Source organism: Lysinibacillus sp. FSL L8-0312, assembly GCF_038003285.1.
GTDB lineage: Bacteria > Bacillota > Bacilli > Bacillales_A > Planococcaceae > Lysinibacillus > Lysinibacillus fusiformis_D.
The window spans coordinates 3514975-3569977 of record NZ_JBBOOV010000001.1; the positions used below are offsets into that span (position 1 = coordinate 3514975).

The 55003-nt window shown below is 36.0% G+C and carries 71 protein-coding genes, 2 pseudogenes and 1 other annotated feature (2 of these 74 running past the window's edge); of the genes and pseudogenes, 50 read left to right on the forward strand and 23 right to left on the reverse strand.

Translation table 11 applies throughout. From position 1 onward, the window contains the following. The 3 genes from MHI22_RS17695 to MHI22_RS17705 all read right to left on the reverse strand — a co-directional run. Positions 1-1051 carry the 5' portion of an ABC transporter ATP-binding protein gene (locus MHI22_RS17695; RefSeq protein ID WP_036118135.1) on the reverse strand. Its footprint begins 32 nt before the window's first position, so the window shows 1051 of its 1083 coding nt (coding positions 1-1051); its start codon is at positions 1049-1051; the stop codon falls past the left edge of the window. Between the two features lie 103 nt (positions 1052-1154). Beyond that, positions 1155-2015 (reverse strand): PucR family transcriptional regulator, encoded by an 861-nt coding sequence (locus MHI22_RS17700; RefSeq protein WP_340812437.1) that lies wholly within the window; start codon positions 2013-2015, stop codon positions 1155-1157. Between the two features lie 142 nt (positions 2016-2157). Beyond that, a complete protein-coding gene (locus tag MHI22_RS17705) occupies positions 2158-4344 on the reverse strand; it encodes an MMPL family transporter (RefSeq protein ID WP_340812438.1) in 2187 nt (728 codons plus the stop codon). 125 nt (positions 4345-4469) lie between these two features. On the opposite strand from MHI22_RS17705, the gene MHI22_RS17710 reads away from it, so the two are divergent. The 6 genes from MHI22_RS17710 to MHI22_RS17735 all read left to right on the forward strand — a co-directional run bounded on the left by MHI22_RS17710 (position 4470) and on the right by MHI22_RS17735 (position 9359). Further along, positions 4470-5090: a TetR/AcrR family transcriptional regulator gene (locus MHI22_RS17710; protein WP_089934964.1), complete on the forward strand. Its 621-nt coding sequence runs from the start codon at positions 4470-4472 to the stop codon at positions 5088-5090. A gap of 680 nt (positions 5091-5770) precedes the next feature. Then, the gene (locus tag MHI22_RS17715) at positions 5771-6553 is read left to right on the forward strand and encodes a class I SAM-dependent methyltransferase (RefSeq protein ID WP_340812439.1); all 783 of its coding nucleotides are present in this window, start codon (positions 5771-5773) and stop codon (positions 6551-6553) included. A 3-nt stretch (positions 6554-6556) separates the two neighbouring features. Further along, positions 6557-7243, forward strand: a complete 687-nt coding sequence (locus tag MHI22_RS17720; RefSeq protein ID WP_036118022.1) for an ABC transporter ATP-binding protein — start codon at positions 6557-6559, stop codon at positions 7241-7243. 19 nt (positions 7244-7262) lie between these two features. Continuing rightward, the gene (locus MHI22_RS17725) at positions 7263-8315 is read left to right on the forward strand and encodes an ABC transporter substrate-binding protein (RefSeq protein ID WP_340812440.1); all 1053 of its coding nucleotides are present in this window, start codon (positions 7263-7265) and stop codon (positions 8313-8315) included. After that, entirely contained in the window at positions 8290-9060 is a 771-nt protein-coding gene (locus MHI22_RS17730) for an ABC transporter permease (RefSeq protein ID WP_340812441.1), read from the forward strand. Before MHI22_RS17725 ends, MHI22_RS17730 begins: the two co-directional genes overlap by 26 nt. Positions 9061-9062: 2 nt before the next feature. Beyond that, on the forward strand, positions 9063-9359 hold the full coding sequence (locus MHI22_RS17735) for a cupin domain-containing protein (protein WP_036118016.1): 297 nt from the start codon (positions 9063-9065) through the stop codon (positions 9357-9359). A gap of 64 nt (positions 9360-9423) precedes the next feature. Here the strand turns inward: MHI22_RS17735 and MHI22_RS17740 are convergent, their stop codons facing one another. Continuing rightward, on the reverse strand, positions 9424-10203 hold the full coding sequence (locus MHI22_RS17740; RefSeq protein ID WP_340812442.1) for a class I SAM-dependent methyltransferase: 780 nt from the start codon (positions 10201-10203) through the stop codon (positions 9424-9426). 101 nt (positions 10204-10304) lie between these two features. On the opposite strand from MHI22_RS17740, the gene MHI22_RS17745 reads away from it, so the two are divergent. The 4 genes from MHI22_RS17745 to MHI22_RS17760 all read left to right on the forward strand — a co-directional run bounded on the left by MHI22_RS17745 (position 10305) and on the right by MHI22_RS17760 (position 14040). Beyond that, entirely contained in the window at positions 10305-10973 is a 669-nt protein-coding gene (locus MHI22_RS17745; RefSeq protein WP_340812443.1) for a Crp/Fnr family transcriptional regulator, read from the forward strand. Positions 10974-11294: 321 nt separating this feature from the next. Continuing rightward, on the forward strand, positions 11295-11723 hold the full coding sequence (locus MHI22_RS17750; protein ID WP_036118008.1) for a DUF1641 domain-containing protein: 429 nt from the start codon (positions 11295-11297) through the stop codon (positions 11721-11723). A 45-nt stretch (positions 11724-11768) separates the two neighbouring features. Beyond that, complete coding sequence (locus MHI22_RS17755) at positions 11769-12953, forward strand: NAD(P)/FAD-dependent oxidoreductase (protein WP_101966972.1); 1185 nt, start codon at positions 11769-11771, stop codon at positions 12951-12953. A 133-nt stretch (positions 12954-13086) separates the two neighbouring features. After that, positions 13087-14040 carry a methyl-accepting chemotaxis protein gene (locus MHI22_RS17760; RefSeq protein WP_036118002.1) on the forward strand — a complete coding sequence of 318 codons (954 nt, stop codon included), beginning with the start codon at positions 13087-13089 and terminating at the stop codon, positions 14038-14040. Positions 14041-14129: 89 nt separating this feature from the next. On the opposite strand, the gene MHI22_RS17765 is transcribed toward MHI22_RS17760, so the two are convergent. Next, positions 14130-15791: a M20/M25/M40 family metallo-hydrolase gene (locus tag MHI22_RS17765; RefSeq protein ID WP_340812444.1), complete on the reverse strand. Its 1662-nt coding sequence runs from the start codon at positions 15789-15791 to the stop codon at positions 14130-14132. Between the two features lie 240 nt (positions 15792-16031). On the opposite strand from MHI22_RS17765, the gene MHI22_RS17770 reads away from it, so the two are divergent. Further along, positions 16032-16745: an IclR family transcriptional regulator gene (locus MHI22_RS17770; RefSeq protein ID WP_058843989.1), complete on the forward strand. Its 714-nt coding sequence runs from the start codon at positions 16032-16034 to the stop codon at positions 16743-16745. Positions 16746-16784: 39 nt separating this feature from the next. On the opposite strand, the gene MHI22_RS17775 is transcribed toward MHI22_RS17770, so the two are convergent. After that, positions 16785-18017: an MFS transporter gene (locus MHI22_RS17775; RefSeq protein ID WP_271912149.1), complete on the reverse strand. Its 1233-nt coding sequence runs from the start codon at positions 18015-18017 to the stop codon at positions 16785-16787. 66 nt (positions 18018-18083) lie between these two features. Next, positions 18084-18348, reverse strand: a binding site (T-box leader). 317 nt (positions 18349-18665) lie between these two features. On the opposite strand from MHI22_RS17775, the gene MHI22_RS17780 reads away from it, so the two are divergent. Further along, entirely contained in the window at positions 18666-19634 is a 969-nt protein-coding gene (locus tag MHI22_RS17780; protein WP_101966969.1) for a quinone oxidoreductase family protein, read from the forward strand. A 49-nt stretch (positions 19635-19683) separates the two neighbouring features. Here the strand turns inward: MHI22_RS17780 and MHI22_RS17785 are convergent, their stop codons facing one another. Both MHI22_RS17785 and pdxR read right to left on the reverse strand, forming a co-directional pair. Then, complete coding sequence (locus MHI22_RS17785) at positions 19684-20490, reverse strand: EcsC family protein (RefSeq protein WP_036117986.1); 807 nt, start codon at positions 20488-20490, stop codon at positions 19684-19686. A 144-nt stretch (positions 20491-20634) separates the two neighbouring features. Further along, a complete protein-coding gene (gene pdxR, locus MHI22_RS17790; RefSeq protein WP_340809708.1) occupies positions 20635-21999 on the reverse strand; it encodes a MocR-like pyridoxine biosynthesis transcription factor PdxR in 1365 nt (454 codons plus the stop codon). Between the two features lie 96 nt (positions 22000-22095). Here pdxR and MHI22_RS17795 point away from each other — a divergent pair, with 96 nt between their 5' ends. Continuing rightward, a complete protein-coding gene (locus MHI22_RS17795; protein ID WP_036117982.1) occupies positions 22096-22686 on the forward strand; it encodes a GNAT family N-acetyltransferase in 591 nt (196 codons plus the stop codon). Positions 22687-22793: 107 nt separating this feature from the next. Beyond that, complete coding sequence (ldmS, locus tag MHI22_RS17800) at positions 22794-23945, forward strand: L-aspartate--L-methionine ligase LdmS (RefSeq protein WP_089933104.1); 1152 nt, start codon at positions 22794-22796, stop codon at positions 23943-23945. A 16-nt stretch (positions 23946-23961) separates the two neighbouring features. On the opposite strand, the gene MHI22_RS17805 is transcribed toward ldmS, so the two are convergent. The 4 genes from MHI22_RS17805 to MHI22_RS17820 form a co-directional block, all read right to left on the reverse strand. Further along, positions 23962-24657: an ABC transporter permease gene (locus tag MHI22_RS17805; RefSeq protein WP_340812445.1), complete on the reverse strand. Its 696-nt coding sequence runs from the start codon at positions 24655-24657 to the stop codon at positions 23962-23964. Positions 24658-24665: 8 nt separating this feature from the next. Beyond that, complete coding sequence (locus MHI22_RS17810; RefSeq protein WP_036117970.1) at positions 24666-25514, reverse strand: ABC transporter ATP-binding protein; 849 nt, start codon at positions 25512-25514, stop codon at positions 24666-24668. Between the two features lie 146 nt (positions 25515-25660). Further along, positions 25661-26617, reverse strand: a complete 957-nt coding sequence (locus MHI22_RS17815; protein WP_036117963.1) for a LytTR family transcriptional regulator DNA-binding domain-containing protein — start codon at positions 26615-26617, stop codon at positions 25661-25663. Positions 26618-26619: 2 nt separating this feature from the next. Beyond that, entirely contained in the window at positions 26620-27207 is a 588-nt protein-coding gene (locus MHI22_RS17820; RefSeq protein ID WP_340812446.1) for a dienelactone hydrolase family protein, read from the reverse strand. A 243-nt stretch (positions 27208-27450) separates the two neighbouring features. Here MHI22_RS17820 and MHI22_RS17825 point away from each other — a divergent pair, with 243 nt between their 5' ends. The 5 genes from MHI22_RS17825 to MHI22_RS17845 all read left to right on the forward strand — a co-directional run bounded on the left by MHI22_RS17825 (position 27451) and on the right by MHI22_RS17845 (position 33062). After that, a complete protein-coding gene (locus MHI22_RS17825) occupies positions 27451-28452 on the forward strand; it encodes an iron-siderophore ABC transporter substrate-binding protein (RefSeq protein ID WP_340812447.1) in 1002 nt (333 codons plus the stop codon). A 251-nt stretch (positions 28453-28703) separates the two neighbouring features. After that, positions 28704-29753: an NAD(P)/FAD-dependent oxidoreductase gene (locus tag MHI22_RS17830; RefSeq protein WP_036117955.1), complete on the forward strand. Its 1050-nt coding sequence runs from the start codon at positions 28704-28706 to the stop codon at positions 29751-29753. 80 nt (positions 29754-29833) lie between these two features. Then, positions 29834-30646, forward strand: coding sequence for an AraC family transcriptional regulator (locus MHI22_RS17835; RefSeq protein ID WP_036117951.1), 813 nt, complete (start codon positions 29834-29836; stop codon positions 30644-30646). Positions 30647-30750: 104 nt separating this feature from the next. Next, positions 30751-32265 (forward strand): DEAD/DEAH box helicase, encoded by a 1515-nt coding sequence (locus tag MHI22_RS17840; protein ID WP_058843977.1) that lies wholly within the window; start codon positions 30751-30753, stop codon positions 32263-32265. Between the two features lie 17 nt (positions 32266-32282). Then, the gene (locus MHI22_RS17845; RefSeq protein WP_036117946.1) at positions 32283-33062 is read left to right on the forward strand and encodes a YqhG family protein; all 780 of its coding nucleotides are present in this window, start codon (positions 32283-32285) and stop codon (positions 33060-33062) included. Between the two features lie 40 nt (positions 33063-33102). Here the strand turns inward: MHI22_RS17845 and MHI22_RS17850 are convergent, their stop codons facing one another. Both MHI22_RS17850 and MHI22_RS17855 read right to left on the reverse strand, forming a co-directional pair. Beyond that, the gene (locus tag MHI22_RS17850; RefSeq protein WP_036117943.1) at positions 33103-33423 is read right to left on the reverse strand and encodes an ArsR/SmtB family transcription factor; all 321 of its coding nucleotides are present in this window, start codon (positions 33421-33423) and stop codon (positions 33103-33105) included. Further along, a complete protein-coding gene (locus MHI22_RS17855; RefSeq protein ID WP_036117940.1) occupies positions 33423-33845 on the reverse strand; it encodes an SRPBCC family protein in 423 nt (140 codons plus the stop codon). Before MHI22_RS17855 ends, MHI22_RS17850 begins: the two co-directional genes overlap by 1 nt. A gap of 228 nt (positions 33846-34073) precedes the next feature. Here MHI22_RS17855 and MHI22_RS17860 point away from each other — a divergent pair, with 228 nt between their 5' ends. Then, positions 34074-34712, forward strand: a complete 639-nt coding sequence (locus MHI22_RS17860; RefSeq protein ID WP_340812448.1) for a LysE family translocator — start codon at positions 34074-34076, stop codon at positions 34710-34712. Here the strand turns inward: MHI22_RS17860 and MHI22_RS17865 are convergent. Next, positions 34684-34980: pseudogene (locus MHI22_RS17865) on the reverse strand (hypothetical protein); the annotation flags it as partial. The gene MHI22_RS17860 and the pseudogene MHI22_RS17865 sit on opposite strands and share 29 nt — an antisense overlap. A gap of 172 nt (positions 34981-35152) precedes the next feature. On the opposite strand from MHI22_RS17865, the gene MHI22_RS17870 reads away from it, so the two are divergent. The 3 genes from MHI22_RS17870 to MHI22_RS17880 are packed head-to-tail and all read left to right on the forward strand — an operon-like array spanning position 35153 to position 36649. After that, positions 35153-35476, forward strand: a complete 324-nt coding sequence (locus MHI22_RS17870; RefSeq protein ID WP_340812449.1) for a PadR family transcriptional regulator — start codon at positions 35153-35155, stop codon at positions 35474-35476. Continuing rightward, entirely contained in the window at positions 35469-36035 is a 567-nt protein-coding gene (locus MHI22_RS17875; protein ID WP_141905191.1) for an HAAS signaling domain-containing protein, read from the forward strand. The genes MHI22_RS17870 and MHI22_RS17875 overlap by 8 nt, the downstream gene beginning before the upstream one ends. Further along, complete coding sequence (locus MHI22_RS17880; protein WP_340812450.1) at positions 36032-36649, forward strand: NDxxF motif lipoprotein; 618 nt, start codon at positions 36032-36034, stop codon at positions 36647-36649. Before MHI22_RS17875 ends, MHI22_RS17880 begins: the two co-directional genes overlap by 4 nt. A gap of 112 nt (positions 36650-36761) precedes the next feature. Here MHI22_RS17880 and MHI22_RS17885 read toward each other — a convergent pair whose 3' ends face one another. From MHI22_RS17885 to MHI22_RS17890, 3 genes and pseudogenes are all read right to left on the reverse strand, one after another. Next, the gene (locus MHI22_RS17885; RefSeq protein ID WP_340812451.1) at positions 36762-36917 is read right to left on the reverse strand and encodes a transposase; all 156 of its coding nucleotides are present in this window, start codon (positions 36915-36917) and stop codon (positions 36762-36764) included. Continuing rightward, positions 36904-37098: pseudogene (locus MHI22_RS23450) on the reverse strand (IS3 family transposase); the annotation flags it as partial. The gene MHI22_RS17885 and the pseudogene MHI22_RS23450, both read right to left, overlap by 14 nt. 93 nt (positions 37099-37191) lie before the next feature. Further along, positions 37192-37320 carry a helix-turn-helix domain-containing protein gene (locus tag MHI22_RS17890; protein ID WP_141905188.1) on the reverse strand — a complete coding sequence of 43 codons (129 nt, stop codon included), beginning with the start codon at positions 37318-37320 and terminating at the stop codon, positions 37192-37194. A gap of 214 nt (positions 37321-37534) precedes the next feature. Here MHI22_RS17890 and MHI22_RS17895 point away from each other — a divergent pair, with 214 nt between their 5' ends. The 5 genes from MHI22_RS17895 to ytxJ all read left to right on the forward strand — a co-directional run bounded on the left by MHI22_RS17895 (position 37535) and on the right by ytxJ (position 40794). After that, the gene (locus tag MHI22_RS17895; RefSeq protein WP_058843973.1) at positions 37535-38443 is read left to right on the forward strand and encodes a LysR family transcriptional regulator; all 909 of its coding nucleotides are present in this window, start codon (positions 37535-37537) and stop codon (positions 38441-38443) included. 83 nt (positions 38444-38526) lie between these two features. Beyond that, on the forward strand, positions 38527-39234 hold the full coding sequence (locus MHI22_RS17900; protein ID WP_058843972.1) for a CoA transferase subunit A: 708 nt from the start codon (positions 38527-38529) through the stop codon (positions 39232-39234). Then, a complete protein-coding gene (locus MHI22_RS17905) occupies positions 39234-39869 on the forward strand; it encodes a 3-oxoacid CoA-transferase subunit B (protein WP_036117929.1) in 636 nt (211 codons plus the stop codon). Before MHI22_RS17900 ends, MHI22_RS17905 begins: the two co-directional genes overlap by 1 nt. A 72-nt stretch (positions 39870-39941) precedes the next feature. After that, the gene (locus MHI22_RS17910; protein WP_340812452.1) at positions 39942-40355 is read left to right on the forward strand and encodes a VOC family protein; all 414 of its coding nucleotides are present in this window, start codon (positions 39942-39944) and stop codon (positions 40353-40355) included. 100 nt (positions 40356-40455) lie between these two features. Then, positions 40456-40794, forward strand: a complete 339-nt coding sequence (ytxJ, locus tag MHI22_RS17915; protein WP_036117923.1) for a bacillithiol system redox-active protein YtxJ — start codon at positions 40456-40458, stop codon at positions 40792-40794. A 39-nt stretch (positions 40795-40833) separates the two neighbouring features. Here the strand turns inward: ytxJ and MHI22_RS17920 are convergent, their stop codons facing one another. Beyond that, a complete protein-coding gene (locus tag MHI22_RS17920) occupies positions 40834-41292 on the reverse strand; it encodes a hypothetical protein (RefSeq protein WP_058843969.1) in 459 nt (152 codons plus the stop codon). Between the two features lie 311 nt (positions 41293-41603). Here MHI22_RS17920 and MHI22_RS17925 point away from each other — a divergent pair, with 311 nt between their 5' ends. The 4 genes from MHI22_RS17925 to MHI22_RS17940 all read left to right on the forward strand — a co-directional run bounded on the left by MHI22_RS17925 (position 41604) and on the right by MHI22_RS17940 (position 43761). Beyond that, positions 41604-41768, forward strand: coding sequence for a phage holin family protein (locus MHI22_RS17925; RefSeq protein WP_155273175.1), 165 nt, complete (start codon positions 41604-41606; stop codon positions 41766-41768). A 124-nt stretch (positions 41769-41892) separates the two neighbouring features. Continuing rightward, the gene (locus MHI22_RS17930; RefSeq protein WP_051891571.1) at positions 41893-42219 is read left to right on the forward strand and encodes a peptidoglycan recognition protein family protein; all 327 of its coding nucleotides are present in this window, start codon (positions 41893-41895) and stop codon (positions 42217-42219) included. Positions 42220-42375: 156 nt separating this feature from the next. Then, complete coding sequence (locus tag MHI22_RS17935) at positions 42376-42531, forward strand: hypothetical protein (protein ID WP_170829845.1); 156 nt, start codon at positions 42376-42378, stop codon at positions 42529-42531. A 411-nt stretch (positions 42532-42942) separates the two neighbouring features. After that, positions 42943-43761 (forward strand): hypothetical protein, encoded by an 819-nt coding sequence (locus MHI22_RS17940; protein WP_036117894.1) that lies wholly within the window; start codon positions 42943-42945, stop codon positions 43759-43761. Between the two features lie 334 nt (positions 43762-44095). On the opposite strand, the gene MHI22_RS17945 is transcribed toward MHI22_RS17940, so the two are convergent. Further along, complete coding sequence (locus MHI22_RS17945; protein ID WP_089933142.1) at positions 44096-44320, reverse strand: hypothetical protein; 225 nt, start codon at positions 44318-44320, stop codon at positions 44096-44098. A gap of 144 nt (positions 44321-44464) precedes the next feature. On the opposite strand from MHI22_RS17945, the gene MHI22_RS17950 reads away from it, so the two are divergent. The 3 genes from MHI22_RS17950 to MHI22_RS17960 are packed head-to-tail and all read left to right on the forward strand — an operon-like array spanning position 44465 to position 45541. After that, positions 44465-44761, forward strand: coding sequence for a helix-turn-helix domain-containing protein (locus tag MHI22_RS17950; RefSeq protein WP_230593749.1), 297 nt, complete (start codon positions 44465-44467; stop codon positions 44759-44761). A 9-nt stretch (positions 44762-44770) separates the two neighbouring features. After that, positions 44771-45346, forward strand: coding sequence for a helix-turn-helix domain-containing protein (locus MHI22_RS17955; RefSeq protein ID WP_230593748.1), 576 nt, complete (start codon positions 44771-44773; stop codon positions 45344-45346). A gap of 27 nt (positions 45347-45373) precedes the next feature. Then, positions 45374-45541, forward strand: a complete 168-nt coding sequence (locus MHI22_RS17960; RefSeq protein ID WP_155273174.1) for a hypothetical protein — start codon at positions 45374-45376, stop codon at positions 45539-45541. A gap of 351 nt (positions 45542-45892) precedes the next feature. Here MHI22_RS17960 and MHI22_RS17965 read toward each other — a convergent pair whose 3' ends face one another. The 3 genes from MHI22_RS17965 to MHI22_RS17975 all read right to left on the reverse strand — a co-directional run bounded on the left by MHI22_RS17965 (position 45893) and on the right by MHI22_RS17975 (position 48086). Beyond that, positions 45893-47083 carry a tyrosine-type recombinase/integrase gene (locus MHI22_RS17965; RefSeq protein ID WP_340812453.1) on the reverse strand — a complete coding sequence of 397 codons (1191 nt, stop codon included), beginning with the start codon at positions 47081-47083 and terminating at the stop codon, positions 45893-45895. Between the two features lie 77 nt (positions 47084-47160). Next, a complete protein-coding gene (locus MHI22_RS17970) occupies positions 47161-47616 on the reverse strand; it encodes an ImmA/IrrE family metallo-endopeptidase (protein WP_340812454.1) in 456 nt (151 codons plus the stop codon). 11 nt (positions 47617-47627) lie between these two features. Further along, complete coding sequence (locus MHI22_RS17975; RefSeq protein ID WP_340809716.1) at positions 47628-48086, reverse strand: helix-turn-helix domain-containing protein; 459 nt, start codon at positions 48084-48086, stop codon at positions 47628-47630. Between the two features lie 203 nt (positions 48087-48289). Between MHI22_RS17975 and MHI22_RS17980 the strand changes: the two genes are divergently transcribed. From MHI22_RS17980 to MHI22_RS18050, 15 genes are all read left to right on the forward strand, one after another. Further along, positions 48290-48535, forward strand: coding sequence for a helix-turn-helix transcriptional regulator (locus MHI22_RS17980; protein WP_340809717.1), 246 nt, complete (start codon positions 48290-48292; stop codon positions 48533-48535). Between the two features lie 23 nt (positions 48536-48558). Continuing rightward, complete coding sequence (locus MHI22_RS17985) at positions 48559-49347, forward strand: phage antirepressor KilAC domain-containing protein (RefSeq protein ID WP_340812722.1); 789 nt, start codon at positions 48559-48561, stop codon at positions 49345-49347. A 20-nt stretch (positions 49348-49367) separates the two neighbouring features. Next, the gene (locus tag MHI22_RS17990) at positions 49368-49538 is read left to right on the forward strand and encodes a helix-turn-helix domain-containing protein (RefSeq protein ID WP_445668856.1); all 171 of its coding nucleotides are present in this window, start codon (positions 49368-49370) and stop codon (positions 49536-49538) included. A 92-nt stretch (positions 49539-49630) separates the two neighbouring features. Next, the gene (locus MHI22_RS17995; RefSeq protein WP_340812456.1) at positions 49631-49795 is read left to right on the forward strand and encodes a hypothetical protein; all 165 of its coding nucleotides are present in this window, start codon (positions 49631-49633) and stop codon (positions 49793-49795) included. A 100-nt stretch (positions 49796-49895) separates the two neighbouring features. Further along, entirely contained in the window at positions 49896-50159 is a 264-nt protein-coding gene (locus tag MHI22_RS18000; protein ID WP_340812457.1) for a hypothetical protein, read from the forward strand. 131 nt (positions 50160-50290) lie between these two features. After that, complete coding sequence (locus tag MHI22_RS18005) at positions 50291-50539, forward strand: IDEAL domain-containing protein (RefSeq protein ID WP_340812458.1); 249 nt, start codon at positions 50291-50293, stop codon at positions 50537-50539. Further along, positions 50536-50805, forward strand: coding sequence for an AbrB/MazE/SpoVT family DNA-binding domain-containing protein (locus tag MHI22_RS18010; RefSeq protein WP_340812459.1), 270 nt, complete (start codon positions 50536-50538; stop codon positions 50803-50805). The genes MHI22_RS18005 and MHI22_RS18010 overlap by 4 nt, the downstream gene beginning before the upstream one ends. Before the next feature lie 8 nt (positions 50806-50813). After that, the gene (locus MHI22_RS18015; RefSeq protein ID WP_340812460.1) at positions 50814-50993 is read left to right on the forward strand and encodes a hypothetical protein; all 180 of its coding nucleotides are present in this window, start codon (positions 50814-50816) and stop codon (positions 50991-50993) included. Beyond that, positions 50990-51892: a hypothetical protein gene (locus tag MHI22_RS18020; RefSeq protein ID WP_340812461.1), complete on the forward strand. Its 903-nt coding sequence runs from the start codon at positions 50990-50992 to the stop codon at positions 51890-51892. The genes MHI22_RS18015 and MHI22_RS18020 overlap by 4 nt, the downstream gene beginning before the upstream one ends. Before the next feature lie 2 nt (positions 51893-51894). Next, positions 51895-52377 carry a siphovirus Gp157 family protein gene (locus MHI22_RS18025; protein WP_340812462.1) on the forward strand — a complete coding sequence of 161 codons (483 nt, stop codon included), beginning with the start codon at positions 51895-51897 and terminating at the stop codon, positions 52375-52377. Positions 52378-52392: 15 nt separating this feature from the next. After that, positions 52393-52776 (forward strand): organic solvent tolerance protein OstA, encoded by a 384-nt coding sequence (locus MHI22_RS18030; RefSeq protein ID WP_340812463.1) that lies wholly within the window; start codon positions 52393-52395, stop codon positions 52774-52776. Between the two features lie 21 nt (positions 52777-52797). Continuing rightward, the gene (locus tag MHI22_RS18035; protein WP_340812464.1) at positions 52798-53727 is read left to right on the forward strand and encodes an AAA family ATPase; all 930 of its coding nucleotides are present in this window, start codon (positions 52798-52800) and stop codon (positions 53725-53727) included. 1 nt (position 53728) lies between these two features. After that, positions 53729-54175 carry a DUF669 domain-containing protein gene (locus tag MHI22_RS18040; RefSeq protein WP_340812465.1) on the forward strand — a complete coding sequence of 149 codons (447 nt, stop codon included), beginning with the start codon at positions 53729-53731 and terminating at the stop codon, positions 54173-54175. A 256-nt stretch (positions 54176-54431) separates the two neighbouring features. Next, a complete protein-coding gene (locus tag MHI22_RS18045) occupies positions 54432-54665 on the forward strand; it encodes a hypothetical protein (protein WP_340812466.1) in 234 nt (77 codons plus the stop codon). Between the two features lie 10 nt (positions 54666-54675). Next, positions 54676-55003, forward strand: partial view of a phage/plasmid primase, P4 family gene (locus tag MHI22_RS18050; protein WP_340812467.1) — the beginning only. The gene runs 2054 nt beyond the window's last position; 328 of the gene's 2382 nt are visible here — the first part of the coding sequence; its start codon is at positions 54676-54678; its stop codon lies off the right edge, out of view.

A 55003-nucleotide genomic window follows, 5' to 3' on the forward strand; every position in this document is an offset into this window, starting at 1 on the left:
AGTGGATTTTTTCCTCCCTCATGACAAAGGAAACCCTATCGGATGGGTGTAAATTATTGTCAGCCTGTACGCGTGCAATGAAATTTTGATTGTTTAAAGAACAATAAAGATAAGTTTCTGCACCTAGTAATTCAGTAACATCAATAGTTGCCTTAAAAGCAAAGGGAGAAACGACATCCGTAATTTGTAAATCCTCAGGACGTATACCCATAACAATCTCTTTCCCAAAATAATTTTTTTCCTTTAACAATGGTACGTACATGGATGGGATAGGGAAGCTCTGCTCTCCTAAAAGGATCTCTGTTTCTGTAAGGTGGCAATGGAATAAGTTCATGGATGGTGAACCAATAAAGCCTGCCACAAACATGTTATGAGGTGTATTATATACTTCCTTTGGCGTCCCGATTTGTTGAATAAGACCATCCTTCATCACGACGAGGCGAGTAGCCATTGTCATAGCCTCTGTTTGGTCATGCGTAACATAGATTGTAGTTGTTTGAATTCGTTGATGGAGTTTCTGGATTTCAGCACGCATTTGCACACGTAATTTGGCATCCAAATTAGAAAGAGGTTCATCCATTAAAAATACTTTAGCGTCTCTAACAATAGCTCGACCAAGTGCCACACGCTGACGTTGTCCACCTGATAAAGCTTTTGGCTTTCTTTTTAAATAATCCTCTAAACCTAATATTTTAGCAGCCTCTTTGACGCGGTGATCTATTTCCTTTTTATCGACCTTTCGGAGCTTTAAGCTAAACGCCATATTATCATAGACTGTCATATGTGGATATAAAGCATAGCTTTGAAATACCATGGCAATACTACGATCTTTTGACTCCACATCATTCATTAGGACATCATCAATATAGAGTTCTCCTTTTGATATGTCCTCTAAGCCAGCAATCATACGCAAAGTTGTGGTTTTTCCACAGCCAGATGGACCTACAAACACAATGAATTCTTTATTATGAATATGCAGATTGAAATCAGTTACAGCCTGAATATTTTTATCGTAAATTTTATAGATATGCTCTAACCGTAATTCCGCCATAATATACACCCCTTTGTAAGACATAATTTTATTGTAAATAACTTCAGCACAGAGTGATAGAGAAACAGTGCACAGTGTTGAGGCCATTAATTGTGCAGTTAACCTAAAGTGATTCTAAGAAAATAATTGCGAAATAAACTTCTAGTCGATGAGAAAAATGCCGAATGTCCTTTTGCGTCAATAGCTGAAATTTTTCTAAGCGATTTTGTAGTGTATTGCGATGCATATACATTTTTTTAGAAGCTAATGTGATATTCCCTTCATATTCAATCAATTGCTTTATCGTATGGAGTAATTCAGGCTGAGAGGTGGCACTTTTTAAGACAGAGGAAATAAAAATCTCCTTTTCATGTGACTCTATACGCTGCATGACATATGGCACTAAAATCTCCTGCTGTGTGAGTACATGCTTTGGTGTATAGGTCCAAATAAATTGTTGAAGGTGGACATACCAGCTAAATCGCTCCTTAGTCGTCGTTACGTCAGGTATAACATCAGATATGAAAATCTTAAAATGAGCCTGTAAATCCTCGATTAATGGATCAAGATAATGAGCAAAATTTAATATTTCATCACCCTTAATACATTCGATTATGACAAATAATTGTGGATGTATGGATAGCATGAAAATATCTTTTCCTAGTAAAGCTTCAAAGATTGTGCGGAGTAATGCAGGTGCTGTAAAATCTTTGCCGAAGTGAAGAAATAACAAACGATGTAGAGGAAGGATAGATGGAGCAATATCCGTTAGGTCTGTTAAATAATCTAGCCAAATCCTATCGTAGTCATGTGGCAAGGCAATGGGATCTGAGAAAATTTGCAACAGCTCAAATTCACTTTGTGTCACGGTATGTACTGGAATTTCATAAAGATGGTTGTCAAAATTAAATACATAGTTTCCGTCTGTTTTACCTGAAAAGGGGGTTAATAATGGGAAGCGTTGCTGTAGTTTTTGAAGGTTCATTTATGCCACTCCTTTATTTGAATGGAGAGTAATAAAGTTAAATTAGTATAATTATATGATGAAATGTTTATAGTATTAATAGAAAAAACACGGATGTTAGCAAGTATGATAGTCATACTTATCTAATGTCCGTGTTATCTGTTTATGCCTCTTTTTTAAATAACTTCCCTGGCCAAAATGCATATTTACCTAGTACTGTTGTGATTGCTGGTACAAGCAATGGACGTACAATAAATGTATCGAGAAGCACACCAATGGCTGTAACGACACCAAATTGAACAAGCACCTGAATCGGTAAAGTTGCCAACACAGCAAACGTACCTGCCAAGATGAGTCCAGCGGATGTAATAACACTTCCTGTTCGGACGACACCTTCTTCTACAGCTGTTAAATGATCAGCAGTTTTACGCTTTTTCCAAATTTCTGAGATCATAAAGATATTATAATCTTCTCCGAGTGCTACTAGGAACACGAAGGAATACAGTGGTATAGCTCCAGAAATGGCTTCTGCACCCATGATATGATGCAAAATTAGCCATCCAGCACCTAATGCTCCAAAGTAGGAAATAATAACGGTTGCTAATAAATAAACCGTAGCAGTAATAGAGCGTAAATAAACAAACAATAATAATGCGATTAAAGCAATCATGGTTGGCATGATCACGGTCTCATCACGCTTAGTTATTTGTTGTGTATCGTATTGGCTGGCTGTTTCTCCACCAATCCAAACATGCTTCTCAGCACTAGTGAGCCCTTGTACCTCCAACATTTTAATTACCTCATCTTGAAGCTCAGGAATATGGGCTAATGATTCCTTTGCATAGGGGTTGACATTGAAAGTTAATTCGTACAATTGAATAGCCTTATTTTTATCGCCAGTTTGTACATCTGCAACACTATCAATATAAGAGATGTCAGCAAGTTGTTGCTGTAAATTAATATCGGTACCTTCAGTATCAATAACCAATTGAACAGGAGCTAGCTCTCCAGGAGAAAAATTCTCTTCTATTAAAGTAAAGCCTTCTCGGGACGGCATATCTTTTGGGAAGGATGAAAGCAGATCAAACGTGTATTGAATACGTGGAACGAATGCTGCCAATCCCCCGAGTAAAATGACTGTTACAGCAATAACAATCCATGGTTTATGTGTAACAAAACGTCCGATTTTATGACTAACCTTATGTGAAGGTTTATGCTGCTTTTTACCTTTTTTATTTGCCATTTCCTCAGTACGAGGGATGAAGGGAAAGAAAGCTACACGTCCTATTATGACAAGAATAGCTGGTAGGACAACAAGTGCTGCAATCCCCATTACAAGCACGCCAAAGCTAAATGGCACAGCAAAGCGTTGGAATGCACCATAATGAGCAAGACTAAGAGTAGCTAGACCAATGACAACCGTCAAAGCACTCATTAAAATGGCACCACCTGATTCTTTGACAGTCAGCTTCATAGCAGCAGTCTTATCCTCAACACCTAAGAGAATTTCTCTATATTTAGAAATTAAAAATAAACAATAGTCAGTACCTGCACCAAAGAGTAAAACAGTCATAATGGATACTGCTTGCGAATCCTTATCTATCCATCCTTGGTCAGCAAAGAAACCAAGTGTCGGACTAATAACACCATAGGCAAGACCTACAACAATTAAAGGAATAATAGCCAGTAATGGTGAACGATAAATGATAATAAGTAATACTAAAACGAGCAATACGGTTGCTATTAATAATTTCACGTCTGCCTGTGAAAATAAACTGACAGCATCAGTGGCAATCCCAACTGGTCCAGAATAGCGGACATGGAGTGCATCACTGGATAATTTCTCATCTAATTGAACTTGATAGCGTTCCATTACCTTTGTCAGATGATCTAAACTATCCTGTAGCATATCTGTAGCGACATCTTTTTCAAAAAACACTGGTGTCACAATCGTTGTGCCATTTTCGGAAGCGGAAGTCATTAAAGCCTGTGGTGGCATTTGATCAAATGGTGGGATCATTGTTTGATGGGCTAAGGGCTTTGCCTGAAGCTCGCTATAAACACCTTGGATAGCCGTAAAATCCTCAATGCTAAGACCACTGTCACGATGCCAAACTAGTAATAAAGGTGTTCCAGCATCGTTAGGGAATTGCTCGGCAATAATCGCCGCTGCTTGCTCAGACATTTCAGTATCAGGTAAATTTTTACCGGATTCACTTTCTATACTATTGATTTGTGGCCATGCAAACGACAGCACCACTACTAATAACACCCAAAAAGCTAATGCTAATAAGCGACCCTTTTTACTTGCAACCATTGAGCCCCATTGCTCAAGTGGATGTTTTTTCATGAGAAGACCTCCATTTCATGTAAGTGATTTAATTATATATACTAGAAGGTTAATTAATCAACCTAGAAATATTCATATGTTATACTATGTGTAAAAAGTATGCTTAATTTAAGGAGGCGAACTTGTTGAAACAATCACCGCGTGTTCTCGGGAGACCTCGCCATGATGGAAATGCGAAACCAACAAAAGATCTTGTCCTTGAAACGGCCACAAGACTTTTTATTAAAGAAGGCTACAAAAATATTTCGATGGATGATGTAGCTAAAGCTTGTAACGTAACAAAGGCGACTATCTATTACTACTACCCAACTAAAGGTGAATTATATACATCTGCATTAATTGCTATGATGGATCGAATCAAGCTATCTATCCTAGAAATTTTAGAGCAGCCTATACCATTTAAAGAGCGATTAGAGCAGCTTGTGGCAGTTCATTTATCAGCGACTATCGATATTGATATGAAAAATTTTATGAAAGAGGCAACCATCAATTTATCGGAACCACAGCTGAAACAAGTACAGGCATCTGAAAATGATATGTATCAAACAATAGAGCAGACCATGCAAGTGGAGATGGATAATGGCACGATTCGAAAAGGAAATGCTAAATTTTTCGCTCATAACTTTATGGCATTAATGACAGTAGGATATTTTAAAGATGGCGACGGTAAAACTTTGCTAGGCTCAGTAGATGTGACGGCAAAGGAAGTAACAAATTTCTTTTGGCTGTCTGTTGAAAATAAATAAAACTTAATGATTATGTAATTTTTTATAAAAGGAGTTATCTCATTATTTGAGGTAACTCCTTTTATGTTGTTGAAAAAAGATCATGTCACTAGCAGAAAACGACCTTTTAGCAAGGTGGGGGTTGATTTCCGTTCCGCCAGCGTCCTTTCCAGGGGGCGTCCGATGAGCCGCTTCACTCACTTCCGTTCGCTCCAGGGTCTCCTCTGTGACGCTAAATCCCCTAGGAGTGACGCTGGCTCCACTCCAATCAACCATTCGGCAAAGTGTCTTAACTTTTTTCATAGTAGCATAGCGATCAAATCGCCCATTATCTGTATTCTTAATGAGTGACAACACCTCTTCATAAAGAGTAGTGAACACCTTCATTTATTTGAAAACCTCTGCTAAAAAGGTAACATTTTGTAGGTTGGAGTGGAAGGCTACTTGACTCCCGTGGGATAGTGAGACAGGCAAGCCTCTAAACGGAGCGGCTATGCGCTCGCCCACAGGAAAGCAAGTAGCCTGCAACGGAAATCCATTTTCACCTGTCACCAAAACTCTATGGATTGTTTTGTTTTTCAACACAATTAAAGGAGTTATCTCATTATTTGAGGTAACTCCTTTAATTGTGATATGGGTCACATACATTGATAATGGTTCTCATTTATAGTGTAGCTATAGATGACAGAGGAGGAGAAAAAATGAATTCGACAGAACAGCGTTTACCTACACATCTCTTTTTAGCGAAGTTAGGAAAGACAATTTTACGTCCAGGTGGAAAGGAGGCTACGAACCGAATATTAGAGGCTTGTCAGCTACATGAAGATAGCCATGTCCTGGAGGTGGCTACGAATACAGGAGCGACAGCAATACATATTGCCAAAGCATACAATGCTAAAGTAAGTGGAATTGATATTAATAAAGAGGCAGTTCAAAAAGCAAATGAGATTATTATTCGTGAAAATGTACAGCATCTCGTTCAAATTCAACAAGGAAATGCTACACAATTACCATTTGATGATGCAACCTTCGATGTGGTTATAAATGAAGCGATGCTCACAATGCTACCACAGGAATTAAAAGAACAGGCTTTAGCTGAATATAGGAGGGTTTTGAAGCCAGGCGGTATTTTAGCAACACATGATTTAGTTGTTAAAGCATTAAGTGAAGAAAGTGTTACTGATGAAATTGAGGCACTGCGTAATGTCATTGTTGTGAAGGCACAGCCACTATCAAAGCATCATTGGCAAACTTTAGTTGAAAATACAGGATTCAAACCTGTAGATGTGCATACTGGAGAACTCCACTTAGTATCTTTAGTAGGGCTTATACGAGATGAGGGCTTAGATGGTTTAATACGTATCATTGAAAATGCACGGAAAAATTCGGATGATGAGCAATATTTCTTTGAAATAATTGAGCATTTTGATCATGCTCGCCATCATTTTGGTCACATTACCATCATTGCAAAAAAGCAAGGATAGCCAATGAAAACAGCAATTCAATTTGAACACGTATCTAAATTTTTTGGAACGAAGCAAATTATTAAAGATTGTCATTTAAGTTTGCAAGAAGGCGAAGTGGTGGCTATTGTTGGACCTTCAGGATGTGGAAAGACTACCTTTTTACATCTTGCAACGAATGTACTACAGCCAACATCTGGTCATATTACATGCATCACAGATAAATTGGGTTATGTATTTCAAGAACCAAGGTTATTACCATGGTGTACATTATATGAAAATGTCACATTTAGCTGTAATGGTGTAGTAGATAGATCTCAAATTATGAATCTATTAGCTCGCGTTAAGCTTGACAATGAAATGGATGCGTTTCCTAAGCAATTATCTGGTGGCATGAAGCAGCGAGTTTCAATTGTTAGAGCATTTGCATGCAAGCCTAAGCTTATTATGATGGATGAACCTTTTTCAGCATTAGATTATTGGATAAAAAAAGAACTTGTGCAGGACCTTATTGATTTAATAGAAAATGAGCAAGTAGGTATGTTTTATGTAACTCATGACTATGAAGAAGCTGCAACGGTAGCAGACCGCATTATTAATATTGCGTATGCAAATGAAGGAATCTACAAGGAAATAGTTTTAGATACACCAAGAAAACATCGTAACTTTGATTATATAAAAAATATTGAATATCAATTATTACAACTTTAAATAAGGGAGAAAGTATGCTATGAAAAAATGGCCTATAGTAAGTCTTTTAATAGTATGTCTTACAGTTGTCTTAACGGCTTGTGGCAATACAGAAAAAGCAAAGCAAGATCAAGAACCAGAGAAAAGTGTACAAGCTACTGCTGAACAACCAAGTGTATCAAAGGTTGAAAAAATGACTATTCAGGCACCGGCAGGTATTTCGATTGCTGCACCACTCTATAAAATGATTGATGATAAATCGTTACTAGAAGGTGCAGAGGATGTTGAGTTTCTAACTTGGAATACTCCTGACGAATTACGTGCACGTATCAGTGGAGGTCAGGTGCAAGTGTCTGCTGTGCCAACATATGTAGGTGCCAACCTTTACAATAAAGGTGTAGACATTCAATTGGTAAATACATTAATTTGGGGTATTTTATATTTTATTGGACCAGAGGGTGAAGCAATATCATGGGAGGATTTAAAAGGTAAAACGGTCCATGTACCATTTAAGGGAGATATGCCAGCATTAGTATTTCAGTATTTATTACAGAAAAACGGGCTAGATATAGAGAAAGATTTAACGGTGGAATATACAGCAACTCCTCAGGAGGTTGTCCAATTATTAGCGGCTGGCAAAGCACAATATGCTGTATTACCAGAGCATACTGCTTCCCTTGTTATTGCGAAGGCGAAAAAAGAGGGAATTGCCCTACAAAAATCAATGAGTCTACAAGAGGAATGGGCAGCAGCAACAGGAAAGACACCGCGTATTCCTCAAGCTGGCCTTGTTGTGGATAAGGCATTAATTCAAGAGCACCCAGAAACTGTAGCATTGCTACAAGCAAAAATAGAGGAATCTATTCAATTTTTAAAAGATAATCCTGAAGCTGCTGGTGAGCTATTGGCATCGTATCAAGAAGGGCTTGATCCAACCTTTATTGCAGGATTATTACCTTATTTAAATATCGAATTTGTCACGGCGCAAGAAGCCAAGGAAGAGCTTGAGTTTTTCTTTGAACAACTAGCTTCACTATCGCCAGATATTATTGGTGGGCAATTACCGGATGATGATTTCTATTATGAACCGTAAAAAAAGCTTGATTATTCAAATGAGCACTTGCAGTGGTATCGTGCTCACTTGGACACTATTATCTTTAAATTTCCCGAGCATTTTAATACCCTCTCCATATGAAACACTAACAGCACTATGGCAACTTATAGTAAGTGGTGAGTTGCTTCATCAACTTTATTTAACAATGGTTCGTATGGTAGTAGGTTTATCAATCGGTATGTTTTTGGCAATTTTATCGGGTTTATTGGCGGGTAGATTTGCAGTTATTTATGAAATGTTCCGCCCAGTTATTGCATTTTTATTAGGTATTCCACCTATTATTTTAGTCGTAGTTGCAATGGTATGGTTTGGTACTAATTCAATCATACCAATATTTGTCGTAAGTATTTTAGTGTTTCCAACATTTTATATTAATATTGCTAATGGTTATCGACAAATAGATATTCAACTCTTACAAATGGCGACCGTCTATCAAAAATCAACATGGCAAAAGTTACGTTTCATCATATTACCAAGTCTGATGGTGCCATTTTTTACAGCCTGTTCGCTAGCGGCAGGAGGTGCAGTAAGAATGACCATTATGGCTGAACTATTAGGAACGAATAGTGGTATTGGAGCGGCTTTAACAATGGCACGCATCAATATTAATACGGATAAAGTATTCGCTTGGACGTTGATAAGTGTACTAATAATTTTAGCAATCGATAGTTTTATTTTAAACCCATTAAAAGCAAAAATGATGACATGGAATAGGGAGGAATGACAATGACAATTATACAAGTTCAAGCAATGCTAAAAGAGAAGAAAAAGCATATTGGTAAATTGGGCAGTATTGAGGGTGCAGATGTTTTAAACATTCAATTGCGAGCAGGTGAAAAAATTCCTGAGCATCATACAGACAATGAAGTTTTAATTATTGTTCAATTTGGGGAAGTTCGCTTTATTATTGAAGGGGTGGAAGAAATTTTAACACAGGATACCATCTTAGCCTTAAACCCATCTGAGAAGCACAGCTTAGAAGCTATTACAGATGTTCGCTTGATTGTGATTAAATTGAAATAAAAAAGCTCCTAGCGAATGGAGCTTTTTCTATGCTTCATTTTTAGCTGAACTTTAAGTGATGTTATTAAGGCAGACGCGCAATGATAGAGATGCCTTGTAGGTTTTGATTATGCTTCATAAACGTTTTACGCATAAAAAGTACGCGCTTACGAGCTTTCGAATTTATTACTACATTTTTGATGATTTTTAGAACGCCGAATAAGCCTTCATCTTCAATTAAGCGTTTCGGGTAAAGGAGATGCATAGGTGCCGTTTCTACATGTTCTATAGTAAAACCATGTTGCTTTAAAGCATCTTCCCATTCCTCTACTGTTAATGGTAGAGCATTGACCTTTATAGCTTGGACTAAATCTTTACGAATCTCTTCACGTTGAGTGCTAGTAATAGTAGATGGTGTTAAGCACATCTCATGTATGGCATAGATACCACCAGGCTTTAATAGTCTTTTTGCCTCTCTAATAATGGCATTTTTCTGTTTAGTTGATTGCATGGTCAACATGGCTTCACCGTAGACAACAGTAGCCCATGCATCTGGTAAACCAGTGTGCTCTGCACTACCAATGATACAGCGTTGATTATCCCCATTTAAATATTCTCTTACCTTTTTTGCAGCTTCCTCATCACGTTCAACGGCTATGTAGGTTGGATTTTTTGCTAATGTCATTTTTGCAGTAGTGCCAAGTCCAGGTGCAAATTCTACTACATAGTCCTGTTCTTTAATGGCTAAATGTTGAAGCATTTGACATGTCATTTGAATGCCACCAGGGCGAAGTACCGTTTTTCCTAAGCTCGCTAAGAGCCAATGACCAGGCATTTTTTCGTAGTTTAAGGTTTGTTTAGTCATTTATGTATCCTCCTTTTATTGAAAATGATTATTATTCTCATTATTATAAAGGTAATATAACATTAATTACTGTGATATATGTCAAATTTGGAGGTAGATAAATGAACTGTCAAAAACAATACTGTTTTTCAAAGGTACCAATATTTCAACATCTAAAAGCACATGAAATGGAAGAAATCTCACACATTATTACACATCATCATTTTGATAAGGGAGAAATTATTTTACTCGCAGGTGACCGGAAGAAAAAATTATTTATCGTAAGGTATGGCCGTGCAAAAGTATCTCATATTTCTACAGACGGTCGGGAGTACGTTATGAGAGTTTTGGAAGCAGGAGAATTTTTTGGGGATGTTACATTGTTTAATGATGAGCCGCAAAAATCGACAGTAGAGGCACTAGAAAAAACTGAAATTTGCTCACTTGATGGTGAGGAACTGATGAAGATCTTAGCAGGTACGCCTGTTACGCTGTTTCATATGCTTGCCCAGCTTTCCTCACGATTAGAGGAGACAGAAAATCAATTGAGTGAAGCTGTTTCTAAAGAGGTAAGTGAAAGACTGGCTGCCTTTATTTTAAAATCTGCTGCTACAGCAGGAAGCGATACATTTTTATTGACACTTACAAAAAAAGATTTAGCCTCTTTATTGAATACTACAAGAGAGACATTAAGCCGTCGTTTATCTGCATTTCAAAAGGAAGGTTATATAGAGATGACAGGAAAAAGAATTATCATAAAAAATTATGATGCTTTGGAAAATTTATTATAGTAAGACAGTTAATAGTTGATAAAATCAATGAGTTTTGAAAATATTGTCGAAATTGTGATATAGCTCATTGAAATAATGTACAAACAGTCTTATAATGAAGGTTGTAATGTCACCAAGACAAGATAAGGATGGTATTATGATGCGCTTTTTGCGATTTAAAGTAAACATTGTAATAACAAGTCATACGAATCGCTATCCAGCCCTTGTGACTGGTGATTGTGTAAGATATACGCTGTAACGACTGTTAAGTTTTACCTTAATGGTCTTTTTTACATGTAAGCAATAAAAAATAGTACTAGTGATGGCAAAGGAGAGTTCAAAATGTCAGAAACGAATAACCAAACACAGGCTGAACAAGTAACTGTGAGTAAAGAGCAATTAGATGTACTAGATCAATTATTAAAGCCTGAAGTTCAAGAATCACTTACAACTTTAGTTGAGCAATTACCAAAGTTAACTGAAATGATGACATTATTAACGAAATCATACGAGTTTGCTCAAGCTGTTGCAACAGACGAAGTGCTTAAAAATGATACTGTTGGAGCAGTAACAGAAATGGCTGGTCCTGTAGTAGGCTCTGCGAAAAACCTTGCAGCAACTGCAATTGAAGCGAAAGACCGTGCATCTGAAAGCCAAGAAGTAATTGGTTTATTCGGTCTTGTGAAAATGTTAAAAGACCCTCAAGTTCAAAATGTTTTCCGTTTTGTTAATGCTTTCTTACAAGTAAGCTCAGAACGCAAAGCTAAATAAGACTCAAGGTAAATTCAATTCGTAAGGACGGAGGATTAATTAATCATGTCAAAAGAAATCGTCATCTTAGGTGCAGGTTACGCTGGCGTTTTAACTGCATTAACAGCACGTAAATATCTATCAGCTGATGAAGCTAAAATTACTGTAGTAAACCAATTCCCAACACACCAAATTATCACTGAGCTTCACCGTTTAGCAGGTGGTACAATTGCAGAAGGTGCTGTTGCATTACCACTTAAAAAAATCTTTAAAGGTTTAGATATCGACTTACACATTGCAAAAGTATCAAAATTCAATGTAGATAATAAAAAAGTTGATTTAGATAATGGCTATACATTAACTTACGATACGCTTGTAGTATCTTTAGGTAGCCAAACTGGATTCTTCGGTATTCCAGGATTAGAAGAAAACTCTATGGTCCTTAAATCAGTAAATGATGCTAACAAAATTAACAAGCATATCGAAGACCGCATTAAAGCATACGCACAATCTAAAGATGAAGCAGATGCAACAATCGTTATTGGCGGTGGCGGTTTAACAGGCGTTGAGCTTGTTGGTGAAATTGTGGACAACTTCCCGAAAATCGCTGCAAAACACGGTGTTAACTTTGCTGACCTTAAAATTAAACTTGTTGAAGCTGGTCCAAAAATCTTACCAGTACTTCCAGATACACTGATCCAACGCGCTACAGAAAGCTTAACAAAACGCGGCGTAGAATTTATTACAGGTACGCCTGTAACGGGTGTTGACGGCAATGTTATTTCATTAAAAGATCGTGAACCAATCGTTGCAAACACACTTGTATGGACAGGTGGGGTAGCTCCACTACCAATCGTAGGTGAATCAGGTTTAGCAGCTGATCGTGGTAAAGCAACAATTAATGAATTCTTACAATCTACTTCTCACGAAGATGTATTTGTTATTGGTGATGCATCAGTAGCTCTACCTGCTGATGGAGGTCGTCCATTATACGCTCCAACTGCACAAGTTGCATGGCAAATGGGTGAATGCGCTGGTTATAATGTATTTGCACAATACAGAAACCAAGAGATGAAATCATTCTCAGCAGTAAACTCAGGTACACTTGCAAGCTTAGGTCGTAAAGATGCTGTCGCTACAATTGGCGCAAGCAACACAGAGCTTAAAGGTCTTCCTGCAACATTAATGAAAGAAGCTTCAAATATTCGTTATTTAACACATATTAAAGCTTTATTCGGTTTAGCTTATTAATAAATAAAACACTCACTTTTATCGGGATTACGCTGATAGGAGTGAGTGTTTTTTTCTAAAAATGTATATTAATCACTTTAAATCCAGTAAACTAAATACATATTCAATAATCTACTTTCTGGGGTGATAGGCTATGTTAACAATGTTTCAATCAAAAAAAGAAGATATAGAGCAATTTAAGGCTAAAATTGATGAACTGAATGCAAAGCTAGATAAGAAGGATCATGAATTTCAGATTTTCCTCAATGAACTACATAAAGAACTAATTTCAACGATTGGACAACATGATATAGTCAATAACCAGCATATCATTTTAGGAGAGATGGTTACTGAAATATTAAAAGAATTTAATAGAGTAGAAGATAGTACAATACAATCAAATACCATATCTGGACATGCACTTGAAAAAGGTAGTTCTTTAATTGTCTCATCAGATAAAATGGTTTCTTTATCGATTGATAGCAAACAAGCGGTTAAGGAAGTGCAGCATGTTATTGATGAGCTAGGTGAACAATCAAGAAAAACAACAAATAGCATGAATCATTTAAGTGAACGATCAAAGCAAATAACGGATATTGTCAAAGTGATTAGTGAGATTTCCAACCAAACTAATTTACTTGCTTTGAATGCCTCAATTGAAGCAGCACGAGCTGGCGAACATGGCAAAGGGTTTTCAGTTGTTGCAGAAGAAGTACGTAAATTAGCTGAAAATACAAAGTCAAGCACAGAAGATATTGTAAACCTTACGAAAAAAATAGAGGAACAAATCTCTGAAGCCTATGAAGATAATAAAAATAATATGCAGCTAGTAACAGAGGGCCTACAAAAAAGTACAGATACTTCTGAGCAAATCAATGCTTTACTCCAAATCATTATGAATGTGCAGGGTGAAGTGAAGGAATTGCTACAATATATTGATAGTCAAAAAATATCGACTGAGGATGTTATGAGTAAATTCCAAACAACAACAGCGCTATTTGATGAAACGAATAAAGTTTTAACAGAACATATTGATGAATCGGAAATAGTAACCAAAAAATTACTAGAAGCTGTAGATAAAGTGAAATGCTTCCCGAATAAAATGTAGGTACATAAAAAAACACCATTCGATTCCTAATGAATCGAATGGTGTTTTGATTAGATTAATGGTTTGATTAGATTAATGGTTTGATTAGATTAATGGTTTGATTGGAATATTGCTTTAGTTGTTTTCTGTATGAGTTTTGGTAAAACGCCAAAGGAGTAAGGTTTGTAAACTCTCTCAGTCCATTTGTGTCCATCCTTCCCATATACACCCATTGTAACGGAAGGGATATTTAGTGCTTTTATTTTGTCAAAGGGTAGGGGATAAAGGGTATTCCATTCTGGAAAATTATGAAGCAATTCTTGTAGTTCTTCCTCTGTCGCATGAATAGATAAGAAACTACCATCAGCTAAATAAGGGAAGAAGCGTTTAACTTGGAATAGCTCACCTGTTTCCATAGCAACCTCTTTGACAATATGCTCAATAGTTTGTTTCAATACTTGATCTCTTTCCACATTTTCCTTTAAACAATTATGTGGTAAGAATGGTGGTGCAAAAAATAGGACAACACGAGGTTGATGTTCTGGATCAGCCTTTTGTAGGGCATCCACAAGAGCAAATGACTGTTGGCGTAATTCCTTTCCTTCATTCTTTTTCATTACCTCTGCAAGAATAGCCTCAGTTTGAACACCTTTTTCATTCAAGTATGAAATCAGTTCATCATACGTCATCACCTCAATATGCCAGGACAAAGAGCGTTTTGGGACATTGGACCATTCACTATATTTTTCATATTGAAGTTGTAGGTATTGCTCTGCTTCAGTACATGCCTGCTGTGTAACAGCTTTTAGTTTACTGACGACATGAGCTGGAGATTCTTCATATAAAAAATAGTTAAAATAAATTTGGCTTGTAGATGCTGTTTGAACTGTGTAGGATTCCTTTGTGTCACGCTGATATAAGCAAGTAGGTGGGAGTATCGTTTCACCTGTAATTTGCTCAGTCAATGCTAAGTTATTATGAATGCGTTCAGTAATTTTAGCTGCTATATAATTCGGGTCGATACCACTTAATGTATCACCCACATGTACCTCACGTCCGTAGATATAGAATGCGGGAAGAAGCTTACCAGCAACGCCTGTATAAATATAACGATGTGGATCATCCCCGTATAATGGTGTTGTAAAATCGGTATTGATTGCCATTAGAAAATCCAACCCATGTGCTATTTTTAAATGACTAAGTTCATCTAATGCATCAATAATCCCATTATGCTCTGACTCTTCACCACCATTTAAAATTAGAAGTAGGTTTCCATCTAATTCTTCAAGATGCTGTGTGAAATACTGAATATTCGCCACATGGACAGCGGCACCACTTTTCATATCTACAGCCCCACGTCCAAACATCCAATCGCCACTTTGAGCATCCTTTTGTACTTCAGCGTTTCCTTCATATTTTCCAAAGAACTCCTCAAGCTTGTAAGGGGAAAAAGCAAACTCCTTTAGATGACCATAATCCTCTATATCGACCGTATCCAAATGGGCATGATAAATAATTGTTTTCTTTGTTTCATTAGGACCTTTTACGAATGCAAAGAGATTTTTGCGTCCGATCGGATCATGCTTCACATTTGTCGTCCAAAGAAATGTAGGGTTTTCTTGGTAATAAGGGAATGCTTGCATTTTTTCATAGATGAACTCAATGATTTTCCCTTCACCATGTGTACCATTAATGCTATTAATATGGACTAATTCTTTTGTAAGCTCTTCGATATGTGTTGCAAGTGGTAATTGACTTAGTTGTTGACACATGTATATTGCTCCTTTTTTGTTCGACTACATATCATTCAAATTAGCAACCATTTCAGTTCAATTGTTTTCATTATATGAAAATTAATCCGTATAGTGGAATATGAAAATATCATATAAGAAAAACGTGTAATAGTCAATTTTAATTTTTATAAAATTCTGTTATTTATTATTAATTTATTCGCTAGGAAGTCTATTTAAATGAGTAAAAATTCGTTAAAATGAATAAAAGGAGGAGTAGTGATGATTCAATCTATTGAAAGAGCAATGTTGATTATTAATGTACTAGCTAAACAACCGAAGAAATTCTATTCTGTGCAAGATATCTACAATGAAACAGATTTACCGAGCAGTACGATTTATCGTCTATTGTATACATTAGAAACTTTCGATTTAGTAGAAAGAAATGAGGAAAAAAAGGAATTTCGTTTAGGGTATACTTGGTTACAACTAGGAATGAAAATGTACCATCATACAAATATTCGAGAAAAAGCACATCCATTATTAGAAGAGCTTGCAAATAATGTTCGTGAAACTACATATTTAAATATTCCCAAACAATTTAGCTCAATCATTATTGATAGAGTAGACAGCCCAAAAAACGTCCGAATCATAGATATGATTGGTGAAAAAATTCCATATCCAATCGGGGCTGCCAATAAAGTGCTACTAGCCTTTTCAAGCAAAGAAATCCAAGCTACTTTTTCAGAGAATTATGAAGTGATGGAGCAACTTCAACAAATTAAAGAGATGGGCTACTCTATTAGCTACGGTGAAAAAACAAAGGGAACCGTTTCTGTTGCAGCGCCTGTTTTTGATTTGGATGAGAAACCAATTGCAGCTATCAGTGCAGAATGCTTTGAATATGATACAGATGATGAAAAATTAGAGGGTATTGTGAAAGAAGTAACCAAAACAGCCTACCTTCTCTCACAAGAACTCGGGCATATAAAATAGGTCTTTCCTATTTAAGGAAAAGACCTATTTTTATGTTCTTTAGTCATATTCATAGTAATGGGACTTAGAGGATTGTATATTTAAAAACAATAAAATAATAGCGACGATGATCATAACAAGGGAGGCACTCACGACGACAAATCGTATTGTGATTAGTTCAGCAGTAATGCCAAAAATGGCTGTTAAGAGAATGATGAAAAATGCGTCCAAGAATCCATAAATACTGCCTATTCGCCCCATGCTCTCAGATGGGATATTATTTTGATAAAAGGTATAGAATCCTGTATTTGCAAAGGCAGTCGCAAATGATAATAGAAAGCAGCCTAGAGCAGCAATAAGAAAAGTGAAGGATGAAGTAAACACCAAATAGCCTAATGCTGTTAGAAGAGATCCCATACCAATCAACCAGGCAGTGGACACTTTTTCAACAACCGCTGAATTGATGAATGAGCCAATTAATACACCTATTCCAGCAATACTAACTAAAATTCCATATTGTCCCTCTGATAAAGCAAGTATTTGAGTTGCAAAGGCAGCCTCTAAAGAATCAGTCGCTGTCATCAAGACGATGGTAGCACTAAACAATAAATAGACGCTCATTACATATATATTTTTTAAGCTAAAGCGTATGACCATTTGCCAATCATGAAATAGTACTTGGCAAAGGGATTTTTTTTCTATAGCATTATCAAACTTTAGTCGTTTAAAGGTTTCAACACTCGGCATGTTGAACGTTATACAGGCTGATAAAAATAAAGCAAAGGCATTTAAGTATATAGCCATATTGGGTGTTCCTAGTGTAAATAGAAAGCCGGCAATTGCTGGTCCAGTTAGAAAAGCCCCTGAGTCCAGCAAGCTACGTAATGAGTTAAAACGTTTCCTTTGTGCTATAGGAATTAATTTAGTGATGTAGGTCATCGAGGTTGGATGATACATAGAGCTAGCTACTGTAATGATAAAAACTAGCGTATACATCCACGCTAAGCTATAGAAGAGGGGAAGTATAACAATTAGTATAGATTGCACAAGATTTAAAGTAATCATTAAATGTTTCTTATTATAGCGATCGATAAGGCTTCCTGCCCAAAAATTAGTGAGCAAAGATGAGATTGCTCTTACAATATACAAGCCAGAGACAGCAAGAGCTGATTTTGTAAGATTTAATACAATAAGATTTAAGGCGATAAAATAAATCCATTCGCCAATACTGGAAACACCAATACTACATAATAGGATGGCAGGATAACGCCAGTTCTCTAAAGATTTCTTCATATCAATTCCTCCTTAAGCAAAGTCAAGATCTGCAAAATAAAAAATCCCACCCCCAAGACGATTAGTCTTAGGGACGAGATTGTGGAATTTATACTCACGTGGTGCCACCCTAGTTCACTACTATGTCACCATAATAGCCTTTTCAGTACGACATAATTACTTATGTTTATACTGTAACTCTATAACGGGAGTTCCCGTCGCACCATCATTCAAATAGAAGTCCAATGCGCTACTCCGAGACTTGTTTCAATCATTCGTTCTTGCTCGTTTTCAGCGACCCGAGCTCTCTGGGAAGAACAGCCTTATTTACTCTTCTCTTCAATGTATTTTTGCTAGTGTATCATATGTACATAATTTTGGTAAAGTGTGATCTGAAAATTTCGTCAATTCCTTTACTGATAATTTGTATGGTCAAGCAACAGTTGACGCAACTTTAAGTAAGTGATCGAGATTCTTCAAAATGGTAAGATCCAATGTCGTTAGTTGTACTATTTTTTTCTGTGAATAGTGAGCCTTTGTTAATCGTCCTAATTGGCAAAACCACTTGTTGTTTTAGACTAGCATTATTGCTCCAGTCCATTGTCAGGAAGATTATCCATCCATTCTAAATTTAGTATATAATTTTTCTTAACAAGGAGGGAGAAATGAATGAAAGCTATTGTGATCCATGAGTTTGGTGAGGCAGAAGTTTTAAACTATATAGACTGTTCAGAGCCTACTTTGACTAAAGGCGAAGTCCTAATACGCACAACTTATACGAGTGTGAACTATGCAGATATTAAAAACCGCACAGGCAATAAAGCTAAAGCCAATTTCCCAATGATTCTTGGCTTAGATGTTGCAGGTGTTGTAGAAGAGGTCTTCGATGATAACAGTAACTTTCAAAAGGGCGACCAAGTCATCGCATTCCCTAAAAATGGAGCTTATGCAGAATTTGTTGTAGCTAAGGAACAGCTGGTTTTTAAAATTCCTAGTGATGTACCAATTGACAAGGTAGCAGCTGTACCGACGGTTTCATTTTTGGCGTATATGCTAACACATCAAATAGCAGCTATTGGTCAGCATGATGTCGTCTTGATACATGCTGCTTCCGGTGGAGTAGGGACAATGCTCATCCAAATGGCAAAAAAGCTAGGGGCAAAGCAGATTATTGGGACTGTGAGTAATTTAGAGAAAGCTCCAATCGTGTATCAGCTTGGTGCAAATCATGTTCTCACATATGATCAATTCAGTACACAAGTGCATGAACTAACGGAGGGACGTGGTGTTGATATTGTGTTTGATTCGATAGCAGGTGCTATAACAGAGGAAAGTTTGAATTGTTTAGCGCCTTATGGCACTCTTGTACAATTCGGCAATAGTGGAGGTAGAGCTGGTAATATTAAAACATCAGATTTACATAGCAGCTGCCGTACTATAAAAGGCTTCAGCTTAGGCACGACTAGAGCTTCAAAGCCAGAAATGTTGCAGCAGGTTGCGCAGGCTATTTTTTCTTTAATAAAAGAAGATAGCTTTCAGGTCCCCATTGCTAAAATTTTTGCCTTAGAAGAAATGAAAAAGGCACATGAATTGATGGAAAGCCGCCAGCATCAAGGGAAAATTCTTATTAAAATATAAAAATACAAAAAGATGACACGTCAATAATAGTGCCATCTTTCCATTTCTATTAATGTTCTAATTCATTTAGTTTTTCATATATACGTCTTTTTCGGTAAAGCATCATGCCCGTTTCAGCGACATCCTGAATCATTCCTTTATTGGCATAGGCTCCAAAGACCATTCCAGCAATAGGAATCATTTGAAACAGCTTTTTCCAGCCAAGCTGATCTCGATAGGTGTAAAATACTTCCTGCCATCCTTGGAGCTGTGAAATCATATTATCAGAAGCCTTTTTCGAGCTATTCATAGTTGAAAGTTCCTGCAAAATGGCTTCTTTACCGACAATATCAGCAGAAGTAAATTGTAGACATTTCACTATGAAAACACGCTCCATCTTATCATTCGGATCATAGCCATGAATCATCGCTATTTCCTGTAATGTTTTTAAAGCAGTTCCTAAAATAACTGGAATATCAATAGCTAAAGTAAAAATGCCTCCGAAGCCAGTAGAGGCCCCTTGTACCGTAGCAAATTTTACACGTTCATTTTGTAATTTATCACTGAGAGCAATCATGTCCTCTAAAGGAATTTGTCCAATATCAGCAATCGTCAAAATATGCTGTGTAGAAGAATGGTTGCGGATTTTTTGAAGTATGGCTTGTTCATTAATTAAATATTTCCCGCCCGATTGAATATAATTGCCTAATTCATCAACTAATAAAGCAATTTTATTTTGAATAAAGGCAGGCGTCATTTTATCTAATATCTTAAAAGGTATTCTCCCTAATTTCTCCCAAAACCATAAATCCTTTTGATCCTTCTCCCACAATTGAATCTCTTGCAAATACTGTTCTAATTGCTCGCGTTTCTCCATTATTATCTAATCCCCTTATTTGTCCATATCATTTGAACTTGATTCAGCCAATGTTTATTTTCAGCGTGTCGTAATTGATATACGAAAAAATTTTTATAAGGTTTCGCTCTATTCAATGAAGATTTAGACAAACTAATGAATTCATCATGATTGCCAAACAGAAGCAAGGAGTGCAATGCCGTCATTAATTTGCTGAAGTGTCAGTCCACCATAGCCAATAATGACTTTCGCGTCAATCGTACCATTTTGATAGGAGGTAGAGCATGGATAGACTTGAATTCCTACCTCTTGAGCTAGCTGGATTGCTCTATTTTCGGCAAGATATGGAGGTAGCTTTATGACAAGATGGAGCCCAGATTTTTCACCGATCACTTGAAATTCATTTGAAAAATGTGTAGAGATGGCAGCCAGTAATGCCTGCTGTTTTTTACGATAAATCGTCCGCATTTTTGCCAAATGCTTATCGAATTGCCCTTGTGCAAGAAAATCTGCTAAAACAAGCTGGTCTACTTTGGAGACAACTGATTTTTGATCTTGATGAAAAGTCATAAACGGTATGACTAGGGATTTTGGTAGAATCATATAACTAATACGTAATGATGGAAGCAATGTTTTCGAGAATGTTCCGAAATAGATGACTCGTTGAAGCTGATCCATTTTTGCTAAAGAAGGGATTGGTAGCCCTTTATAACGATATTCAGAATCATAATCATCTTCTATAATAAGAGCCTCGTTCGAGTTAGCCCATTGTAACAATGCCGCTCTTCTTTCCATCGTCATAATCATGCCTAAAGGAAATTGATGAGCTGGTGTTGTGTATAACATGTGAATTGTTGTTGGAGGAAGTGTAACCCCTGAATTATCCACAGGAATCGCTTCTGTAGATAATCCACATTGCTGTAAAACGGCACGTACTCGTTTAAACCCTGGTTCCTCTAAGCCAACGCGAGTCGTGCCACCAAGAAAATGACAGAGAGCTTGAAGCTGGCTTTGTGTACCACTATAGACAAACACTTGTGATGCAGCACAAACAACCCCACGCGAACGTTCTACATAGCGAGCAATCTCTGTGCGTAAAGTTGCCTCTCCTTCCCAGGGGCTTGTTGATAAGTTGTTGCTATTAAAATGCTTTTTAATTAGCTTGTGCCAAACAGCATAAGGAAAAGCTTCGTTATCCACATGTCCATTCGTAAAGTCGAATTGAATGTCATTTGCGTTACTGATACTAGGAGTAAAAACAGGTGGCTGTTCTTGCTGTAGCCAATCAAATTCAAAGGGAGCGATATAATAACCAGATCTTTCTTTGCTATAAATATAGCCTTCCGCAAGTAATTGTTCGTATGCTTCCTTGATGGTGTGCACGCTCACATCCAATGTTTGAGCAAGAGCTCGTTTAGAAGGCAGTTGCGTATGTGCGTGTATTTTTTTCGTTATAATAGCGTGTTTTATTTCTTCGTAGATTTGTATATATTTCGCTGAATCCCCTGTAAATGAAATGGAAAGCTCCACAAAAATGCCTCCTTTGGTATGGTCGGTTTTTTAGTAATTGGTTATATCTATCATATCAATTTTATCGTTAAATAAGTAAAAAAGGAGTGAGCTGTAATGGAATTTATTGCATTAGAAAATAATGTGGTTAAACTAAAGCCTTTAGAGTTAAACGATTTACCGGGAATAATAGAGGCTGGGCGTTATCCAGAAATTTGGTCACATATGTCCACAACGATCAAGAAAAAGGAGGATGTGAATAACTTTGTGGAAAACGCATTAATAACAAGAAGCGGAAAAACAGAATTCCCGTTTGTAATTGTGGATAAAAAATCAGGAGATATTATAGGTTCAACTAGGTTTATGGATATTGATGATAAGCATCAGCGACTAGAAATAGGCAATACATGGCTGACTCCTGCATACTGGCGTACAGCTATAAATACGAATTGTAAATATTTATTACTGCAATATTGTTTTGAACAGCTTCATTTAAAGCGAGTTCAAATAAAAACGGATCATGAAAATATTCGTTCTCAAAAGGCCATTGAGCGTATAGGTGCCACAAAGGAAGGAATATTGCGTAATCATATGATTCGCAAGGATGGAACAACGCGGCATACTGTGATGTATAGTATCACGATTGAAGAATGGTCAAAGGTGAAAAAACATTTAGAAGAGCTATTAGTGCAATTTGGTTATAATTAGGAATAAAATGGATTTTTTTTAATCTAGAAAACCACTTTTTCTTATAAAAAGTGTCAAAAAGTAATGGGAAGGGTAGAGTACTTAAAACTTGAAAGAGGGTAATCTACTTGAAACCAAAATATACTTTAAGACAAATTTATGGTGATAATGCTGTATATACGCCAAGAACGCCGTATAGTGATAATCCGTGGATGATGGACGAACCTCATAAGCTGGATGCTTTAACCTCTAGAGAAGTAGCTATTGCTGATATCCCCGTATTAGTACACCGAGCCACACAAACAGAAAAAGCCCAGGAGCTTCATCAATTAGCAGGGTTACCTTGGATGGAACAGCCGTATAGCTATGACACACAGGAAGAATATCTGGCACAGATCCAATCTTGGTGTGAGGAAGGGAAGACAATTGTTTGTCAGTATATACATGACTTAGAGCATATGGATCGTCAATGCTATTGGATGGATGCCGAAAAGTTTAATGAGCTGAATACAAAAGCATATATCGATCATTTAATTGATAGTAAATTCATTCCAAGTCGTTTAAATGTAGAAACCTATAGACTCTCTGATGCCATAAAAAATTGGCAGCCACCTGTTGTACTAAAGCCTGGAGATGATTCCCCAACATCGGGAGGATATGGTGTCATCATTTGCCATAATAAAGAAGAGCTGACAGAAGGTATACGCCAATTTCGAATGACTGGCACTGACAGTATCATTATTGAAGAACTTTTACAAACAAAGCACAATTATAGCTGTCAATTTATTTACTGTGAGGAGCTAGGGATTCAATACTTAGGAGCTTCACAGCAAATAACAGATGACAACGGCATTTATGAAGGAAATATCATAGTAGATAAAGTACCTGAAAAAGTAATTGAGGCAGGAAAACATATAATGAAGCGTGGTGTGGAGGAAGGTTTTGTTGGTGTGGCAGGCTTTGATTTAATTGTGACAGAGGCTGGTGATGTTCAAGCCATTGACTTAAATTTCCGTCAGAATGGTTCTACCTCTATGCTGATGTTTCATGATGCTTTAGGAAAGCCCATTAATAAATTTGCTTCCTATGCTGCACAAGATCCGCAACAGAATGATCACTTCTTTCAAACAATTAAGCAATGTATAGAACAGGAAGCATTATTTCCGTTATCTTTCTATGATGGGGATTACTTTGATGAGCCCGTTGCCTCTAGATTTGTCGGCATATGGTACGCTGAAACGCTAGATGAGATTGAAAAGCTAGAGAAGGAATTATTATAGTTAAAAAGAATGGTCATTAATCGACCATTCTTTTTTTATAGATAACTGCTGCGAAAAACCAAGAAACAAGTGTCCATACAATGATTGCCAACAGAGGAATGACCACATCTGGCATGGAATACGTACCTTCTAATGCCTCTGCTAAAAGTAATAATTGTGAGCTAGGCAACCATTCTGCTATTTTTAAGATTGGGTTGACAGAAGATAAAGCTAGAGCAAAAGGACCGAAAGAGAATATTAACATTACAGGCAACACAATGATGGATGCCTCCATAATGGATTTAGCAAATAAACCACATATTGTACCTAATGCAATATAAAACAAAGCTGAAAGTAATAATGCTATTACTATGATGAAAAGATTAGCAGGCTCATAGCCAACTAGAAAAATAGTCACAGCTTCAGCTAGAATTGTAATTATTAAAACAAACAAGCTTTTACCAATTAAAATATCACCAAGTGATGCTGGGGATAGCATGAGACTGCGAAGAGTGTTTTTTTCTTTTTCCTCTGCAATTAAGCAACATTGGACATATGTTGTTACTACAGCAAAGGCCATGTTGATTGGTAGAAAATATATACTAATACTATTGGAACCAGATTGATTATATAAATAAGCCATTATTAGCGGCAGAAGCACCATCGTCGATACAGCATAGTTACGTGAAAATTCCTTATAATCCTTCACCAATATAGCTTGAATACGTGTCATTGAAAAATTCATACTAAATCACTCCCTGTTATTTGCATAAAAATATCACCCAATGTCGGCTCATTTGTATTAATTCTTGTAACTTCGTTGGAATGCATCCATTGATAAAGCTTCTCTGCATCTTGTGCACCGTTTTGTATAATCTCTTGCATGCCATTTTTGAGTTCAACTGTAATAGAATCAGAGCCAAATTCCTGTTTTAAATCCTTTGGTGCACCTATTGCTCGAATTTTTCCCTTATGAAGGAAGGCTACACGGTCACAAAGTATCTCTGCTTCGCTCATATCATGAGTGGTTAAAAAAATAGTTGTCCCCATATCATTTAATTTTCGTAAGCCATTATAAATATGCTGTGTATTGACAGGGTCTAAAGCAGAAGTAGGCTCATCTAAAAATAATAATTCAGGCTTATGCATAATAGCACGAGCAAGGGTAACACGTTGAATCATTCCTTTTGAAAGCTGACTGATCTTCTTTTTACGTTCCGCATATAAGTTTACAAAATCTAAAGCCTCTTTTACGGCAGAGTGGGATAGCTGATATAAGTTACTATAAAATAATAAATTTTCTTCAATAGATAGTCTTGTATACAAACCACTATTATCTGTTAAAATACCAAAACGTTTACGATTTTGACTTTGCTTCATTTCAGATGCTGGTTGCCCAAATAATAGGACATTACCAGCCGACTTATCTGTTTGTGCGGTTAATATTTTAATAGTAGTTGTTTTACCAGAACCACTTGGACCAAGAAAGCCAAATATTTCCCCTTTCTGAATTGTAAAAGAAACATCTTGCAATGCTGTTTCTTTATTAAATGTTTTTTTCAAGTGCTGCACATCAATCACTGTGTTCATGTGTAAACCTCCTGTTTGTTGTTGATGTCTACACTATAAGCAACAAACATAAGGTACACAGTATAAATCGGGTGAAAGGCGGAAAAATGATCCTCAGTGAAACAATATTAAAGGTGACAGGAGTCGTTTATTTCCTGGGAAATCTACTATATTCCGAGTATTTCCTTTAAATCTGCTAATTTATTTTTCGACAGTGGGACAACAGCCTTTTCAGTGCTATTGAGTGCTAGACTATAGCTGTTACGTGTCCATGTAATGATTTCACGAACCTTTTGCAGATTCACAATATAAGAACGATGGCTTCTAAAAAAGCCGAATGGTGTCAATTTTTGCTCTAGCTCATTGAGCGATAAAGTACATGGATATGCTTCTCCAGCCACATAGATAGAAACATCACCTTCAACACTTTCAATATAATCAATCTCGGGTGGATTAAATAAAATAATCTTATCATTTTTCTTTGTTGGGATTTTATCAATGCGAATTGGTGCAGATTCAATTTGCTGAGGTGATTGTTCTATTTCATCCTCCTTTACATCTAACGCATGCAAACCAGCTCCGTCTAATCTATGTATAGCTGTACTCATAATCATTAAATCTTCTAGATTGGTCGATAATAAAATGATGGTTTTTTGCTGTTTTATTTGACTATTTAATAATTGTTGGATATTTTGTTTTGAAAATTCATCTATATTTTGAAAGGGCTCTTCTAAAATTTGAATAGGTGCTTGATGGAGATACGTATTCAATAACTTTAATCGCTGTTTTTCACTATGAGAAAGCCGACTAATTCTAGTGTTTTTTTGTTCAGTAAGGCTAAAGAGCTTTAATAGATTCTCCGTTTCGTTCGTTGGACGGTTAAAAAGTCTCAATAAAAACTGGATATATTCACGAGCAGTAAGTCGCTCATATAACGCACTTTCACGAAAATGAGTATATGTATCATGTCGGTTCATAAACCATCGCATTAATGTATGTATTTTTGAAATATCTGTATAGATGCCGATAATAGTGCCAGGTTGTAAAGAAAGCTGAAAGCTCGGATAAATAACATTGCCTGCTTCAATATAGGGTTCAACCTGAATATCAATATTTTGTTCCATGTTTATTCCTCCTGAAATTTTCTAGCTTGTAAAAAGCTTCGGATGTCATTGTGTGCCTGCAAGTAGCTCCTTTGGCAATAATTAGAGTTAGAGGCGTCCATAAAACCATGTAAACCCTGATATTGTTTGGTCTGAACATTCGGTATGCGACCAAGTGCATTCTTTAATATTTGCACATCAAAACTACTTTCATAGCTAGGTAAAACGACCAAAGTTGGACATGCTGGTAGGATATCGAAGTATTGACGGATACGTGAACCATACACACAAATGACGCGGTGTAGGGGGAGTGTGGCTAATCGCCAAGCTAAAGTTGCACCTACGCTATAACCAATTAATACCACTTCATTATAATTCTGAGATGCCTCCAGTATTTTTTGAGAAAGTAGCTCTAGAGGGGCATCGAAGCCAACTGTCTGCATGTAAAATTCATATGCTTGCTTTTCTTGCTCATATGAAAAGGATAAACCATCTGAATAGAGTGAAATACAGGAAACGGAAGTGTTTTCATCACTATATGTTTGGACTTGTTCTTTTATAAAATGATTAACTCCATATATTTCATGTAATATAAAAATTTTTCTCCTCATTATTGCCCTCTATTATCTTTTTTCCAATAGTGTATCAAAAAGTAAGTATAACGTATATTTAACGTTAAAATGAACAGTGATAACCTCCTTCAAAAAGTACAAAGCTGGACATTTTGACGTTTATGGATAAAAAAATACAAATTTGTTCATCGAGTATTATATGTACTCAAAAAATTGAATTTGCTATCATCTTTTTGATAATGATTCTCATTATTTTGCTAGAAAATTAAAGGAGGACATACAATGAAGAAGCCGTGGATAATGGTGCTGTTCACTTTGTTACTATCAGTCTTGCTAGTAGCATGTAATAATGCCGAAGAGAAGGTAGCGAATCAAACCCAAAAAGAAAAAGAGGAAATAAAGGAAGAACCGTCCATTTATCCTCTAACATATACAGACGCTTTAGGGAAGGAAGTAATAATTGAGAAAGAGCCGAAACGTGTTATTTCTTTGATGCATGTATTATACCCAGATGTTCTATTAGCATTAGATACCAAGCCAATAGGTATAGCAAATGCTGATACTATGTTTAATTTATGGGAAGCCTATCAATCTTTTGTGGAAGAACAAACATTTACTGATATTGGGGATGTTAGAAGCCCAAGCCTTGAAAAAATACTAGAACTAAAACCAGATTTAATTTTGGCTGCTTCAGGTGTTCATGATCAGCTATATGACCAATTGTCAGCAATAGCACCTGTTGTGTATTTAAATCAAAGAGCGATGTCTACGGATCAAGAGTTAGCTGTAACGGAAATTTCAAAGGTATTGGGGAAAGAGCAACAAGGAAAGGCACTGCTAGAAGAAGTAAGCAAAAAAATCACAGATGGCCGAGAAGCTTTGAAAAATTTTACAGCCAAAGGAGAAACTGTAGTCTTTACATCCGTAAATACGAAAGAAGGGTTTTGGATATATGGGAAAAATATTGCGCCAACGAATCCTGAACATGGTTTAGGAATTAAAGTTCCACAAAATTACCCAGAAGATATGACAAAGGAAGTAAGTATGGAGGGGATGTCAGTCTTAAACCCAGATCATCTATTTATTTTCCTTGATAAAAGTGGAATTACCATGAGTGAAGAGGAATTTTTAAAATCCTATGAAGAAAGCGCGGTATGGAAGAACATCAATGCAGTTAAAAATAAAAATATTTATATAGTCGATCGTTCTTTATTTGCACAGGATGCACCAATTGCAACTATGTATGGAATTGATATAGTAGTAGATTTGTTAAAAGATAAATAAATATGATTAAAATGAAATAGTATGCCTAGTGCATACTATTTCTTTAAGAATATTAAAAAATGGTGACAGGATATGTATTATTATTATGTTTTGTAATAATTTTATTTGATAATGATTATCATTATCGTATAATGGAATTAAGGAGGAAGTTCAAAGTAGTTTAGACAATTAGAAATACACAGTAGGGCTGTCATGCAATGTTAGTCCAATTGTTGAGATAGGTAATGACAAATTGAAAGGTGTGTTAAGTATTGTTAGAACAAGAATTGTATGATGTAACAATCATTGGTGGTGGACCCGCAGGTCTATATTCTAGTTTTTACTGTGGTTTACGAGAAATGAAAACGAAGCTAATTGAATCACAACCACAGCTAGGCGGTAAAATTCATGTTTACCCAGAGAAAATGATTTGGGATGTTGGGGGTGTAACGCCTATTTCAGGGGGACAACTAATTAAGCAATTAGTTGAGCAAGCCTTAACGTTTAACCCTTCTATTTATACAGATGAAAAAGTGCTGTCCATTGCCAAAAATGAAGATGGCATTTTTATGATCACTGCGGAGTCAGGAAACATTCATTATTCCAAAACGGTTATTGTCGCTATTGGCGGAGGTATCCTGAATCCTCAAAAAATTGAAATTGAAGGCGCTGAACGCTTTGAAGTTTCTAATTTAAATTACACAATTAAATCCTATGAAAAATTTAAGAATAAGGCAGTTATTATTTCCGGTGGTGGTAACACTGCTGTAGACTGGGCATTAGAGTTAATGGAAGTAGCTTCCAAAGTCTATTTAACATATCGAAAAGATACATTGTCTGCACATGAGGCTCAAATTACAGAGCTTACAAATAGTTCTATTGAATGCCATTTCAATTCTGAAATTACGAAACTGATTGCAGACGATCAAGCAGGAATGATTAAAGCGATTTCTTTAACTAATCATGAAACAGGCACTGTAACAGAGATTCCTATTGACGAAGTGGTCATCAGTCATGGATATGTACGTGATAAGGAGCTATTAGATAATAGTCCGTTAGCCATTGACCGTAAAAATGATTATTTTATAGCTGGTTCGATTAATAGTGAATCGTCCATTCCGGGCCTTTATGCAGCAGGTGATATTCTTCACCATGATGGTAAAATCCATTTAATTGCAGCTGCCTTCCACGATGCACTCCATGCAGTAAATAGTGCGAAGAAATATATTCAACCTGATGCTTCTGAGGGCGGTATCGTTTCCTCACATAATGATATTTTCAAACAACGTAATCGCAAGCTACTACAGGAAAGTTTAAAATAATCGATTTTAGGAGCACTGATGCATTGTTGGTGTTCCTTTCTTTTTCTCTTAATACTATGAAGTGAAGGAGAGCATTCAAAATGGATATACAAGAAATCATAGAATTTTACACAACTGCTCCATTAACATTTTTGGATGTGATTACGGAGAAGATTTCCTCCGAAACGGTCGTTACGAATTACAAGACGATGACGAATGCAGCTGGTTTAATATTTCCTATCAATGGAGTAGCAGATGTTAAAATTGAAGGAAAAAATTACCGATTAGAAAAAGGGCAGATTATCCATGCGGGTCCAAATTTATCTATCCAACGAACAATTACAAGCGATACTAAATTTGAGTATGCTGTCATTCATTTTCAACTATCAGACGGAGAAAATTCAAAGTTTCCACTCTACAATCGTCATTTTGCCTTACAGGTAGGAGAGCAGCTAAAATTAATGAATTTGTTGCAGCAATTAATACAAAATTATGTCATGGGTAGTCATTTATCATTTCTTCAATCGAAAGCTCTTTTTTTTAATATTTTAGAAGAAATCATTTTAGTCATTAAAATGAGGGATTATCAATATAAAAAAGAAAATATAACGTTAATTACGGAGTATATGCAAGAAAACTATACAAAGAATATGACTGTTATGGATATCGCGAATCATTTTAAAATGGAAAGAAGGAAACTGTCCTATCTATTTGAGAAAAAAATGGGTGTTAGCCCGAATGTTTATCTTACTGTTTTGCGTATTCAAAAATCTAAAGTATTATTGAGAACTTCTCATTTATCTGTTAAAGATATTGCGGAAAAAGTGGGTTACACAGATTACTTTTATTTTAGCCGTGTATTTAAAAAAATAACAGGTTTATCGCCTAGCCAATTTCGTAAACATATAAACTAACAAACACCTAGTGAAAAATAACTTTCATTAGGTGTTTTTCATCTAAAAAGAACATATCTTTCCCTTTTTTGGACAACCTAAGCTAGAAAAAATAACATGAGGTGATGATCATGAAAATAGAAAGGTCGTCCGAGTGGGAAGAAGGCTTTAGCAATCGATTAAATCATCTTGAACAATGGCAGAGCTGGACATTATATAAGATGAACTATGATATTGTGAAAAGGAAATTAATCCCTGATTTTACGGGATTACAAGCAACTAAGTATTTACCGCACTTAAAACCATTAGTACACCAGTTAGAAGCGGCTGAAACAGTTATTGAGCGCATGAATGGAAAAGCGATTTTAGCCGATGAAGTAGGTCTTGGTAAAACGATTGAAGCGGGCTTAATTTTAAAGGAATACCTTATTCGAGGCCTTGTTAAAAGGGCATTAATTTTAGCACCTGCTTCTCTCATTAATCAGTGGATTGAAGAGTTAAATTTAAAATTTCATATACCGGCCATCGCCTATAAGAAAAATTGTCCAATAGAGCGCTACGATGTCCTCATTATGAGTATGGATACGGCTAAAAAAAGTCCCCATAAAGAGCGCATTTATGAGCAGGATTACGACATGATTATTATTGATGAGGCACATAAATTAAAGAATAATAAAACACAAATTTATGAGTTCGTACAAGGGTTAAAGAAAAAGTTTTGCTTATTATTAACAGCCACACCTATTCAGAACGATGTGTTCGAACTGTATTATTTAATTTCCTTATTAAAGCCAGGGCATTTAGGGAATTACGATACATTCCAGTCAGCCTTCTCTGCTAGTAAGCATCATTTAGAACATGATGATTATTTAAAAGAATTGGTCAATCAGGTAATGGTGAGAAATCGGCGAGAAGATACAGGGATTGAATGGACAAATCGCTGTGTTCAAATTGTACCAATTACATTTACGGAGGCTGAGAGGGAAGTTTACGATTTGCTTGGAGCGCTTGAAAATACAGGTTCCTTTTCATTAATTACTTTACAAAAGGAAATGTGTAGTAGCAAGGAAGCAACAGCATTAACACTAACGAATATGCTAGATGATCATGTGCAGCCACAAGAACTTGAAGCGATTTTAGCAAAGCTTATGGCCTTAGAAGTAAATTCAAAGGCGGAGAAAACGCTAGAAATCGTAAAACAAGCAGATGACAAGGTTATTATTTTTACAGAGTATCGGGCTACTCAAGTTTATTTACAATGGTATTTGCATACTAATGGCATAACGAGTGTCTTGTTTAATGGGAAGTTCAATAAAAGCAAACGAGATTATATGAAGCATCTCTTTAAAGAGAGAGCACAGGTACTCATCGCAACTGAGGCAGGAGGCGAAGGAATCAACCTTCAATTTTGTCATCATGTCATCAACTATGATCTACCATGGAATCCAATGAAGCTAGAGCAACGTATTGGTCGTGTCCATCGTTTGGGACAGGAGCATGACGTCCATATTTATAATCTTGCGATTGAAAATACCATTGAAGAAAAAATATTGGAGTTACTTCATACAAAAATTGATGTGTTCGAGAAAGTGGTTGGCGATTTAGATGCGATTTTAACAAACTTTAAAGAATCTGTATGAGGTAAGGAGGGGCAACCATGTATCCGCAACAAGTCCATCACTATTTAAAAGAATTTTTTAACGAGAATGACTGCGCTATTTTAGGTGAAGAGGATCATTATTTAACAGTTCAACTAACGGTGGATATTGATAAAAGGATTATGAATAGGCCATTTTATTGGCAGTATATTGAAGCGACTAATAGTGAGCCAAACCCAGCTCAAGTAACCTTCATAACAAATCAAACGTCAATAGCTGGTAACTTATTTGGAGAGGCCATTCATTACGGCTCACCACGTTTAAATCAGCTATTTGTAGCAACAAAAGAATTAGGAGCCTATGTTCAACTGTTTGAAAAGGTGGATAGTGCAATGGGTCAAGTCATCCTAACACCTTGGTTAGGTGTTAACTTTAAAGTTTCTTATTGCTGTGATCGTACAAAAGAAATGCTATATTCATTTGGTATCAATTTATTGACAGGTGTGGTAAAGGAAGATTTTCATGAAACGATTTGTACCTCAGAATTCGACATGGAGCCCGCAGATAATGTATTTCATGTGCAATATATTATTAAGCCACTTCGAGCACTGGAACGACTACATGCAGCAGTTGAAGCCATCATTGAACAAGATGATCATTCATGGGCAATTGAAGCACAGAAACGTTGGCAACGAGATCAACGAGTCTTAGATTATTTTTATGAGGATGTGGAGGATAAACCTGAATGCTATGAAATTGAACGCAAAGCATTAGAGGAGCAATACGAATCTAAAATTAAAATTGAAATCATTAATGGGGGGGTATTTTATCTCTTTTAAATGTGGAGCTGTCCAGTATAAAGACAGCTCCTTTTTTGCTTTAATCCTCTTCAACCATTCTTTGAAGCTGCACCAATTTATTGTCCCAAAATAAATGGAAGTACTGAAGCCAATCTTCAATTTCCTGCAAACGCTCACTATGCAAAGTATAGATTTTTTCTCGACCCTTTTTTTCAGCAGAAATGAGCTCAGCCTGCTCTAATATTTTTAAATGCTTTACGACAGCAGTTCGACTAATAGCAAAGTGCTCAGAAATATTGGAAATAGGTCTATCACTTGCGGCAAGTAACTGTAAAATATTCCTTCTTGTGGGATCAGCAATGGCTTGAAAAACATCATATTTTACGGCTGATTGAGTCATTAGGATTCGGCAATCTCTTTTAATTTATGCTGAATAAGTATTGTCCAGCCGTCATCCATTTTTGTCCGAATAGCTTCAGCAGCAGTATTCGCTTTAGGAATAATATGAGAAGCTTCCTTCCAGCCACCATGCGTTAACGTAAATTCTGTTTGATCGCCAACCTCTTTTAGCTCAAAAGTGACGAACCAGCCATCTTGATCCCAGGCAAAACGTAAATAATATGGTGCTTCGACACGTTCTACTTTACAGGGTGAAGGACCAAACGGTGATTGAATAGTGAATTCATGTCCTTCGATTGGTTGAAAATCATTTGGCATAAACCATGAAGCAATTTTTTCAGCGGTTGCGACTGTCTCCCACACTTTTTCAATAGGGGCATTCAAAGTAATCGTTTTGACAATATCCTGTAATTTTTCAGTCATGTATAGTTACTCCTTTATTGTTTGATGAAATGACACTGTTGGTACGAGCCTGCTCAAACCAAAAGCGTTTGCAGAGTTGAGTGACATATAACCATAAGGTGTTATGAATATATAACACCTTATGGTTATATGTCAATGGAAAAAGATGATATTATTTTCTATCTTTCAGTAGGTCATCGCTTATGTTAAAATTATTTATAATTTTCTGACATAGAAAGGAGATGTACTATGGTTAACATATCCGTGTTCTTAATTATGTGCATTTTGCTCATTATTTTACCTGGTCCTGATACAGCGATTGCAACTAAGAATACCTTGACTGTAAGTAGAAAGGGAGGATTACAGACGATCTTAGGATCTTGTTGTGGTTTATTAATTCACACATGTGCTGCTGTAATTGGTCTTTCTGCTATTATTGTGAAATCTGCCTATGTATTTGCTGCTTTAAAGTACATTGGTGCAGTTTATTTATGTTATTTAGGTATCAAAACATTATGGACACTACGGACAATTCGCACACAATCACCTGTAGTGCAGGACGATGCAAATATGGATCACAAATATTCGCAGCAGTCCTGCTTTAAACAAGGGTTTCTTACAAATGTGACAAATCCAAAGGTCGCTGTATTTTTCCTAACGTTTCTACCTCAATTTGTAGACGGTACGAGCGGGACATTTTTTCCATTTTTAATAATGGGTCTTATTTATACAGCATTAACAATGTTATGGTTTGTCTTCTATGTGTATCTATTAGATCGAATTAGCGCCTTTATGAAAAAACCATCGACGAAGGCAATAATTGAAGGCGTAACGGGTGCTGTATTAATTGGATTCGGTATTAAACTGGCATTAGAAAAAGCCCACTAAGGTAGTGATGAACTGCTCCCTGTCTACTTGACAGGGAGCAGTTCACATTAAGTATTCTTTCAATTTGAGTGAATAGTCTCTGGATGAGCCTAAAGTTCTCCCCAGTAATCTTTATTATGCTCGTTATTACTTCATACTCAGAAAAGTCCTCAAGCTTTATAGATAGTCCTAATTAATTCCATTTATACTCTACAATATGGTGAGTTTCATCTTTACTTAGTTTCTCAAATTCGTGGGCAAATCCTATTCTTGAATAGAGCTGAGGATATCATTTGCGGTATAACACTTTTAAAGGATATTAGTTATATATGGTACCTTGCAATAAGCAGTACTAGTTGTTATAATATAATTATCTACTTTATTTTTTATATAGGTACTGTTTATTAAAAGGTACTATATATTAAAGTATATAAACATTGAAGAGACGAGGTGAGTATACATTGAACGTGCAATTTAAAAAGGGCGTTCTAGAACTATGCGTGCTTGTACTGCTAGATAAGAAGGATCGATATGGATATGAACTCGTCCAGAAAATTTCTGACCAAATTGAAATATCGGAGGGTTCTGTTTATCCGTTATTAAGAAGGTTAACAAAAGAAGAATATTTTACAACCTATTTACAAGAATCCAGTGAAGGTCCTTCAAGAAAATATTATAGGCTTACAGATAAAGGTCGTAAATATTTACATGATTTAGTGGGCGAGTGGAAGGAATTTTCTGAGGGAGTTAATCAATTAATAAAGGAGGGAATCTCCAATGAGTAAAAAACAATTTTTATCAATCTTGGAAAAGTACTTACGGAAGCTCCCAAAAAACGAAATAGAGGAAATCTTACAAGATTATGAGGAATATTTTACGATTGGTGTAGAGGAAGGAAAAACAGAAAGTCAGATTGTAGAAGCCCTTGGCTCACCTAAACAGTTAGCTAAAGAATTAAATGCTGTTAATGCCATTTATATGGCCGAAGAGAATAAAAGCATTAAAAGTATGTATACGGCATTGATATCGATTATGGGATTAAGTGTAATTAATTGTATTATTATCCTAATGAGTCTGTTTGTACTGCTAATTCTTACACCATTTATATTAGCTTACATCATTGGAGTACCGATTATGATCCTATCTCCACTGATTTTAATTATAATGGGCTTTGTTAATGGATTTAGCACCATTGGAACAGGAGAAATTTTTGAATCCATAAAAGGGCTTATTATCGGTTCTATTTTAGCAGTCCTAGGATATTATATAGGGAAATCTTTCGTTAGACTATTTATTAAATACTTGAAATGGAATATGTCAATTGCAAGGGAGAAGAGATTATGATGAGAAGAATCCTTTTTAGCTGCTTCATTCTTTTTATATTAAGCGCATGTTCGCAGGAAGAAAATATTGACACGACAGAAGATGAAGTTCTTCATACGCAGAACGTAGAGATTCCTAGTAAAATTTTTACTTCTGAAAAAGAAAATAGTGTAATTGACGAAGAAGAAATAAAAGTAAGCATCAAAACATACCTAGATAGCCATGAAGAATTAGATAAGGCTAGTTATCCATTTCAAGAGATGATGGATGAAGAAAAGGAATTAAACAAAAATGAATTAGAGAAGTTGGCCAAAATTACTAATCTTACAAAAGAAAATGATGAGAATTTTTCTAAGTATATCTTAAATAATACATTACCTGAAGGTTATCAAAAAGAGGCTGAAAGAATTAGCCAGTACATTACAGCTTACAATGAGATTTTTTATGAACTAGATGAAATCCTTAGTAATTTTACAGAGGACGTAAATAAAGGAGTATTTACAAAAATAAACATTGAATCAATCATTAACAAAAGTGATGTGGTGAATGGAAGGGAACAGAAAAAAATAGAAGAATTTCTTGATAAGAAAAATATTGATACTAAAGCATTTGGACGGAAACATAACATAAAGTAAAAGTATGCCAAAACAATACAATTGACGTGCTTCGGGTTGATTTAAATTTTATGAATATGTAGTAGGGAATCGCTGTTTTTTGATAAGAAGCACCTGTTTGTTTCATAAAGTGTTATTCATCATTAACCAATTTTTCGTTGTAAGCCTTTACCCACTGTTTAATAGGCGATGGAATACCATATTTTTGTGCTAATAATAAGTATCTCAGGTACCCATTTAAATATTCTTGAACAATTTTCAATTTAAATTCATCACTATATTTTGTCATAGAAAAACACCCCAAAAAGTTTGAATTGCTCCCTGTCAAGTAGACAGGGGAAAAAATAAAAATGCTTTATGCGGCTTGAACCCTTGAATTCCAAGGGGCTCAAGCCATTTAATTTTTCTTGATAGCGCTCTGAATTATAAAACAAAATGTATCCTAACATCGCTTCTTTTAGCGCTTCATATGTATCATATTTATTTAACTAGTATTTTTCGCATTTGAGCATACCCCAAAAAGCCTCGGTAGGTCCGTTATATCCAAAAAAGAAGTAATTATTTTACCAATCTTTGATCGTTCTAGAATCAACTTTATACAATTCAGCCACCTCATTAAGAGTGAATTGGCTATTTTCATAAAAATTTAGAATCTCTAATTTTTCTTCTTTTGAAAAGCTATAGTTTCGCATAAATAATCTCCCCAATAGGCAAACAGATTTTATTTTTTAAACTGTCTACTTATTGGAGAGCATATCAAGCTTTTGGGGTGCAGCACCAAATGTTGGGCTTTTTTTATTGTTCCTTTATCCAGCAGAGGATTAAATGAATTAGAGGAGAATTTATTACTAAAAGGAATTCTACATATCATTTCATAATAAATATGAATAAATGAGGAAGATGTTTATGGAATTACGGGATTTAAAAGCATTTATGGCTGTTGTTGAACAGGGAAGTTTTACAAAGGCTGCAAATGTGTCCTTTGTATCTCAGCCATCACTAAGCAAAAGTATCAAGAAATTAGAAGAAACATTACAAGTTGAATTGTTGAACAGGTCTACTCGCAAAGTAGAGCTAACAGACGCAGGGAGTATTGTCTTTCAACAGGGACAAAAAATATTGCACGGTGTTCAAGAGTTGCATATTTTATTGGATGATTTATTGAATATTAAAACAGGCGCTATCAAATTAGGGATTCCACCTCTAATTGGCACATTATTTTTTCCTGACATCGCCAGGAAATTTCATCAACTATACCCAGAGGTGCATTTAGAGCTTGTCGAACGAGGCGCTAAAATGGTAGAAATGCTAGTTGAAAATGGCGATGTTGATATGGGCATTGTTGTATTACCAGCAGATGAAAGGAAATTTTTCGTTCAGCCATTTGTAGAGGATCAATTTTTTGTATTTATGAATGAATCCCATCCATTGGCAAAAGAGGATTCTATAGCTTTGAAGGATTTAAAAAACGAAACGTTTATTATCTTTGCAGAGGAGTTCACGCTCCATGACTATATTATTAAATCATGTAAAAGCGTAGGCTTTACACCGATAGTCGGCTATAAAAGTTCACAATGGGATTTGATTTTGGAATTAGTATCCTCCAATCTGGGCGTTACACTATTACCCTTCTCGATTGCCGCGAAGCAAACAAATGCCAATGTGAGAACAATCCCATTACATCAATTTCATATGCCATGGCGTTTAGGGATTATTACGAAGAAAAACACGTATCAATCTTATGCATTAAAGCAGTTACTCAAAACGATTGGTAGAAATACTGAAAATGGATTTATTCCAATAAGGAATAAATAGTATTCGATTTAATTCCTTTACTTGTAAAATAGCAATGATGTAGAATTTTTCTTAATAAGCGAGCAATTATAGGGGGTTTCGAGATGGGGAATGGGAAAGTATGGAGTTCGTTTGAGGAAGCTGTTGCGGATATTAGAGATGGAGACACATTAGCTGTAGGAGGCTTTGGGCTCTGTGGTATACCAGAAAAATCGATTGCAGCGTTAGTACAGCAGGGCACAAAGGATTTAACGGTTGTCAGTAATAACTGCGGTGTAGATGATTGGGGTTTAGGTCTACTCTTAGCGAATAAACAGATTAAAAAAATGGTGGCTTCCTATGTAGGAGAAAATAAAATTTTTGAACAACAATTTTTAAGTGGCGAGCTAGAAGTGGAATTATCGCCCCAGGGAACACTTGCGGAGCGACTACGTGCAGGTGGCGCAGGAATTCCAGGATTTTATACTGCGACAGGTGTTGGAACGCCAATTGCGGAAGGAAAAGAAGTAAAGGTTTTTGATGGGAAGGAATTTATTCTGGAAGAAGGCATTGTGGCTGATTTTGCTCTTGTCAAAGCATGGAAAGCAGATAAGCAAGGAAATTTAGTCTACAGAAAAACATCACGTAATTTTAATCCATTGGCTGCTATGGCAGGGAAAATTACGATTGCTGAGGTTGAAGAAATTGTGGAAGTGGGCGAGCTAGATCCAGATCACATTCACACACCAGGTGTTTTTGTACAACGTGTATTAGTAGGTGAAAATTATGAGAAGCGTATCGAGCGTTTAACGGTGAAAAAGGGGGAAGCGTAATGGATACAAGACAAAAAATGGTTAACAGAGCAGTAAAGGAAATAGCAAATGGGATGAATGTTAATCTAGGTATAGGCATCCCAACACTTGTTGCCAATGTGATCCCAGCCGATTATGACGTGCTGTTACAATCTGAAAATGGCCTTCTCGGTATTGGACCTTACCCAGTAGAGGAAGCCGTTGACCCTGATTTAATTAATGCGGGGAAGGAAACGGTTACTGCAGTTCCAGGAGCATCCTTCTTTGACAGTGCAGAATCATTTGCAATGATTCGAGGCGGTCATATTGACCTTGCCATTTTAGGTGGCATGGAGGTATCTGAAACAGGAGACCTTGCGAACTGGATGATTCCAGGGAAAATGGTAAAGGGAATGGGTGGCGCTATGGACCTTGTTGTAGGAGCTAAAAGAGTGATCGTCGTAATGGAGCATGTAAATAAAAACGGTGAATCTAAAATTAAAAAGCAATGTGAGCTCCCCTTAACAGGTAAAGGAGTAGTACATCGCTTAATTACAGACTTAGCTGTTTTTGATTTTACTAAAGATGGCATGCAACTAATAGAGTTAGCAGAAGGTGTTACTTTAGAGGAAGTAAAAGAGAAGACTGCTGCTTCGTTTAGCGTTGCTTTAGCATAATAACTTCAGACCTAGGACTGTTTCCAGCATTATTGTCTCATTCTACAATAGTTTAAAAAGGGAGGCATAACGATGGAACAACAATGGACAAATGAATTAGCAGTTGCACAGGTTAGAATAGCAAGACCAACAGATCAATTACAAGAAATAGAGCGTTTTTACTGTGAAGGAGTCGGCTTAAAGAAAATAGGCTCTTTTACGGCACACCGTGGCTATGATGGAATTATGATTGGTCTCCCGAATGTAGGCTATCACCTAGAATTTACAGCGCATGTTGATGGAAGTCCTTGTCCAGCACCAACTAGGGACAACCTTTTAGTACTTTATATTCCAAATAGTGAAACCATTCGTCATATTACCGAACGTCTCGAACTTATGGGATATCCCGAAGTGGAGCCTGAAAATCCTTATTGGGCAGAGCAAGGGATAACTATTGAAGACCCAGACGGCTGGCGTCTTGTATTAATGAATACAGCGGGCATCTAACTAAAGAATCCAAAGCACGAGCTATACATATAGTCTCGTGTTTTTTTATGATGATAAATACCCATTGTGGTATATAATGATTTATAAAGGAGGTTATGCTATGCAACGAATAAAGACATTGGATAATTGGAGCGAGGTGTTAGAGCAATCAAAGCACATGCCATGTCTTGTATTAAAAATTAGCATGACATGTATGAGCAGTATTGCAGCTATAAAGGAATATAAAGCACTCATAACAAAATTGCCGAAGTATCTTGTGATTGTCCAAATGGATAGAGTGGTTTCTAATGCTATTGCAGGTGATCTTCAGGTGAAGCATGAATCACCACAGCTATTAATATTGCAGGATGGGAAGGGAATTTGGCAAGCAACGCATGACAAGATAAAACAACCTCTTTTAGTAGAGGCTATAAAGCAGTATGTAAAAACAACAACTTAAAAAAGATACCTCACAATAGGTTGTGGGGTATCTTAATGGTTAATCCTCTAAAGCCTCATCTTCGTGAAAGTTCGTAGCGCTAGATTCTATATCCACCTGTAGATAATTTGCCCAGTCTATTTTATGATAATCCTCTTCACTAAAATAAATATTCAAGACCTCTGTCATTGTTTTATCACCATCAGGCTCAGTGAGTGGAGCATACCAAGTAATAGCAGGTGTCTTCACACTTTTTAGCTTGGATAATTCAGCAAAAATTTTAGTGGAATCCTTCAACATTTGACTTTTTGATCCCTCTGTCACATCTGTATCCTGAATGGAAATTGTGACAACACCATCTTTAGATTCCTCTACAGAGAATTCATTTTTCACAATCGCACCTACTATATCTTCAACGGTCGTGTTTTGATCGACGGCTACTTCCTTTGGATCCGCACTTTTTCCACAGGCTGCTAAAAGTAGTGAAGTGAATACAAGTAAATAAATTATTTTTTTCAATATCCTAACCTCCCTTGTTACTCCATATATGCGCAAAATGGGAGGGAATTATACAGGCTATGGAAAGGTTGTACAGACTTTTTAAATTAGGAGGGGAACTAGTCGTATTATATAAAGAAGAAACGTTCCATATTATGTAAAAGGTTATGGCGTTTTCTATAATGAAATTTGTAAAGTGGAAAGTATATTAAAAAAGCAAAGAACTTTAACTCCACAAATAAAAAAAGATGATGTTAATAATAGAAAAAGACCCTTTGGCAAGGCGAGAGGTTGATTTCCGTTCCGCCAGCGTCCTTTCCAGGGGAAGCCCGATGAGTCGCTTCGCTCGGGTCGTTAATCAAAACTTAAACAGTCATACAGGCTTTAACGGAATCATACGAAAGATTTATTATTTAATGCTGGTCGGGTCAATTTACTTATTGCCCGTTGTGATTCCTAGCATTGAGTACGCAGGGGATGAGGCAGCCAATGCCTGACTTTATCAAAAACATTTTGGCAATCGTGAAGGATAAAACAGGAGAGGATGAGGTTAAATGAGTTACTTATTTCAAACAAACTCTTTTACCTTCAAACAAGTATTCACTAAAGGCACCTTTCATCATGGCACCACAATTTATTACAGTACATAGTACAGCCAATGATGGACCAGCTACTAATAAAATTTCGTACATGATTGGAAATAACAATTATGTATCATATCACGTTGCTCTAGATGATAAAGAGGTTATTCAAGCAATTCCTTTCAACCGTAACACTTGGCATTGTGGAGATGGCGGAGGCAGTAGTGATCCTAACGCTTTAAAGAAAGGCAACCGTCTTTCTATTAGCATCGAAATTTGTTACAGCAAAAGTGGTGGTGTACGTTATGGAGTTGCGGAGGAAAACGCTGTTCAATACATTGCAAAGCTTTTAAAGCAATACGATTAGAGCATTGAACGAGTGAAGAAACACCAGGACTGGAATGGCAAATATTGCCCTCACCGTATACTAGCGGAAGATCGTTGGGGTAGTTTCTTGAAAAGAATTGAAGAATCAATGAAACCAAAAGAATCCGATTAACCAACTGAAAAGGATTATGACACAATGAAATTCACAAATGAGACAACTAAAACTGCAGTCCGGGATTACCTCAAAAAAGCAGTAGATAAAAAGCTTATTGATAAGTCACACCTAGACAAATTTGATACTGGTACGTTGACAGGTGGCGATTTTGAAGGAATAAAAATTACAGCGGAATAGTAAATAAGAGAAAAGAGGGGCACTGAAAAATAAAAACTACATCAAGTGCCCTCATAAAAAAACTATTAATTAATTTCCTATAGCTACGGTATAGCTGATACTCCATATAATTAAAATAAACATTATTGTCATAACACTTGCTTCGACATTTGTATCATTCTGTCCCTTTATTAATTTCTTTATTAATTTTATAAAATAGAAACAAAATAAAAACCCATATACTGGCATAAGAAAAAAGCAGCTGAAAGAAAAGAATGCCTCCATTATCTAAACCTCCCTATCTATGTATTATTATAATAAACTAATATACTTCTGAAAAAACTAGTACTTTTTATTCAAATTTAAAATATTTATCCAAAAATGATAAAATATGTATATAATTAAAATTGTAAAAAATAGGGAGGCATGGAAATGAAGAAAAATAGTATTTTAATGTTTTTAGGTGTCATTTTTGCACTAACTTTGGGATTCAATCATCAAGTTGAAGCTGCAGAAGGTGAATCATCTTTAACGGATGCTGAAAAGGATTATTTATATGGCTTGAATTTTAGTAAGGTAGAAGTTGAGAATATGCCATATGAAGAACTAAAGTTCTTAGTTGATAGTGAAGCTGAAATATTAACAAGTTTTGAAGAGATTTATAGTTTTGATGAAGTAACAAGCGATCCATCAGAAGTTACAACTTTTGGTGATATTCCGAGTGCAGATATGAGTTTTAAAGGTAATGTGTTAAAGCTGAATAATAGTACTGTTTCGGGTTACAATGCATTTTATGCACACGCAAACTTCAGATGGTTAAATAAACCGATTTTTGCTTTGACAGATAAAATAGCTATTGGTTTCCCATCAAGTCTTGGTGTTTATATACCAGCTCAATCAGGAAAACTTCAAGGTTTTAACTCAACATATTCTTTATACAATACTTCAACAGGAGGAACTACGTTAATGTCAAGTAGTACTACACCATCAACGTGGGACCCATCTTTAGGAGTAGCAGGTTCGTTTGATCTTAGTGGAACTTTAAATAAATTCCAAACACATGAAGGCACTATTGCTCAAACATTCTATATTAAGTCTTCATCTTCAGGTAAAGCAACAGTTAAGTTCGAATATGGTCATAAGAAATTTACAGGTACAATAGGTATCTCAGTACTTCCTATTGGAGTAAGTATTACACCTAATCAATCAAATGTCGATATAAGAAGTTATGCTGCTAGCTTTAGTTATTAATTAAAATTAATTGAAATTTATCTTACGAAAAAGACCAGGCGCTCAATTGAGTACCTGGTCTTTTTTAGATGTAAGTGAAAATAAATGATGTACTTATTACGTATCCAATGCTAATACAGTTTATTTTGATGTTACCTCTTATGAAAGTATTAACACAATATATTACTAAAGATAAAAATTGCCCAAACCAAAATATGAATAAAACACTAAACCAAATACCAGTTAACATTATAATCCACCTCCTTTAAAAAACAAAAAAAGAGAGCACGCCCTAACAAATAAACGAATTAACGTCTATTAAATGTTAGGGGTACTCCCTTTTTTGTTTTTAAATTTACATATATTCCAATACCATTTGAGTCTTGTTCATTAATTTACTGCCTTGGAACATAAGAGAAGCATTTGCACCTAAAGACTTACCATTATAGCTGTACATAACTACATCTCCAGATTCAGAAATAACGGCACCTTCACCACCAAGGATTTCAAATACTTGATCTTTTGTCATGCCATTTTCTAATTTGTTAAATTGAACAATAGTGCAATTACCGATACTCATAAGTATCAAAATCGATTGAAGTGGACTATTAGGTATCATAGTTTGCTTACAGATTTAGAAGTAAAAGAGATACGTGATAATTTACGTAAAGCATTTAAGTAAAAACGAACAATATTCATTCAATGGATCCTAGAAAGTTCGGAATTGGAAAGCGAGGTGAAAACGAGGGCATTTGAATACTTAGCAACTTACAAAACATTTGATTCAATAGCAGATATGGATTCAGCTGTAGAGAATCATAAGGCTGCTCATTATTACGATTTAACTGAGTCAGAACGTGTCATCGTTTTCAAACTCGCTAGTCATGCTTTAGAGAATCCAGGAGCTTGTCATTTGAAAGCTGCCACAATTGCTGCAGCAATGGAGATCAGCACAAAGACAGTTTATCGAGCTATATCAAAACTGGAATCTTTAGGGATTGTTAAAAAGAAACGACTGTAAAAAGCAAAGGTGGACAAGGAGCAAGCATCTACATTATTTTGCCTTACAATGCCCCAACGTGGAAATGCTGAAAAACCCTGTGAGAGTAAGGTTGAAGCGCAACTATCTGAAAACCAATCATCTAAATATTTTAATCATTTATCTTTTAAAACAAGCACTTTACAAAATATATATAATAATGCACACGCTGAAAAAGAAGCTCATAAGGAATACATGAACGAGTACCAGGTGATGCTATTCGATTTCATGAATAGTTTGCCATTAGCTGATAACTTGAAAGACGAATTGCACAAAGTAGTATTAGCTACTCAGGTTCAAAATGCACCTGACTTTATAAAAGTTAAGAACGTGCTATTTAAAATTGTCATGGATATTAAAGAAGGTGTTCTGACAGTTACAAGCACATTGAGAGCCGTATTTGCAGGAGCGTATAACAAGGCTGTGGAGCGTTCAAGTGTGAAGCTTAGGAAATCATCATCTATTGAAGAAACAGCTAATAGAGAACGTCCAGTACCTTTCTATAATTGGCTGAATGAGCGTGCTAATCGTTCGGAAATATGCAGTAGACCAAACTTAGAAAACTGACTTGAATGGTGAAAGGGGAAATAGAAAATGACGCATTTTGAATATATGGAGCAACAAGGGCAATTATCGATTTTTGATTTAGAGGACCAATATGAGGAAATGAAATTCAAAAAGGCATCCACAATTGTTAGTAAACCTATTGATAAAAAGACTGTGGTTGTCCCATGTAAGGTGGGGCATATTGTGTGTAGGTAATTACTAATATGTGTTAAGTATTATCGTTAATTATTATTAATTTTTGCAACAGTTTTGCAACAATGCCCATTTTGATAATAAAAAACTCACCCTCCAATTAAGTAGGGTGAGTCGCTTCAAAGCCATGTGGCTGTAAGATCAAACTAAAAAGCCGCGTATGCCGTAGTTATTATAGAAAGTTTTAAACCACCACTCCTCAAATGAGTTGTTGAGGGTAATTTATTTATAAATAATTACAATAAATATCGTTATTCAAAGGTTTTGTAAATGTTTTTATCATCCAGTATCATTGATTACAATTATTTATAAACAATTTTAACCCCAATTTAACCCCAATATGACCCCTAGGGGTTAAGATTGTTTTTTCACTTTAAAGAAGCCATCTAGTTTATCAGCTGCAGCACGATCAGCAGATTTAAAAGCATGGCCATAAGTATTCATCGTTACTGATATATCAGAGTGTCCCAAACGTTCACTAATAAGTTTAGCGTGAACACCTTGTGCAATTAGTAGTGATGCAGAAGTGTGACGTAAATCGTGAAGCCGAATGTATTTGAATTTCCGTTCATTAATAAACTTGTGCCAATGTTTTGAAGGGCTAGTTGGATATAAGTGTGTCCCATCAAACGAATGAAATAACCATTCTCTATCTTGTTCAATCCATTTATCACCTTTTTTTAATTTCTCTTTAGCCCAATGTATACGATATGCTTTTAATTCTTCCATTACAGACTCAGGTAATGTTACATAACGTTTTGATTTTTTCGTTTTAGTAGATTTAATATGTGGACCTTGTTTAGTCAAAACGATTGATTGGTGAATGTATATTTGCTGATTATCAAAATCTACATCCTTCCATTCTAAACCTAACAGTTCACCTTTGCGCAATCCAGCAGCTAAGGCTAACGTGAACATCATTCTCCATAACTCAGATTCGCTTTGTAACATACGCATTAGCGTTTCTATTTCATCTTCTTCATAAATTTGCATTTCTTTATCCACATCATCTGTATCACTAGGACGAGGTTTTTCAACACCATCCATAGGGTTTGTAGATAATACCCCCCATTTAACGGCATACTTAAATATACTCTTGAGTGTTCTATAGACATCTTGTTTACTATGATAAGTAACTGGAACATCTTTACCATCAAAACGTTTCATTTCTCTTAAAACAGTCATTAAGTGAAATTGATTAATTTGATCCATACGCATATGACCAATAACAGGATTTATATGCAATTCTAATTTACGTTGATGGTTTCCATATGTCGTCAATGCCAAAGTAGAAGCAAAATCTTTTTCCCATTGTCCTGCAAAATCTTTGAAAAGTATTCTTTCTGTTTGAACATAATTTCCAGAGAGTACTTCATCTTTAAATTTTAAATATTCACGATCCAAATATTCCTTAAGTTGTTTTGGAGACATTTTATCTTCAATAGTTATTGATTTACGTTTTTTTGGATATTTCCCTTTTGCATCTTTAGGTAAATATACAGTGAAACGATATGAATTTTCTCCGCGTTTTTCGATATTTGCCACTTTAGTTTCCTCCTTTTATTTTCACAACTCTTTAATATTACATATAACTCACCCCTTTCAATTTAAGAATATTTGTTCTATTTTTTAGTAAAAATTTTACCATCTATGCTCTTTAAAGATAAAAGTTCCTCTGGAACTCCCTTTTCTTTAATGGCATCAAAGATGGTAAAACATGAGTCATTCTTTTCTACAAATAATTCATCAGGCAATAACAATTCAACAGCGAATGTATTAGCTTCTATTTCTAATTTATCTGTAGAAAAAAGAGTATGCTTTTTTAAAAAAGAAGTGTTTGTGTCTGGGTGTTGAATCGCATGCCCTAATTCATGTGCAACTATAAAAAACTGTGATTCTCTATCTGCATCTTGATTGATATGAATAATAGGTATTCTAAAATTTTTATTGTAATAGCCTAGTGTGTTACCCAAAGGTTCAAATACAATGAGTATTCCTATGTATTTGGCAAGTTTGAAAGGATCATTCGTACCATATTTTTTTACTAACTCGTTAACTGTTGACTTAATTGACGACACAAGCAACACTCCTATTTGCGATACTTTTTAGGGGTGAATTTCTGTTTAGCTAAGCGTTTAGCTAATCTTAATGAATTCTCCAGACTTGAAATTAATAATTCTCTGTCTTCTAATTCTTCCTCACTTAGTTCATCAAGGGTTCTTCCATCAAATGCTGCATGTCCATTTTTAGATAATCCTTCAAGCATTCTTTGTAATTCTTCTTGAATGGATTTTTCATCTTTTTCTGTTAGCTCTGGATTAAAAGGCTTTTCAACACTAATTTCTCCGCTAGCCATCCGTTCAAGTTCGTCTGTAGTAATCCCTAATCCTTTACATACTTTAAGGACATTATCCACTGAGGCATTTCCTATTCCTCTAGCTAACATTGATCTTAATGTTGTTGGTGGAATACCAATCATTTCAGCAAATGCTTTTTTACTGTATCCAGCTTCCTCTATTAAGCGTTCAATAATTTTCGCCTTTTCCAATTTAAAAACTCCTTTTATTAACAGTTTATACGAAATTTCGTTCTTTTGTATATAATACTATACGCAATTTCGTATGTAAATAGAATAAAAACGATTTTGCGTTCTTTTTCTTCGGAAATCAGTTGACAACGAACGCAATTACGTTTATATTCGTAAATAACGAAGGACGCAATTGCGTTCGAAGTGAGTGAGGTGATGCAAAAATGTATAAAAATTTAAGAGCAGAAATGGCTAGGGAGGGTATCACAATGGTTGATATTTCAGAGTTCTTAAATGTTCGTTATGCAACAGTAAATGACAAGGTCAATGGTAAATATCGTTTTTATTACGATGAGGCTTTAATGATTAAAAAACACTTTTTTCCTCAATGTAGTCTTGAATACCTTTTTGAAAAAGAGGATGAAGTTGAGTCCGAAGATGAAAGTGAACAACAAGTAGTTTGTTTATGAGAGGAGGAAACCATTTGGATTTAGTGGTTATAGAACTTCGGGGAAAACGAGTTTTAACAACAGTGCAACTTGCTGAAAAATACGAAGCTACAGACCGCAAAATTGTTGATAATTTCAATAACAATAAGGGGCGCTACGAAGAAGGTAAACACTTCATTTTATTGCAAGGTGAGGATTTGAGGAAGTTTAAGAGCAAAAACGAAAATTTCGGTTTCGCACAAAACCTAAATAAACTCTACCTTTGGACCGAGAAAGGTGCTTGGCTCCATGCTAAGTCATTAAATACCGACAAGGCATGGGAAGCTTATGAATTACTTGTTGATGAATATTACCGTTTGTCCTCTACACTGACAAAAGAACAGCTTATTAAACAGTTTGGATTACCAGCAAATTATAAAGAAGCATTGCAACATTTAGCTGGTTATGTGGAAGAAAATGAACAACTCAAACAGCAAATAGAAAATGACCGTGAAAAAATTGTACTAGCAAATGCAATCACTACTAGTGATGAAGGGCTTCTAATTGAAGGTGCTGCAAAGTACATGCGACAAAACGGAGTAAATATTGGTCGTGATCGATTATTCAAATGGTTACGCGGACAAGGATACCTAGTGAGTCGTCAAGGTCGGGAATATAACATGCCTACTCAAAAATCGCTGAATCAAGGTTTGATGAAAATACATGCTCAACAGTATTTTGATTCTGAGGGCGAGTTGAAGGTAAGTAGACAAGTTGTTGTCACAGGTAAGGGATTAATGTTCTTCATTAATAAATTTTTACATGAAGGACAACTAACATTGCGATTGGAGTGATTGATTTGAATAAGCTCACGATGTCAGTAGAAGAGGTCGCAAGTGAATTGGGTGTTAGTAAGACAACCATTTATACAATGGCACGCGAAAAGGAAATTCCTCACACAAAAGTGAGAGGAAGAATCTTATTTCACAGGCCTACAATTGAGCATTGGTTAATCACTAATACCGAAGGTGGTGAATCCAACTGAAAACAACACCGAAACAATGGCTAGCAATGTCGGATGAGGATAAGCAGGCTGAGTTGAATAAGCGAGTGAAAAAACGCTAGGTGGTGAATTAAATGTCCAATGGAAACAAGATCATCACACGAAGCAACAGCAAAATTATGATTCGGGACAGTGAGTTAACACGTATCCTGAATGCTACTGAAATACAACAATGGCACCATATTGTTTCGAAGATTGAGCAATTTCAAGATAACGAATTGGAGAGGAAAGTTCAATGAAAATTAGTCCTGTCCCAGTCGTACTAATCGCTAAAGCAATGGCTAAGGCTGTTGCAATTCGTAAGAAGTAAAACTATCAAACTATTTGGAGGTTGGGAGTATGAAAGCAGAGTTGATTGTGGAGGGCATAGTTAATTCAATTCAAAAACGAATTGCTGAATACGAAGAGATTTCAAATGATTTAGCACACGATTACATTCAGTCAGATAAGCCATTTCCTACGGAAATTAAAGAGCGTTATGACAATGTTGGTACTTTGGCGGAAGGGCTACAAGAAGCTGTAAACATCATTAAACGAGGTGACTACATGCGAGAAGATGTTGATTTGTCAGGAATAGCAGAAACAAGTGACAACTATTCTTAAACAACTAAAACGCCAACATGTCATTAATCAATTGAATAAATTAGATATCCACAGTATTGATGGAAAACCAATGGAAGATGTTTTGTATCCATATTGCTTAAAGTGTTGGCTCATAAACGTTCTGAACTGAATTGAAAGGTGATGAAAAAGTGTTTAACGACTTCTTTAATGCTTTTATGAAAGCAGCATATACGGTTGCAATTAAGGAGGGGGTATTAGTGGAGGAAGACGGCATTGTTTTAAATCCAAAAACGATTGAGTTAGTGAATGAAATTGAACAGACCAATCTTCAACATTTAATTGATAATGCCCTTGCTACAGGAAATCGTGAATTGTTTATACAGTTAACAAATCAAAATCATAAGGAGGAAATCAAATGAAATCAACAGGCATGGTTCGTAAGGTAGATGAGTTGGGACGTTTAGTAATTCCAAAAGAATTACGTACTACATTAGGCATCGGGATAAAGGATGCTGTAGAAATTTTCACTGATGGTGACAAGGTAATTTTAAAGAAGTACAAGCCTAATATGGCATGCGCTGTTACTGGTGAAGTATCAGATGACAATCTTGTTCTACTAGGTGGCAAGCTTATTTTAAGGCCCGAAGAAGCTAAGAAATTAATCGCTGAAATTGAGTTAAAGTAGGTGATTCCATGCGTATAGGCCACACACACGCTGATGTATACGACCGTGAATCGGAATACTGGCAAGACATCGAGGGTGCACAGAATGCCCAAATTGAGGCACAAAAAAACTCGTCAAAGGGTGCAACCAATGGCGAGCGTAAAAAATTATATGACACTGGTAGTGTACCACAGGAGGGTGAAAAATGACAAAGACGAAAAATGAGCGTATCACAACTTTAGAAAATGAAGTAGCTGAATTAAAGCTAATTGTACATGAATTACGTGGCAAGAAATCAATTGAGCCTTCCACAACTAATACTGTGGAGGACATCATCGAATTTGAAGGGCAGCAATATCGCAAGGTTGATCGTGTAGCACGTGAAGGTGATGTTGTTATTTCTTCTGCTATGACATCGTTTTTAGTTGAAAAAGGAAAGCCGTATAAAGTTTCATGTTTTGGTAGAGATCTAGTGCTTAACAAAGAAACATCTAAAATTGTGGCTTTGTATAACGTTGGACGTACACCCGAAACAGTAGATGTTTACGAATTAATTAAGCCTAAACCACTAACACCAAATCAACAACGCGCTGTAATTGTTGAGAAGGCGAAGAAGTTTTTAAAAGAAGGATTGAGACGTAACTATAAAAATACTCAAGGATTTGATCCTTCTGTGTGGTTAGTAAGCGAAAATGGAGCATTTTCTATTACCCATAAAGTTGAATTTATTGTTAATGAAGAAAAACGTTCGGTAGTAGCTTTAATCAAATTAATTAAAAATAGTAAAGTACATCGTAAAGGAATCACTAAATGTGCACCAAATGACGTATTCAACGAACACATTGGAAAAGCCATTGCACTAGGACGAGCATTAGATTTAGATGTAGCCGAGTTTGAACAGGCGGTGCAGCCAACAGAATTTGTATCAGGACAAATCATTACCTATACATCTGAACTCGCAGGTCAAGACAGAGGTGGTAATTTTGAAATTTCTTATATTGAGGACGATACACTATGGTTTCATGATGAAGAGGGTTACGACTTATTTGGTGATGACTGGAAACCAAAAATCATCAACGACAATAACGCTAATTACGAGGAGGGTTAATAATGGCAAGTATTTACGACTTAACAGACGATTTCCTTGCTATTCAACAACTAATCGAAAGTGGTGCAGAAGGGTTAGAAGATACGCTTGAATCTCTTGATTTAGCGCTTGAAGATAAACTTGAAGGTTACGCTTCGATTATGAAAAACGTTGAATCTGATGTAAATGGAATTGATGCAGAAATTAAACGTCTACAAGATCGTAAAAAAGTATTGGAAAACGGTATTACACGAATGAAAAAAGCAATTGAATTTTCAATGTTAGCTACAGAAAAACGAGAAGTAAGTACGCCGAAATTTAAGTTTTGGATTCAAGGCAATAAAGCTTCTGTTTATATCCTAGATGAAAGTGTAATTCCGAAAAAGTATATCAAAACGGAACGTGTTTCAAAGATTGATAAAGATGCAATTGCTGAGTTATTAAAGGCCGGTAAGAAAGTTAAAGGCGCTGAATTGCGGCAAACAGAAAGCTTACGAATGAAATAATAGGAGGAAACCCACTTGAAAAAATTACTCAATCAAAAAGAACAACATTATGCTGATACACGCGAAGAGGCTGAGGAAATTGTAATAGCTGCTAAAGAAAATGAAGCCCTTATTATGAATAAAATCAGCGAAAAGTACAACAAGTACGGCCAGTATTTCCTTGTTGATTTAACGTACCAATATGGCACTCCAAAAGAGGTCATGGAAGGCAAGCCAAAGGATGAGGCACCAGATGGCCAAATGAATATGGATGAAGTTCATGAAGGTCTTCCATATCAAGTTGAAACAGATGGCAGTGTAACAATGGGAAATGCTGACAATGACTTGCCAGAATTCGAAGATCCATTCGCAGATGTAGAGGCGAAAGATGAAGTCTCTGATGAAAAAGTGCCATTTTAATAGTAAAGGAGTGTGGAAGGCATGCAAGTAGCAAATGCAATACGTGAGAAACAAAAAGCCTTGATTGGCCTAGTTGGTCCATCGGGTAGTGGTAAATCGCTATCGGCCTTACTACTAGCTTATGGGATTGTAAAAGAAGCGCATCCTGATTTAACAGAGGAAGAATTGTGGGGGAAAATTGGTGCTGCTGATACGGAGCATAAACGCTTACTCAACTATGTTGGACAAACTCATGGCCATATCACAATTGGTTCTTTCAAATATATCAATTTTGAACCACCTTTTAATACGGATCGATACAACATGGCGATCAAGTTGTTAATGCAGCAGGGTGTAGAGGTCATTATTGTGGACAGCCTTTCGCATCAATGGCAGGGAGAAGGTGGAGTTGTTGAAACCCATGGCGGCATGCAAGGTAACTCGTTTCAAAACTGGGGTAAACTTGCTCCTGAATCTAGCAAATTAGTAAAAGGTTTAACCACAGCAACCGTTCATATGATTACGACACTAAGAGTTAAAAGTGATTATGTAATTGAGTTAGTAGATGGTAAGAACGTACCAAAAAAGGTTGGTATGAAACCAGTCCAAAAAGATGATATGGAATATGAGTTTGACACAGTTTTCTCTATCGGAATGGACCACATGGCTAGAGTAAGCAAAGACATCACAAATTTATTTGAAGGTGATGAGTTTACTATCACCCCTGAAATTGGTTCAAAGCTATATCGATACCTTGAATTAGGTATTGATGTCCAAGCAGAAGAACGGGCTAGACGTGAAGAGGAAGAAGCAAATCGTTTAAGCAATGTAGCTAAGATTCGCGAGTTGTCTTCCACAGATGAGAGTGTAGCGAAGATTGTTTCAGATTGTGAATTTAAAGCAAATCTACAACTAGAAAAAATGACCGTACCAATGGTCGATAAAATCATCAATTTAATTGGAGGAAAATAATATGTTCAAAATTAATCATGAAGAAGCAAAAGGCGGATTTGAATTAATCGCAAAAGGTGATTACGAAGTTACGGTCCACAATTATGAAATGAAAACAGCTACCACAGGTAATAACCAAGTTGTTGTGGATTATGAAATTCGTAGCGATGTTAACCAACCGCACCAAGGGCAAAAAATCTTATTTGACAATTTCACAGTTACGGAAAAAGCTATGTGGCGTTTCCAAGCAATTTCGAAAGCTGCACAGTTCCCAGATGGTATGAATTTCAACTCATACAAGGAATGGGCAGACACATTAGTCGGTAAGCACTTGGTAGTAACAGTTGGTCACCGTGTAGCCACTAACGGCAAAACATATCCTGAAGTAACTGGATTTAAAGAATCAACAGCAGGAGCGCCACAAGGTAGTGGTTCAATTACAGTAAGTGAGGATGAAGTACCATTTTGATCAGTAAATAAAATTTCATAGAGAGGTCTGTTTTTGCGGACTTCTCTTTTTTATACCCAAAATTTTTGGAGAAGGTGGTTCAAATGGTAGAAAAAGTTAAAGTGACCGCAGAAATGTTCCTAACATCTCTTGAGAACATGCATGAACAATGTAGAAGTTGTAGGTTTTTCACTCATGAAAATGATGGTGAATGTAGTAAACATTCAATAAAACGTAAGGGGAAAGATAATAAGTGTGAAGATTGGAGGTACTTTGCATGAGTGAAAAAGTGAAGGTAAGTCGTGATTGTTCTCAATTAAAAAATAGAACATATTACATCGCTAAAGTTAGATTCTTTGAAGGTAATTGGGAACATAAGGCTGTTTTCTATCACAATAGGGACGGACTTGGTCAATTATGGAGTAACTCATATGAGCAAAGGCATGATATTGACTTTTCTACTTTTTATCAAATTGAAATATTAGAAGAAATAAAAGGCATCAACGAATGAAGGTGGCACCATGAAAGTAATCCCATACAACTTTAACGAAATTCCTGGTGAACTTCGCAATATGCCGAACTGGATATTGTGGAAAGCAGAACAAAAGGATAACGGTAAAATTACTAAAATTCCATATCAAATTGACGGTAATGAAGCTCGTTCAAACGATGCTCGTACATGGTCAACATTTCCCACTGCGGCAAAATTTTATAGAGATTCTAATGCAGATGGAATTGGCTTTGTATTCAGTCGTCGCGATAATTTTGTCGGAATCGATATAGATAAATGCGTTACCTATGCAAACGATGATGAAAAGCATGAAAATCCAATCGTTAGTGATTTCGCTA

What these genes read in the sequence shown, in the direction of transcription:
- MHI22_RS18035 (WP_340812464.1), top strand. Translation starts at nt 52,798, where the DNA reads ATGCAAGTAGCAAATGCAATACGTGAGAAACAAAAAGCCTTGATTGGC.
- MHI22_RS17855 (WP_036117940.1), bottom strand. Translation starts at nt 33,845, where the DNA reads ATGACTGAAAAATTACAGGATATTGTCAAAACGATTACTTTGAATGCC.
- MHI22_RS17925 (WP_155273175.1), top strand. Translation starts at nt 41,604, where the DNA reads ATGAGTCGCTTCGCTCGGGTCGTTAATCAAAACTTAAACAGTCATACA.
- MHI22_RS17725 (WP_340812440.1), top strand. Translation starts at nt 7,263, where the DNA reads ATGAAAAAATGGCCTATAGTAAGTCTTTTAATAGTATGTCTTACAGTT.
- MHI22_RS17945 (WP_089933142.1), bottom strand. Translation starts at nt 44,320, where the DNA reads ATGAGTATCGGTAATTGCACTATTGTTCAATTTAACAAATTAGAAAAT.
- MHI22_RS17835 (WP_036117951.1), top strand. Translation starts at nt 29,834, where the DNA reads ATGGATATACAAGAAATCATAGAATTTTACACAACTGCTCCATTAACA.
- MHI22_RS17845 (WP_036117946.1), top strand. Translation starts at nt 32,283, where the DNA reads ATGTATCCGCAACAAGTCCATCACTATTTAAAAGAATTTTTTAACGAG.
- MHI22_RS17755 (WP_101966972.1), top strand. Translation starts at nt 11,769, where the DNA reads ATGTCAAAAGAAATCGTCATCTTAGGTGCAGGTTACGCTGGCGTTTTA.
- MHI22_RS18020 (WP_340812461.1), top strand. Translation starts at nt 50,990, where the DNA reads ATGACAAAGACGAAAAATGAGCGTATCACAACTTTAGAAAATGAAGTA.
- MHI22_RS17765 (WP_340812444.1), bottom strand. Translation starts at nt 15,791, where the DNA reads ATGTGTCAACAACTAAGTCAATTACCACTTGCAACACATATCGAAGAG.
- MHI22_RS17940 (WP_036117894.1), top strand. Translation starts at nt 42,943, where the DNA reads ATGAAGAAAAATAGTATTTTAATGTTTTTAGGTGTCATTTTTGCACTA.
- MHI22_RS17740 (WP_340812442.1), bottom strand. Translation starts at nt 10,203, where the DNA reads ATGACTAAACAAACCTTAAACTACGAAAAAATGCCTGGTCATTGGCTC.
- MHI22_RS17910 (WP_340812452.1), top strand. Translation starts at nt 39,942, where the DNA reads ATGGAACAACAATGGACAAATGAATTAGCAGTTGCACAGGTTAGAATA.
- MHI22_RS17840 (WP_058843977.1), top strand. Translation starts at nt 30,751, where the DNA reads ATGATCATGAAAATAGAAAGGTCGTCCGAGTGGGAAGAAGGCTTTAGC.
- MHI22_RS17900 (WP_058843972.1), top strand. Translation starts at nt 38,527, where the DNA reads ATGGGGAATGGGAAAGTATGGAGTTCGTTTGAGGAAGCTGTTGCGGAT.
- MHI22_RS17875 (WP_141905191.1), top strand. Translation starts at nt 35,469, where the DNA reads ATGAGTAAAAAACAATTTTTATCAATCTTGGAAAAGTACTTACGGAAG.
- MHI22_RS17715 (WP_340812439.1), top strand. Translation starts at nt 5,771, where the DNA reads ATGAATTCGACAGAACAGCGTTTACCTACACATCTCTTTTTAGCGAAG.
- MHI22_RS18045 (WP_340812466.1), top strand. Translation starts at nt 54,432, where the DNA reads ATGAGTGAAAAAGTGAAGGTAAGTCGTGATTGTTCTCAATTAAAAAAT.
- MHI22_RS17995 (WP_340812456.1), top strand. Translation starts at nt 49,631, where the DNA reads ATGTCCAATGGAAACAAGATCATCACACGAAGCAACAGCAAAATTATG.
- MHI22_RS17805 (WP_340812445.1), bottom strand. Translation starts at nt 24,657, where the DNA reads ATGACACGTATTCAAGCTATATTGGTGAAGGATTATAAGGAATTTTCA.
- MHI22_RS17935 (WP_170829845.1), top strand. Translation starts at nt 42,376, where the DNA reads ATGAAATTCACAAATGAGACAACTAAAACTGCAGTCCGGGATTACCTC.
- MHI22_RS17745 (WP_340812443.1), top strand. Translation starts at nt 10,305, where the DNA reads ATGAACTGTCAAAAACAATACTGTTTTTCAAAGGTACCAATATTTCAA.
- MHI22_RS17825 (WP_340812447.1), top strand. Translation starts at nt 27,451, where the DNA reads ATGAAGAAGCCGTGGATAATGGTGCTGTTCACTTTGTTACTATCAGTC.
- MHI22_RS18025 (WP_340812462.1), top strand. Translation starts at nt 51,895, where the DNA reads ATGGCAAGTATTTACGACTTAACAGACGATTTCCTTGCTATTCAACAA.
- MHI22_RS17730 (WP_340812441.1), top strand. Translation starts at nt 8,290, where the DNA reads ATGATGATTTCTATTATGAACCGTAAAAAAAGCTTGATTATTCAAATG.
- MHI22_RS18040 (WP_340812465.1), top strand. Translation starts at nt 53,729, where the DNA reads ATGTTCAAAATTAATCATGAAGAAGCAAAAGGCGGATTTGAATTAATC.
- MHI22_RS17860 (WP_340812448.1), top strand. Translation starts at nt 34,074, where the DNA reads ATGGTTAACATATCCGTGTTCTTAATTATGTGCATTTTGCTCATTATT.
- MHI22_RS17885 (WP_340812451.1), bottom strand. Translation starts at nt 36,917, where the DNA reads ATGACAAAATATAGTGATGAATTTAAATTGAAAATTGTTCAAGAATAT.
- MHI22_RS18010 (WP_340812459.1), top strand. Translation starts at nt 50,536, where the DNA reads ATGAAATCAACAGGCATGGTTCGTAAGGTAGATGAGTTGGGACGTTTA.
- MHI22_RS17890 (WP_141905188.1), bottom strand. Translation starts at nt 37,320, where the DNA reads ATGCGAAACTATAGCTTTTCAAAAGAAGAAAAATTAGAGATTCTAAAT.
- MHI22_RS17810 (WP_036117970.1), bottom strand. Translation starts at nt 25,514, where the DNA reads ATGAACACAGTGATTGATGTGCAGCACTTGAAAAAAACATTTAATAAA.
- MHI22_RS17960 (WP_155273174.1), top strand. Translation starts at nt 45,374, where the DNA reads ATGACGCATTTTGAATATATGGAGCAACAAGGGCAATTATCGATTTTT.
- MHI22_RS17895 (WP_058843973.1), top strand. Translation starts at nt 37,535, where the DNA reads ATGGAATTACGGGATTTAAAAGCATTTATGGCTGTTGTTGAACAGGGA.
- MHI22_RS17760 (WP_036118002.1), top strand. Translation starts at nt 13,087, where the DNA reads ATGTTAACAATGTTTCAATCAAAAAAAGAAGATATAGAGCAATTTAAG.
- MHI22_RS17990 (WP_445668856.1), top strand. Translation starts at nt 49,368, where the DNA reads ATGTCAGTAGAAGAGGTCGCAAGTGAATTGGGTGTTAGTAAGACAACC.
- MHI22_RS17780 (WP_101966969.1), top strand. Translation starts at nt 18,666, where the DNA reads ATGAAAGCTATTGTGATCCATGAGTTTGGTGAGGCAGAAGTTTTAAAC.
- MHI22_RS17750 (WP_036118008.1), top strand. Translation starts at nt 11,295, where the DNA reads ATGTCAGAAACGAATAACCAAACACAGGCTGAACAAGTAACTGTGAGT.
- MHI22_RS18015 (WP_340812460.1), top strand. Translation starts at nt 50,814, where the DNA reads ATGCGTATAGGCCACACACACGCTGATGTATACGACCGTGAATCGGAA.
- MHI22_RS17785 (WP_036117986.1), bottom strand. Translation starts at nt 20,490, where the DNA reads ATGGAGAAACGCGAGCAATTAGAACAGTATTTGCAAGAGATTCAATTG.
- MHI22_RS17705 (WP_340812438.1), bottom strand. Translation starts at nt 4,344, where the DNA reads ATGAAAAAACATCCACTTGAGCAATGGGGCTCAATGGTTGCAAGTAAA.
- MHI22_RS17700 (WP_340812437.1), bottom strand. Translation starts at nt 2,015, where the DNA reads ATGAACCTTCAAAAACTACAGCAACGCTTCCCATTATTAACCCCCTTT.
- MHI22_RS17775 (WP_271912149.1), bottom strand. Translation starts at nt 18,017, where the DNA reads ATGAAGAAATCTTTAGAGAACTGGCGTTATCCTGCCATCCTATTATGT.
- MHI22_RS17720 (WP_036118022.1), top strand. Translation starts at nt 6,557, where the DNA reads ATGAAAACAGCAATTCAATTTGAACACGTATCTAAATTTTTTGGAACG.
- MHI22_RS17905 (WP_036117929.1), top strand. Translation starts at nt 39,234, where the DNA reads ATGGATACAAGACAAAAAATGGTTAACAGAGCAGTAAAGGAAATAGCA.
- MHI22_RS17815 (WP_036117963.1), bottom strand. Translation starts at nt 26,617, where the DNA reads ATGGAACAAAATATTGATATTCAGGTTGAACCCTATATTGAAGCAGGC.
- MHI22_RS18000 (WP_340812457.1), top strand. Translation starts at nt 49,896, where the DNA reads ATGAAAGCAGAGTTGATTGTGGAGGGCATAGTTAATTCAATTCAAAAA.
- MHI22_RS17930 (WP_051891571.1), top strand. Translation starts at nt 41,893, where the DNA reads ATGGCACCACAATTTATTACAGTACATAGTACAGCCAATGATGGACCA.
- MHI22_RS17880 (WP_340812450.1), top strand. Translation starts at nt 36,032, where the DNA reads ATGATGAGAAGAATCCTTTTTAGCTGCTTCATTCTTTTTATATTAAGC.
- ytxJ (WP_036117923.1), top strand. Translation starts at nt 40,456, where the DNA reads ATGCAACGAATAAAGACATTGGATAATTGGAGCGAGGTGTTAGAGCAA.
- MHI22_RS17795 (WP_036117982.1), top strand. Translation starts at nt 22,096, where the DNA reads ATGGAATTTATTGCATTAGAAAATAATGTGGTTAAACTAAAGCCTTTA.
- MHI22_RS17980 (WP_340809717.1), top strand. Translation starts at nt 48,290, where the DNA reads ATGTATAAAAATTTAAGAGCAGAAATGGCTAGGGAGGGTATCACAATG.
- MHI22_RS17770 (WP_058843989.1), top strand. Translation starts at nt 16,032, where the DNA reads ATGATTCAATCTATTGAAAGAGCAATGTTGATTATTAATGTACTAGCT.
- MHI22_RS17850 (WP_036117943.1), bottom strand. Translation starts at nt 33,423, where the DNA reads ATGACTCAATCAGCCGTAAAATATGATGTTTTTCAAGCCATTGCTGAT.
- MHI22_RS17820 (WP_340812446.1), bottom strand. Translation starts at nt 27,207, where the DNA reads ATGAGGAGAAAAATTTTTATATTACATGAAATATATGGAGTTAATCAT.
- MHI22_RS17735 (WP_036118016.1), top strand. Translation starts at nt 9,063, where the DNA reads ATGACAATTATACAAGTTCAAGCAATGCTAAAAGAGAAGAAAAAGCAT.